The sequence below is a fragment of the Massilia oculi genome (assembly GCF_017582745.1).
GTDB classification, from domain to species: Bacteria; Pseudomonadota; Gammaproteobacteria; order Burkholderiales; family Burkholderiaceae_D; genus Telluria; species Telluria oculi_A.
The window spans coordinates 339,025-396,695 of the sequence record NZ_JAFVIM010000002.1; the positions used below are offsets into that span (position 1 = coordinate 339,025).

Consider the following 57,671-nt stretch of genomic DNA (forward strand, 5'->3'; position numbering starts at 1 on the left):
GCCAGTGGGGCGCCTTCTATGGGACCGAACTCGAGCAGCAACTGCGGCGGCGCGGCATCGACACGCTGGTCATGGGCGGCATCGCCACCAATTTCGGCGTCGAGTCGACCGCGCGCGCGGCCTACGATTTCGGCTTCAAGCTGGTGTTTGCCGAGGATGCGATGAGCGGCTTCGATGCCGATGCCCACCGTTTCGCATGCGACAACATCTTCCCGAAAATGGGGAGGGTGCGCTCGACGCGCACGCTGATCGACGTGTTGCAGGCAGGGACCGGCGCCGCGTGACGCCGGCCGATGGGATCAACCCGCGCGCTGGATATCCGCCGTGATCTCGTAGGCCCGCAGGCGCGCCGCGTGATCATAGATCTGCGAGGTGATCATCAGCTCGTCCGGCTTGGTCTTCTCGATGAAGGCGCGCAGCTGGTGGGCCACCGTCACGCGCGAGCCGATCGCCGAGCACGACAGCACGCTGTCGAGCATCATGCGTTCGGGCAGGTCGAGCGCTTCCAGGTAACCGCTCACCGGCGGCTTGAGCTTGGTCGGGCGGCCGGTGCGCAGGTTCACGAAGGCTTGCTGCATCGAGGTCGCCAGGAAGTGCGCCTCTTCGTCGGTGTCCGCGGCGAACACGTTAAATCCCAGCATGATGTAGGGTTTGTCGAGCTGTTCCGACGGGCGGAAGTTGCTGCGGTACATATCGATCGCCTGCATCATCATCTGCGGCGCGAAGTGCGAGGCGAACGCATACGGCAGGCCGAGGTGGGCGGCCAGCTGGGCGCCGAACAGGCTGGAGCCGAGGATCCACACCGGCACGTCCAGGCCGGCGCCGGGCACGGCCTGCACCGGGCGGCGGGTGGAGCCGGCGAAATAATCCATCAGTTCCACGACGTCTTGCGGGAATTCGTCGGCGTCCGACGCCAGGTTGCGGCGCAGGGCGCGCGCCGTGGTGTGGTCCGAGCCGGGTGCACGGCCCAGGCCAAGGTCGATCCGGCCCGGATGCAGCGCCTCCAGCGTGCCGAATTGTTCGGCGATCACCAGCGGCGAATGGTTCGGCAGCATGATGCCGCCGGCGCCCACGCGGATGCGCGAGGTGCCGGCCGCCACGTGGCCGATCAGCACCGCGGTGGCGGCGCTGGCAATGCCCGGCATGCCGTGGTGTTCGGCCAGCCAGAAGCGGTTGTAACCCCAGCGCTCGCCATGTTGTGCGAGATCGAGCGAGCGCTGGAACGAGGTGGCCGCATCGCTGCCTTCAGCGATCGGCGAGAGGTCGAGTATCGAGAAAGGAATCATGGATTCATGATACGCCGATGCGAAAAATCGCGTGCGCGGCCACCCAAAAACGCTGGGGCCGCCGCTTGGGTTAGTATTTCTTCATGATGCCCAGACACTTATTTCGCCTGCTTCCTGCCGCCTTTCCTGCCGTCATGCTGCTCGTCGGCTGTGTCCACCAGCCGACCGCCATGAATGCCGAACCCCAATTCAATCCTGAACGCGTGACCGCGATCGACCATGCCATCGAGGCCGCGATTGCCGCCCGCAAGCTGCCGGGCGCGGTCTACCACCTCGAACGCGGCGCCGCCAGTCATGAGCGCGGCTACGGCCGGCTCAGCTATGAAGAAGGCGCCGCCGCCGTCACACAGGACACCGTGTTCGACGTCGCGTCGCTGAGCAAGGTGCTGGTGACGGCGCCTGCGGTGCTGATGCTGGCTGAGGAGGGCAAGATCGACCTCGAGGCGCCCCTCGTCCAGTATTTCGCGGAATGCGGCGGTGGCGGCAAGGAAGCGATCACGATCCGGCACCTGCTGACGCATGTGTCGGGACTGAAGTCGGGCCTGCCGGCGAAACCGGCATGGCAGGGCCAGACGGCGGCGTTGTCACTGGCCTGCGGGCAATCGGTGACCCATCCGCCGGGCAGTTTCTTCCGCTACTCGGACATCAATTACATCCTGCTGGGCCTGCTGGTCGAGCGCACGGCGGGCATGCCGCTCGACCGCTTCGCCCAGGAGCGCATCTTTGCCCCGCTGGGCATGCGCCATACCGGTTACCGCCCGCTGGAACGCATGCCGGCGGCGGTGATCGCGCCGACCCAGCGCGGCGCCGGCGAGGCGGCGCAGTTGCCGACGGCCCACGGCGACCTGGCGCCCGGCGCGCCGCTGCAGGGCGTGGTGCACGACCCGACCGTGCGGCGCATGGGCGGCGTGGCTGGGTCGGCCGGCGTGTTCTCTACCGTGGGCGACGTCGCCCGCTTCGGTCGCATGCTGCTGGGCAATGGTGCGCTGGATGGTGTGCGGATATTGAGGCCGGAAAGCGTGCGCCTGCTGACGACGGTGCAATCGCCGTCCGGCATCGCCGCGCTGCGGGGCATGGGCATGGACATCGACTCGCCGTATGCCAAGCGTCCACGCGGCGATGTTTATCCGATCGGCAGCTATGGCCATACCGGGTTCACCGGCTGCATCCTGTGGGTCGATCCGCAGTCACAAAGCTTCTATGTCTTCCTGTCGAACCGGGTCTATCCGGACGACCGCAGCGTGGTGCTGCCACTCTATACGCAGCTAGGCACACTCTCCGCGCAGGCTGTCCTGGGAGCTCTGCAGTAAACGAAAGATAAGCTCAAGATAAAAGAAATTAAAAGACGATGATGTATTTCCGCGCGGCTACCGTGCGCTCCCATCCGTAGCTTGTCCGTAAACTGGACTCCTCACTCGACGCAACACGCCACCAACTCTGGCATCTGCGCCGGGTACCGCCCCTGACATATTAGTTACATTGAGGAGAACACCATGAAAATGAATACGCTACTCAAAGGAATGCTCAGCGCTTCGGTTGCCGCCGCCATGTTCGGCGCCACTGCGGTCCACGCCCAGACCAGCACCACCGGCACGTCGACCACCGGCCAGTCGGGCCAGATCGGCAGCACCACCGGCACCGCCAGCCAGACCGGCACCATGAGCGACCAGACCAGCGGCAGCTCGTCGACCGGCGCGACCGGCAGCATGCAGAGCACCGATCCGCAACACCAGCGTGACCGCGACCGCCGCAGCAAAACCGGCACCAGCAGCGGCACCTCGGGTACCTCGGGCATGACGGGTACCACCGGCACGACCGGGACCACGGGCACGACCGGGACCACCGGCACCACCAGCGGTTCGAGCGGTTCGCTGGGTACCGGCACCAGCGGTTCCACCGGCACCATGGATGACACCGGCCGCACCGGCACCTCGACGGGCACGACCGGAACGACCGGCACCACCGGAACGACCGGCACCACGGGTACGACCGGCACCACCGGCACCACCGGCCGCGGCTACTGATCCGGCCGATAGCGCTTCATGCAGTAACGGCGGCGTCCCCGGCCGCCATCCCGAACACCGGCTCGCGCCGGTGTTCGCGTTTACGCATCCAGGTTGCTAAGGCATGCCGCGTCGCGCGCCTCCACGCCTGTCCTGCGGCGGTGGGGTATCGCCAGGCGCCAGCGCGACCTTCGCCAGCGGGGTCGGCGCCGGGCCGTGCAGCACATGGCCCTCGATATCGAAACGCGAGGCGTGACAGGGGCAGTCCCACGAGCGCTCGGCGCCGTTCCAGTGCACCGCGCAGCCGAGATGGGTACACCTGGCCGACAGCGCATGCAGTCCCCCATCGGGATCGCGATAGACCGCCACGCGGCGCAAGCCGTCGCGCAGCACAGCACCTTCGCCGGGCGGGATCGCCTGCACCGAATCGACTTCGCCGCCCCGCAGCCAGTCACCGTAGCGCGCCGCCACGTTCGCCTGTGCGCTGGCGAATTCTCCCAGTCCGTGCACGGGCTTGCGCATCGGGTCGTACAGCGCGCTCCAGGGATTCGGCCGCTCCATGATCAGGTCGGTCACCAGCATGGCGCCGATGGTGCAGTGGGTCATGCCGTTGCCGGAGTCGCCGGTGATCAGGTAGACGTTGTCGTCGTCCATCGGATTACGGCCCAGGAAGGCCAGGCCGTCGCTCGGTTCCATCACCTCGCCCGACCAGCGCCAGGCCAGTTCGCGCGCCATCGGAAAGCGCTCGCGGGCCCAGCGTTCCAGCTCGTCGTAGCGGTGGCCGGGATGCGCGTCCTGCCCCGTCTTGTGATCGGCCCCGCCCACCACCAGCACCTCGTCGCCGTCGATACCGGACGCCAGCCGCACATAGTGATAGGGAGCGCCAAGATCCCATAGCAGCAGGTGCGGCAGCGTACCGTGCGGCACCCGCAGGCCGATCACATAGCTGCGGTAGCCAGCCTGTTTGGTGTGCATCACCACGCGGTCGTTGAATGGCGTGTGCGTGGCCACCACCACGTCCCGGGCCCGTATCTCGCCCCGATCGAGGGACACGACCTGGCGCCGGTGGTCGCCGCGAATGCGGTGGGCGTGGCTGGCGCCATGGATGCGGCCGCCGCGCCGGATGAAGGCGCGCGCCAGGCCGTCGAGGTATTTGAGCGGATGGAACTGGGCCTGGCCCGGATAGTGCACCGCGGGGCCGGTCTCGAAACCGAGGCCCGGCACGCCGGCGACCATCTCGGCCTGCACGCCAGCGCGCACCGCGGCGAGGCATTCGCGTTCGAGCCGCGCTCCGTCGCCCGCATCCCCGGCCACCAGGTAGCCGTCCAGGTGCTCCAGCTCGCAGGCGATGCCTTCGGTGCGCACGATCGACTCCACCATCTGCAGGGCGTGGGCATAGCTGCCGGCCACCAGGCGCGCCTGGGCGCGGCCGAAGCGCTGTTCGATGCCGTGGTACCACTCGTCGGGCGGGAAGAAGTGGGCGGTGGTGCGCCCGGACTCGCCCGCGCCGATGCCGAGCGCGTCGACGACGATCACGTCCTTGTCTTCGCGCGCCAGCAGGTAGGCGGCGGTGAGCCCGGCGATGCCGGCGCCGATCACGCACACCTGGGCTTCCTGCGCCCCCACGAGGGCAGGAAAGACGGGCACCGTGGCGGTGTCCATCCAGAGCGAAGTCGAGCTGCCGTTCGTCGCGACGCGCATGAGCGGCCTCCTGGTAAATGCACCGAGTTGCGCCAATTGTGAAAGCCAGTCTAGCGCGCCGACACGAAGCAGGGTGCACGATGTGGCGTCGTTGCCGCATCGCAGGGGAATTCTGGTGGGTGGCATGCGCATGGCGACTTTTATGGCTTAGTATCCACTCTTATTGCATACCGGAATTAAAATGAAGCCGCTCGCCGTGCCGTCGGAAACCCTGCTGCCAAGTGCCATGAAACTCTCCGAGCTGATCGGGGCGCTGAGCTACGCGCTCGACATCACCGAGGGCCAGCCGGCGGGACATTGCGTGCGCTGTTGCTGGATTGGCATGCACGTCGGCCGCGCCGCCGGCCTCTCCGACCAGCAGTTGTGGGAGCTGTATTACGCGCTGCTGCTGAAGGATCTCGGCTGCAGCAGCAACGCGGCCCGCATCTGCGAGCTCTATCTCACCGACGACCTGGACTTCAAGCGCGATTTCAAGACCGTGGGCGACAGCCTGCCACAGGTGCTCGGCTTCGTGCTCAAGCACACTGGCCTGAAGGCCGGACTGGCGGAACGCTTTCGCAGCGTGATGACGATCCTGCGCGACGGTCCCGAGATCGCACAGGGCCTGATCGCCACGCGCTGCCAGCGCGGCGCGGACATCGCCCGCCTGCTGCGTTTTCCCGAAGGCGTGGCGCAAGGCATCTATTCGCTCGACGAACATTTCAACGGCAAGGGAAAGCCGGCCCAGCTCGTTGGCGAAGCCATCCCGGTCATTGCGCGCATCGCCCTGCTGGCCCAGGTGATCGACGTGTTCCATACCGCCGGCGGGCGCACGGCGGCGCTGCGTGAAGCCGGCGCGCGGGCCGGCACCTGGTTCGATCCGCGCCTGGTGGCGGCGTTCGAAGCCTGTGCGCAAGACGATGCGTTCTGGCAGATCCTGACCAGCCCCGAGATCGACCGCGCCATCCAGGCGCTGGAGCCTGCCGGCCACGAGGTCGCGCTCGACGAGGACTACCTGGACGATATCGCCGCCGCCTTCGGCCAGGTGGTCGATGCCAAGAGTCCTTATACCAGCGGCCACAGCACCAGGGTAGCGCTGTACACCGACATGATCGGGGAAGCGCTCGGGCTGTCGCCGCAGCGCCGCCGCTGGCTCAAGCGTGGTGCGCTGCTGCACGACGTCGGCAAGCTCGGCGTCAGCAACAGCGTGCTCGACAAGGCGGGCTCGCTCGACCGCACCGAGTGGGACGCGGTGCGCCAGCATGCCGAGTTCACTGAGACCATCCTCGGCCGCATTACGGCGTTCTCCGAGCTGGCCGCGATCGCCGGCGCCCATCACGAGCGGCTAGACGGCGGCGGCTATCCGCGCGGCTTGGCGGCCGAAGAAATTCGCCTGGAAACCCGCATCATCACCACCGCGGATATTTTCGACGCCATCACCGCCGAGCGTCCATACCGCGGCGCCATCCCGATTCCCCAGGCGCTCGAGATGATGGAAAAGACGGTCGGGACCGCGCTCGACCCAGCCTGCTTCGACGCGCTCAAGCGCGCCATGGCCAAGGCGCCGTTTTCCGCAGCCTGATCTTCTTTCAAACCACGTTTCCTGCTTGCCCGCCTGTCCGGGCAGGCAGGGGTGCGCGCGCCCCGAGCCTGCCACATGCAGATGTCATCCCGATGAAAAATTGCAGATTGGATAGCAAGATTTGACAAAACCGGGATGGCGGATGCCGCCAGAATGCGTTTCATAAACAAATACCAAGAGACGCCCGAACGTCCTGGAAGTCGCGACCGCAAGGGTGTGTAGAACAACCAACCTGGTTTTGGAGAGGCACATGAACGAGTTGAAGGCACGGCAGTACCAGCGCACCGCGATCGCGGCGGCGGTGGCGGGGGTGGCAATGTCGATGGGACAGGCGCAGGCGCAAGAGGCGCCCATCGCGGGGCCGCAGACGGTGGTGGTGACCGGCGTGCGCGCCGCCCTCGAACAGTCGCTGCGCCAGAAGCGCAACGCCGACGCCGTGGTCGAGGTCGTGACCGCCGAAGACATCGGCAAGATGCCCGATAAAAACGTGGCCGACGCCATCCAGCGCCTGCCGGGCGTGAACACGCAATCGTCCGCCGGCGGCGAGGGCGGCTTCGGCGAGAACGACCGCGTCAGCCTGCGCGGCACCAGCCCCAGCCTGCAGCAGACGCTGTTCAACGGCCACGCGATCAGCACCGGCGACTGGTTCGTGTTGAACCAGATCGGCGGCAACGTCGGCCGCTCCAGCAGTTTCTCGCTGCTGCCGTCCGAGCTGGTCGGCTCGATCGTGGTCCAGAAAAGCCCCACCGCCGACCTGGTTGAAGGCGGCGTCTCGGGCGCCATCAACGTCATCACGCGCCGTCCGCTCGACTTCAAGCAGCAGCTGACGGTCGAGGGTTCGGTGCAGGCCAACTACAACGACCTGTCGGGCAAGACCGAGCCCCATCTGTCGGGCCTGGTGAGCTGGAAGAACGCCAGCAATACCGCCGGCATCCTGATCCAGGGCTTTTCCGAAAAAGCCAGCGTGCGCCGCGACGGCCAGGAAATCCTGGGCTACACCCCGATCAGCGCGACCAGCGCGGCGGCCATCGCCAACCCGGCGCTGGCCGGCGTGGTGGTGCCGACCTTTATCGGCGCCGCCCTGTTCGAGCAGACCAAGAAACGCGAAGGCGGCGCCTTCGACATCGAGGTGCGTCCGAACCGCGACCTGACCCTGGACCTGAACGGCTTCTATTCGAAACTGGAAGCGCCGCACCAGAACACCAACTCGCTGGCGGCGCCGGCCAACTCGATCAACAGCCTGGGCCTGATCCCGATCAATCCGGTGGTGCGCAACGGCACCCTGGTGGGGGCCGAATTCACCCGCAATGCGGGCGAGGTCGACAATATCTACCGTCCGGATGCGGGCGGCGAATCGTGGTATCTCGACTTCAACGGCAAGTGGCGCGTCAGCGAGCGCTTCAGCCTGTCGGGCAAGGTCGGCAAGACCCACGGCGTGGGCTGGGACCGCGACGACGTCTATTACCAGAACAACGTCGATGGCGGCATGGTCTACGCCCTGAACGGCCTCTCCCCAGCCTCGGTCAGCTACCCCGGCGGCAACACCGCCGTGCCCGGCTCGACCGCCTGGGCCGGCGGCGGCGAATCGCAGTCGGTGGACAAGGAAGAATACGCCCAGCTCGACGGCGAGCTGCGCCTGGACAATCCGACCTTCCAGTCATTCCGCTTCGGCGCGCGCTGGACCGACCACAAGCGCACCGCCGAGCATCCGCTCGAAACCCGTCCGGGCCCGGTCGGCTTCACCAATCCGCAGCCGGCCTGGAGCGGCCAGATGTATCCGAGCGATTTCGGCAGCGACATCGGCGGCTACAGCGGCATCCCTTACTTCAAGTACGATGGCGCGGCGCTCGGCGCCTGGGGCGCGATCCCCGGCAACCGCCTGCTCGACTACGTGCTGCGCCATAACTGGATGAACGAATTCGAGGTGGCCGAGAAGACGACGGCGCTGTACGGCATGGTCGATTTTGGCGGCGATGGCTGGAGCGGCAATATCGGGCTGCGCGCGATCGAGACGCGCCAGCGCACGGTGGTCAACCTGCCGGGCGGCCCGACACCGATCCTTGGGTCGGCCTTCGGTCCCTACACCCCGACCACCTTCGAGCGCACCTACCGCGACTACCTGCCGAGCGCCAACCTGAAGTACAACGTGACGCCCGACCTGACCCTGCGCACCGCGCTGGCCAAGACCATCGCGCGGCCCGACTACAGCGCGCTGGGCGGCTCGGTCTCGCTCAACGACGACGCCCTGAGCGGCAGCGGCGGCAACGTCAATCTCGACCCGGTGCGCTCGACCAACTTCGACATCGGCGCCGAGTGGTACTACGCGCCGAAGGCGCTGCTGTCGGCCGGCCTGTTCTACATGGACCTGCGCTCGATCGTGGCCCAGGGCACGGCGACCGGCAGCTATTACAACAACAAGCGCGAAACCTTCACCGACTACCTGATCACGTCGCCCTACAACACCAGCGGCCGTAACCGCGGCGTGGAGCTGAGCTGGCAGCAGCCCTTCCTGGACAACTTCGGCATGCTGGTCAACTACACCTATGCCGACGGTGAACTGGACGATGGCGGCGAGCTGCTCAACTCGTCGAAGAACACCTATAACGTGACCGGCTACTTCGAGAACGAACGCTTCTCGGCGCGCCTGGCCTACAACTGGCGTTCCAAGTACAAGGCAGGGGTGGACCGCGGCGCCAGCCAGCACGTGGACGACATGCCGTCGCTGGCGGCCTCGGTCAACGTCAAGCTGACGGACAAGCTCACGCTGACCTTCGATGCGCTGAACCTCACCAACGAGACCATCAAGATGTACGCCGAAAACGAGGACCGGCCGCGCGCCTTCTACTCGAACGGCCGCACCTTCTACCTCGGCCTGCGCGGCAAGCTGTAAGTCACCCAGGGGAGGCGCCGCGCGCGCCTCCCCAATCTGGAATCAATCCCATGACGTACCGACCAGACGGCGGCCCGGCGATCGCGATCGCCTGGGAATGCCTCTCCAACTTCACGCGCGACGACGCGTTCACGGCGCGGCTCACGCTGCGCAATATTGGCCGGGACGCCATCGCGTCCGGCTGGACCCTGTGCTTCAATACCTGCCGCAAGATCCTGCCCGAGACCGTCAGCGCCGGTTTCCAGTCCGCCCACCTGAATGGCGATCTGTTCAGCCTGCGCATGCCGCGCGGCGACGCCTGGCTTCCGGGGCAGGAGTATGTCGTCGAGTACGAATCCCTGCACTGGGCGATCAGCATCACCGATGCGCCGCTGGGCTTCTACCTGCTGGACGGGGCCGGCAATGCCTTCGACCTGGGCGACCCCGAGATCGCGCCCTTCGCACGGCCGGAACAGCGCCACCGCATGCAGGGAGACCTGCTGCCGACGGCCGACGCGGCCTGGCGATTCGAGCAGAATGCGGCGCTGTCGCTGCTGGAAGATGACATGGTCGGCCGCATCACCCCGCGTCCGCGCATGGCGCGTTTCGATGCCCGCAGCTGCGCGCTCCGACGCTCGACCCCCATCGACAGCGGCGCGGAACTCGACAACGAATCGGCATTCCTGCGCTCGCTCCTGGCCACACTGCCCGAGGGAGAGGGCGATGCCCGCATCTTGCTCGAGACCGATCCCGCGATGGAAGCCGAAGCCTACCGGCTGGAGATCGCGCCCGAACGCGTGCTGGTACGTGGCGCCGACGCGCACGGCGTGTCCAACGGCCTGCAAAGCCTGGCCCAGCTCCTGGCGCAGGATGGCACGCTGCCATGCGGGAAGGTCCTGGATACGCCGCGCTTCGCCTACCGCGGCATGATGCTCGACGTGGCGCGCCACTTCTCCAGCGTCGACACGGTGCTGCGCCTGCTCGACTGCATGGCGAGCTATAAGCTCAATCGCTTCCACTTCCACCTGACCGACGACGAAGGCTGGCGCCTGGCCATCGCCGCGCTGCCCGAGCTGACCGAGGTCGGCGCCCGGCGCGGCGTCCCCGCGCCGGGTGAGCCGCCCTGCCTGCCGCCGTCGTTCGGGTCCGGCGCCGACACGCGTTCTCCCGCCGGCAGCGGTTTCTATACGGCCGAGCAATTCGTGACCATCCTGCGCCACGCGCAGCGCCTGCACATCGAGGTGATCCCCGAATTCAATATGCCGGGCCATGCGCGCGCGGCGGTCGAGGCGATGCGGGTGCGCCATGCGCGCCTGAGCGCGGCGGGCGATATCGCGGGCGCCGAGGAATACCTGCTCAGCGATCCGCTCGATGCATCAAGCTACGAATCGGTGCAGCTATGGCACGACAATGTGATGTGCATCGCACTGCCTTCGGTCGACCGCTTCATCGACACCGTGGTCGCCGAAGTCGCGGCGCTGTACCGGCAAGCCGGCGTGCCCTTGCGCGTGCTGCACACCGGCGGCGACGAGGTGCCGGTCGGCGCCTGGCTAGGCTCGCCCGCCTGCCAGGCGCGCATGCGCGAGCACGGCTGGCTGGAGGCGCGCCAGTTGCGCGACGACTTCCAGGCGCGCTGCCGCGCGATCCTGGCGCGTCACGGCATTGCCTTCAGCGGCTGGGAAGAGACCGCGTTGGCGTCGAACGGCGCGGGGCAGGGCGAAGACGTCTACGTCTGGAACAACGGCTGGGGCTCCGGCCAGGAGGACTGCGCCAATCGCCTGGCCAATGCCGGCCATGAGGTGGTGCTGTCCAGCGCCGCCAGCCTGTACTTCGACTTCGCCTACGCCAAGCATCCGCAGGAACCGGGCTATTACTGGGCCGGCTTCGTCGATACGCGCGAGCCGTTCGGCATGGTACCGCTCGACGCGCCGCTGCTGCCCGCGCACGATGCGATGGGCCGCGCGCCCGCGCCGGAACGAATGGCGGCGCTGGCGCCGCTCGACCCGGCGGGCCGCGGGCGCATCAAGGGCTTGCAGGGGCAGTTGTGGGGAGAAAATGCACGTTCGCGCGAGCGGGTCGAGTACCTGGCGCTGCCGCGCCTGATCGGCCTGGCCGAACGGGCCTGGAGCGCGGATCCGGGCTGGAAGAACCCCGATGAACTGGCCGCCGACTGGAACGAATTCGCCAACCGCCTCGGCCAGCGCGAGCTGCCGCGCCTGGACCGCCAGCCGCAGCCCTGGGCCTACCGCCTGCCGCCGCCCGGCGCGGTGGTCGAGGAGGGCCGGCTGCATGCGAATATCGCCCTGCCGGGCCTGGCCGTGCATTACACTCTGGATGGCAGCGATCCCGGCGCCCACAGCCCGCGCTACACGGCGCCAGTGCTGCTGGCCGGCAGCCGCATCGTGAAGCTGGCCAGCGTCGACACCCGTGGACGCGCCAGCCGCATCGTCACCCTGAACCTGGAATTGCCATGACCGCGATGAACGACGCTCCCGTCGCCAAGATCGAACGCCGCCATCCGCTGTCCTGGGTCCCGACCCTGTACCTGGCCCAGGGCCTGCCGTTCTACGCGGTGGCCCTGGTGGCGGGCCAGATGCTCAAGAGCATGGGCGTGCCGAACGACCAGATCGCGCGCTGGACCGGTTTATTGGGCCTGGCCTGGGCCTTCAAGGCGCTGTGGAGCCCGTTCATGGAACTCGCCCCCAGCCGGCGCCTGGCGGTGGTCGCCTGCCAGCTGATCGGCGGCGCCTGCCTGGCGCTGGTGGCGCTGGCGCTGCAGCTGCCGATGTGGTTTGCCCTGTGCATCGCGCTGCTGGCGATCGTCTCGCTGGCCTCCAGCACCCACGACATCGTCGCCGACGGCATCTATATCGCCAGCCTCGATGCGCGCGAGCAGGCCGCGTATGCCGGCTGGCAGGGGGCCTTCTTCAACGCGGCCAAGTTCATCTCCCTCGGTGGATTACTGATCCTGGCCGGGGCGCTGGAACAGCGCTTCGGCGTCGAGGCCGCCTGGACCACGGTATTCCTGCTGCTGGGCGGGCTGATGGCGCTGCTCGGGCTGTACCACGTGCGTGCGCTGCCGGCCACGCCGAAGGTGGGCGGCGCGGCGCGCAGTCTCGGCGCCATCAGGGACACGCTGCTGGACGTGATCAAGACCTTCTTCGCCAAACCGGGCATCTGGCTGGCGATCCTGTTCATCATCCTGTTCCGCGCCGGCGAAGGGCAGATCCAGTCGATCGGCCCGCTGTTCCTGCGCGACGCGCGCGAGGTCGGCGGCTTGGGGCTCACCACCGCCGAAGTGGGCTGGGCCTACGGCACCGTCGGTACCGCCGCCTTTTTGGTGGGCAGCATCGCCGGTGGTTATTTCACCGCCTGGTTGAGCCTCAAGCGCGCGCTGCCGATCCTGATCCTGGCGATGAACCTGCCCAACGCCGCCTTCTGGTACCTGAGCCATGCCCAGCCCGAATCGATGCCGCTGATCGTGGGCCTGCTGGGGATCGAGATGTTCGGCTACGGCTTCGGCTTCGTCGGCGTGATCCTGTTCATCATGCAGGTCGTGGCCAGCGGCCGCTACCAGGCGGCCCACTACGCGCTGGGCACCGGCTTCATGCAGCTGGGCTTCGTGCTGTTCCGCACGATCAGCGGCGACATCCAGCAGGCGCTGGGCTACCGCGACTTCTTCCTGTGGGTGCTGCTGGCCAGCGTGCCGGTGCTGGTGCTGAGCCGCTTCATGCGGATCGCGCCGGAATAGGTTCTAACGCTTCTTGACCGGCAGGGCCAGCCAGCCGCGCCAGCGCCCGGCGCCGTCGCGTTCGACCTTCTGGATGTGCGGGCGGGTGGCGTCCAGCCGCCATACGGCCTGGCGCTCGAGCCAGTCCTCGTACATCGCCCGAAAGCGCGGCCATTCGCCATCGAAGTCGAGGCAGGCGTAGCTACCGGCCGGCAGCACCCGCATTCCAAGCGCCGGGTCGTCGTCCGGCGCATGGGCGGCGAAGCCGAAGTCGTAACAGTATTCGCGCTCGCCCGTGAATCCGGGATCCTCGTCGAATACCCCATACCAGGACGCGCCGCTCGCCAGGCTGGAGCGTTCGCGTTCGCAGATGAAGGCGTTGCACGCCAGCGACAGCGCGGCGCCCGACTGGCCGAAGAAGCGCTGGTAGCGCAGCTTGATGCCGGGCAGGCTGCGCACCGTGACGCGGGCGGCGACGCTGCCGGGTTCGGGCGGGCAGTAGGGCGCCTGCAGCGCCGCCAGGTTGTCCGGTTCAGCCACGAAGAAACTGACGTCGCTCTCGCGCCCCACCTGGGCGTCCATGTAGGCGCGCCAGCCGCCTTCGCGCCATTCCTTGGCCGACATCGCGAACTGCTGGCGGAAGGCCTTGGCAAAGGCCGCGTTGGACGGAAAGCCGCAATCCTGGGCGATGCGCCCGACCGGCACGTCCGGCTCGTGGCGCAACAGGTGGGCGGCGCGGCGCAGGCGGCGCTTGCGCTGGTACTCCACCGCCGAAAAGCCGGTGAGTTCGCGGAAGATGCGGTCGAAGTGGTAGCTCGAATAGCTGGCCGAGGCGGCCAGGCTGCCCAAGGCCAGCGGGTCGCCGACCGAATCGAGCATCAGGTCCATTACCTCGTACAGGCGCGAGTCACGCGCGGCCGCCCGACCGGCGAGCGGCGAATCCACGCGCGCGCGGCGTGGGAGATGCGGTGGAAAGAGCGGGAGCGGGCATCGCATGACGTCATTACAAGACCGGATCAATTATGCGGCCAAACCGTCTTTCATGGCGAACTGTGTGTACTCATGACAACAGTCTGAGCTCGCGCAAGGGTACATGCGTTTTCATATAAAAAGTATAAGATTCGTGGTGACGCGAGAAGTCCTGCAGCGACGTACATGTGATTAAATCACTTACAATGATAAATTATTTAAAACATAAGACTCCGACGCAGGTTGGTGTCCATGGGAGAAAACATGCAGACAGCACTTTCGGCGGGTTTTATCCTTGCCATCGTTTTATGGGGCGTGATCGCTCCTGACAGCATGGGGGCGGTGTTCGACACCGTCCTCGCATCCGTGACCCGCAACTTCGGCTGGTTCTACCTCTGGGTGGTGCTGGGCCTGGTGGCATTCGCCCTGTTCATGGCCTTCAGCCGTTACGGCAACCTCAAGCTGGGCGACGAGGACGACGAGCCCGAGTTCTCGATCGGCAGCTGGTTCTCGATGCTGTTCGCCGCCGGCATGGGCATCGGCCTGGTGTTCTTCGGCGTGGCCGAGCCGATCTCGCACTACATCGACGCGCCGCCGGGCACCGTGTCCGCCACGCCGGAAGCGGCGGGGGTGGCGATGCGCTACACCTTCTTCCACTGGGGCATCCACCCGTGGGCAGTCTACAGCGCGGTGGCGCTGGCGATCGCCTTCTTCCAGTACCGGCGCGGCGGCGACGCCCTGGTCAGCACCGCGACCGGAGCCCTGCCGTGGCCGATCGTCAAGCGCCTGGGCGGCCTGTTCAACGGGCTGGCGGTGGTGGCCACCGCCTTCGGCGTGGCCGCATCGCTCGGTCTTGGCGCCATGCAGATCAACAGCGGCATGAACACCGTGTTCGGCCTCGCGATCAGCGAGGTCTCGCAGATCGGCATCATCCTGGTCGCGACCGCCCTGTTCCTGGGATCGGCGATCAGCGGCGTGACGCGCGGCGTCAAGATTCTGTCGAACATCAACATGACCATGGCGGCCGTCCTGGCGCTGGTGGTGTTCCTGGTCGGCCCGACGGTGGCGATCATCGACACCTTCACCAGCACCCTGGGCAGCTACGTGACCGAATTCGTGCGCATGAGCCTGCGCGCTACGCCGTTCCGCGACAGCAACTGGGTCGGCAGCTGGACCATCTTCTACTGGGCCTGGTGGATCTCGTGGTCGCCGTTCGTTGGCCTGTTCATCGCGCGCGTCTCGCGTGGCCGCACGATCCGCGAGTTCATCATCGGCACCATGCTGGCGCCGACCCTGGCCGCCTTCCTGTGGTTCTCGATCTTCGGCGGCACCGCGCTGCACATGGAGATCTGGCAGCAGATCCCGATCTCGGACGCGGTGCGCGCCGACACCTCGACCGCGCTGTTCGCCATGTTCGACGCGCTGCCGCTGGGCTTGATCATGTCGGCCGTGGCCACGGTGCTGGTGCTGGTGTTCTTCGTCACCTCGGGCGACTCGGCGGTGCTGGTGCTGGGCATGATGAGCAGCGGCGGCAATCCGAACCCGTCCACGAAGACCAAGCTGCTGTGGGGCGGCCTGATCGCCGGCATGGCGATCAGCCTGCTGCTGGCGGGCGGCCTGAAGGCGCTGCAGACGGCCACCATCGTGTTCGCGGTGCCGTTCTCGCTGGTGATCATCCTGATGCTGGTTTCGCTCTATCGCGCCGTGTGCGAGGACTGGACGGCGCACGAGAAGCGCGAGCGCGAACTGCGCCGGCGCATGCGCCAGATGATCGATCAATAAGGGAAGAAAAGCGCGCCCCTGGACGGGGCGCGCGACAGTCTTACGTGGCCAGCGCGCGCAGCAGCAAGCCAGTGATGTAGGCGCAGTAGGTGCCCAGCGCGTAGCCCAGCACCGCCAGCAGCACCCCGACCGGGGCCAGCGCCGGGTGGAAGGCGCTGGCGATCACCGGCGCCGAGGCGGCGCCGCCGATATTGGCCTGCGAGCCGACCGCCATGAAGAACAGCGGCGCCCGGATCAGCTTGGCCACCAGCAGCATCAGGCCGCCGTGCACCGCGATCCAGATCAGGCCCAGCAGGAACAGCCATGGGCGGTCGAGCAGGGCGTTCAGGTCCATGTGCATGCCGATGGTCGCCACCAGGATGTACAGCATGGCCGAGCCGATGGTCGAGGCGCCGGCGCCTTCCAGCTTGCGCGCCCGCGTAAAGCTCAGCAGCAGGCCGAAGGTGGTGGCATACACCACGAGCCAGAAGAAGCTCGAGGTCAGGCTGTAGTCCTGCAGGCGCCATTCGGCCGGCAGGCTCGCGATCCAGGCGACGGTGGGGCCGGTCAGCGCATGCGACAGGCCGGTCGCGCCCAGGCCCACGGCCAGCACCACCATCACGTCGGTCAGGGTCGGGATGCGCGCGTGCTCGGCCTGGTAATGCTCGATCTTTTCCTTGAGCGCGTTGATGGCCGAGAGGTCGGCGCCGGTCCAGCGGTCGAAGGCCTGGGCGCGGCTGGCCAGGAACAGCAGCACGGCCATCCAGACGTTGGCGACCAGCACGTCGACCGCCACGAACTGGCCGAACTGGGTGGCTTCGACCTCGAACACTTCCTTCATCGCGGCCTGGTTGGCGCCGCCGCCGATCCAGGAACCGGCCACCGTGGTCATGCCGCGCCAGGTGTCGCCGCTCACCGTCTCGGGATGGATGAAGCCCATTGCCGTGAAGGACACGATCGCGCCCAGCATCACGCCAACGGTGCCGGTCAGGAACATGATGACGGCCTTGGGGCCGAGCCGCAGCACGGCGCCGAAGTCGATCGCCACGCACAGCAGGATCAGCGCGGTCGGCAGCAGGTAGTCGCGCGCCATCGGATACAGGCCCGAGGCATTGCCGTCGATGATGCCGGCGGTGTTGAGCAGCGCCGGGATCAGGTAGCACAGCAGCAGGGCCGGCACGTAGGTATAGAACTTGTGCCAGAAACCGGATTTGTGCGACGCGCTCCAGAAGACGGCGCCAAGGATGACGGCCAGCATGCCGAGGACGACGGCATCGTTGGTGACCAGCGGGGTAGCATTCTGCATTCGTGGGTCCAGGTGAAGGAGGAAGATGGCCGTCCCGTCTCGACGGGGGCCGGACGGCGCATTCTACATTTTTTGCCTTAAGAATCATGTCTTTACGGAATCAAAATATCTTGCCCGTACGGCGGCCTGTCGCCGGTTTGTCCCGCTGGCGTCGCGTGCGGGCTTTGGATGTATGGTGAAATGCCGCTTCATCCAGTCACTTCGGAGGTGGGGCATGACGCAGGCATTCAAGGCGGGCGACAAGGTGCAATGGAAGTCGTCGCAAGGCACGGTCACGGGCAAGGTCAAGAAAAAGCTGACCGCGCCGACCGACATCAAGAGCCATCACGTGGCGGCATCGAAGGACAACCCCGAATACCTTGTGGAAAGCGACAAGACCGGGGCCGAGGCGGCGCACAAGCCGGGATCGCTGAAGAAGGCTTAAGATCCGCTTCATCTTCGCGCGGCATGCTCGGCGGCGAGCTGTTTACGCCATACTGGCGTTTCCTCGTTGCCGAAAATCTCGCATGCGCATCCTGTTGGTCGAAGACGATATCTCCCTTGGCGAAACCATCCAGGCCTGGCTGCGCCTGGACCAGCATGCGGTGGACTGGGTCCAGCGCGGCGATTTTGCCGACACCGCCCTCAAGACCCACCATTACGACTGCGTGCTGCTCGACCGCGGCTTGCCGGGCCTGTCCGGCGACGACCTGCTGGCCCGGTTGCGCAAGGCCGGCAACGGCGTGCCGGTCATCCTGATCACCGCCTTCAATGCGCTGGCCGACCGGGTCGAGGGGTTGGACCTGGGCGCCGACGACTACCTGGTCAAGCCCTTCGAGCTCGAAGAGATGTCGGCCCGCATCCGCGCCGCGGTGCGGCGCGGCGCCAACCAGGTGAGCAACGAGCTGCGCCACGCCGATATCGCCCTGAATCTCGACACCAAGGTGGCGACCCTGGCCGGCCAGCCGGTCGCGCTGACCGCGCGCGAGTACAACGTGCTGTACGCGCTGCTGCTGCGGAAGAATTCCATCGTCACCCGCGCCCAGATCGAGGAAGCTCTGTACGGCTGGGGCGACGAGGTGGAAAGCAATGCGATCGAGGTCTACATCCACAACCTGCGCAAGAAGCTCGGCGGCGACAGCATCGTCACCGTGCGCGGCCTGGGCTACCGGTTGAAGAACGATGGCGAGTAAGGCAATCGGCAAGGATGCGCCGTGGTCGCTGCGACGGCGCCTGCTGGCCGTCATCGTCGCCGCCAGCACCGTGCTGTGGCTCGCGAGCCTGGGCATCGTCACCGTGATCGCCTGGCAGGAAACCAATGAGGTGTTCGACGACGCGCTGGAAGAGTCGGGCTACATGATCATGGCGGCGACGACCGACTGGAACGAGCGCGGCCTGCTGCCGCAGGGCGGCGCCGACGGCGAGCATGGCCGCAAGGTCGACATGCAGTACCAGATCGTGGTCGACGGCCGCGTGATCCAGCGCACCGGCGATGCGCCGCTGCGGCCTTTTGTCTCCAACTTCGACGACGATCACGGCTTTGCGGAGGCCCAGGCGAACGGCGAGCGCTGGCGCGTGTTCGTGGTGCGCGACGAGGCCCGCAACTTCGAGGTGCAGGTCGGCCAGCAGGTGGAGAAACGGTATGACATCCTGGAAGAACTGGCCGATTCGCTGTGGCTGCCCGTGCTGGGCTTCTTGCTGCTGCTGGCGCTGGTGTGCTGGATCCTGACCGGGCGCGTCCTCAAACCCTTGCGCCGCACCGCCGCCAGCATCGCGGCCAAGACGCCCGACGACCTGGCCCAGGTGCCGACCGCCGGCCAGGCGCGCGAGGTGCTGCCGATCGTGCAGGCGCTCAACGGCGTGCTCGGACGGCTGGACGCGGCCCTGCAGGCCGAGCGCCGCTTCACCGCCGACGCCGCCCATGAGCTGCGCACGCCGCTGGCGGGCCTGCACATGCACGTGCAGCTGCTGCAGCGCCAGCATCCCGAGCTTGTCTCGCCCTTCCAGAAGCTGCGCCAGGACATCGCGCGCCTGACGGCGCTGGTCGACAGCCTGCTCACCCTGGCGCGCCTGGATCCGCTGGCGCGCGAGCAGCTGGTGCGCCAGCCGGTCCTGCTGGCGCCGCTGTTCGAGCGCGTGGCCGCCATGCATGCGCAAGAGGCAGCCGCGCGTGGCATCCTGCTTTCGCTTCGCTGCGAGGGGCACGAGGTGCAGGCCGATCCGCAGATGCTCGAGATCGTGCTGCGCAACCTGGTCGACAATGCGCTGCGCTACTGCCCGGACGGCAGCAGGATCGAGATCGCGGCCGTGCAGCACGCCGGCCACGCGCGCATCGTGGTGCGCGACGACGGCCCCGGCGTCGATGCCGAGAGCCGCCAGCGCCTGACCGAGCGTTTCTTCCGCGTGCTGGGACAGGGGCAGCAGGGCAGCGGGCTCGGACTGTCGATCGTCAAGCGCATAGCCGACCTGCACGGCATCGCGCTGGCGTTCGGGCCCGGGATCGAAGGCCGTGGCCTGGGCGTGACGCTGGATCTGCCTGCCTGATGACATCTTAAGATCGGTTTAATGTCCGGCCGTTGTAATGCGCCTGTGCCTGCCAAGGACGTGCAGGCGACTACAACTGACCAGACAAAGGACCGACCATGAAACGCACTATCCAGATTTCCTGCATCGCCGCACTGCTCGCCGCGTCAGGCATTGCCTCCGCACAGAATATCGCCGATGCGCCTCCGGGAGCGGCTGTCGACGTCAAGCCGGTCTCCGGCTACTCCGGCCCGTCCGGCGCCCCGCTGATGACGGCGAAAGACTTGCTGGCCAAGGGCAAGGATGACCAATACGTGCGCCTGAAAGGCAAGCTGACCAGCCACAAGGGCGACGAGGACTACGAGTTCACCGACGCCAGCGGCAAGATCACCGTCGAGATCGACGCCGACCGCTTCCCGCAGGGCGTGAAGGTCGACCACAACACCACGGTCGAGCTGACCGGCGAGTTCGACAAGGAGATGTTCGGTGAATCGAAGCTGGACGTCGAGCAGATCAAGGTCGTGAGCAACTAAGCTCTGCGGTGGGCGGCGTGGGCGATAATGGCGGTTTGACCGTCACGCCTCGCCGCCCATGTACTACGACCATGCCGACCTGACACGCAACTTCGACGCCGGGACCTTGCAGCGCGGAGAAGACTACGCGCGCAAGGGCAAGGTGCGTAGCGCGCGCCGCGATGACGACAAGCTGATCGGCGAAGTCGGCGGCAGCGGCGGCGAACTGTACCGCCAGACCATCCGCTTCAAGTCGGGCCGCGGCGGCATCGATTTCCAGGGCAGTTGCAGCTGTCCCATGAGCTACAACTGCAAGCACGTGGTGGCGGTGCTGCTGGCCGAGCTCGAACGCTACCGGCGCGAGATGGCGCAGTCGCCGGCGGCCGTTGCGGCGCGCGCCGAAGAGTGGCTGCAGCAGATGGCACGGCTGTCGCAGGCAGCCCCGGCGAAAGCCGCGGCAAGCGAAGGCGCTTCCTTCAAGCTGGCCTGGGTGCTCACCCCGGATCCGGCCGGCGGCGCGCCGCGCTTGCACCTGCGCCGCGCGCGCCTGCGCAGGAACGGCGACATCAGCGGCACCACACCGATCCACGACGTCCATGCCTTGCTGCGCGCGCTGCCGGCGTCGCGCGATCCTGGCGACGAAGAACTGCTGCGCCAGTTTGCAGCGCTGCAGGCGGGCGGCCTGGTTGCGAGCGACGCCGCCGCGTCGGGGGCGGTTGGCGCACGCCTGGTAACGCGCCTGTGCACCGAGGAACGGCTGCTGCTGGCATGGTCCGACGATGACCTGCGGCGCAACAAGTTCTATTACCTGCGACCCGGTCCGCGCCGCGAGGCCACGCTCGGCTGGCGTTCGCTTTTCGGCGACGACTCCGTCCTGCTCGACTGGTTCTGCCGGGATATCGATACCCCGATCGGCGTGCTGCCGACCGATCCGCCCCTGTACGTGCATGACTACATGCTCGGCGAGCTTGCGCTGCCCAACGCCCTGGCGGCGCTGCCGCCGACATCCCTGCTGAACCTGGTCGCCCAGGCGCCGCGCCTGCAGCCCGAGCAGCGCGCCGGCATGGCCGCGCGCCTGGCCGAGCTGGGGCTGGAACGCCTCGTGCCGCCGCCGCAGGCAATCGAGACCCGGGTGCGCAAGGATATCGTCCCGATGCCCTGCCTGCTGCTCGACAGCATGGACGTCGGCTGGGGCCGCAACGAGGACTGGCATGACCATGCGCTGCCGTATTTCGAGTACGACGGCTATTCCACCGAAGGCTTCGACGAGCCGGTGTTGCGCTCGGTCGAGGACGGCGTGGTCCAGCTCATCGAGCGCGACCTTGCCGCCGAGGCTGCGGCCATGGCCTTGCTTACTGGAATCGGCTTCCATGCACCGCCGGCCGGCTCGCCCCTCGAAGACTTGCCGGGCGTGCTCACTCTGGCCGACGACGCCGCCTGGCTTGCGTTCGCGCAGCGCGATGTACCGCGCCTGCGCGCCGCAGGCTGGCAGATCGACATGGAAGACGATTACCGCTTCGACCTGGCCGAGGTCGACGACTGGTACGCCGAACTCGACGAAGAAGGCGAGGGCGGCAACGCCTGGTTCTCGCTGGAGCTGGGCATCGTCGTCGGCGGTGAGCGCCATGCCGTGCTGCCGCTGCTGGTGCAGATGGTGCGCGCCGCGCCGCACGACTTCTCTGCGTCGGCGCTGGCCGCGCGCGGCGACGAGGAAGACCTGCTGGTCGAGCTGGACACCTTCGAGCGCGTGGCCCTGCCGTGGGGCCGCGTCAAGCCGATTCTGACCACCCTGGGCGAGCTGTATTTCGGCGAGCGTCTGGGCAAAGGGGTGCGCCTGCCGGCCATGGATGCGGCGCGCCTGGCCGAACTGGAACGCGCCGCGCGGCTGCGCTGGATCGGCGGCGAGCGGCTGCGCGAACTGGGCCGCAAGCTCGACAGTTTCGGCGGCATCCAGGCCGTCGCGCCGCCGGCGGGCTTGCAGGCCGCCTTGCGGCCCTACCAACTGGGCGGCCTGGCCTGGCTGCAGTTCCTGCGTGAATACGGCTTCGGCGGCATCCTGGCCGACGATATGGGGCTGGGTAAAACCATCCAGACGCTGGCCCACATCCTGCTCGAGAAAGAGGCTGGCCGCCTCGATGCGCCGGCCCTGGTCGTGGCGCCGACCAGCCTGATGCCGAACTGGCAGGCCGAAGCCGCGCGCTTCGCGCCCGGCCTGCGGGTGCTGCTCCTGCACGGCAAGGAACGCGCCGCGCAGTTCGACGCCATCGGCGAGCACGACCTGGTGCTGACCACCTATGCCTTGCTGGGCCGCGACGAGGATGCGCTGCGCCGGCACCGCTACCACCTGCTGATCCTGGACGAAGCGCAGTACATCAAGAACAGCCGCACCAAGGCCGCGCAGACCGCGCGCCTGCTCGATGCGCGCCATCGCCTGTGCCTGACCGGCACGCCGGTGCAGAATCACCTGGGCGAGCTGTGGTCGCAGTTCAACTTCCTGATGCCGGGCTTGCTGGGCAACGAAAAATCCTTCAAGGCCGATTACCGCAAGCCGATCGAGAAGGGCGGCGACGTGCAGCGCAAGGATTTCCTGGCGCGCCGCGTCAAACCCTTCATGCTGCGCCGGACCAAGGACAAGGTGGCCAAAGAACTGCCGCCCAAGACCGAGATCGTGCTGCCGGTCGAGCTGGGCAGCGCGCAGCGCGACCTGTACGAGACGGTGCGGGTGGCGATGGACCGCAAGGTGCGGGCCGAGATCGACCGCAAGGGCCTGGCGCGCAGCCACATCGTGATCCTCGAGGCACTGCTCAAGCTGCGCCAGGTGTGCTGCGATCCACGCCTGATCGAACCAATGAGCGCGACCGCCTCGGCCAAGCTCGATACGCTGATGGAGCTGCTCGATACCTTGAGCAGCGAAGGCCGCAAGGTGCTGGTGTTCTCGCAGTTCACCAGCATGCTGGCCCTGGTCGGCGCGGCATTGCGCGAGCGCGGCACCGATTTCGTCGAGCTCACCGGCAGTACGCTCGACCGCGCCGCCCCGGTCGCCGCCTTCCAGCAGGGGCAGGTCGGGGTGTTCCTGATCAGCCTGAAGGCCGGCGGAGTGGGGCTGAACCTGACGGCGGCCGACACCGTCATTCATTACGACCCGTGGTGGAACCCGGCCACCGAAAAACAGGCCACCGACCGCGCCTGGCGCATCGGCCAGCAGCAGCCGGTCTTCGTCTACAAGCTGATCGCGCGCGGAACGCTGGAAGAGAAAATCCAGGAACTGCAGCGCCGCAAGGGCGAGCTGGCGGATGCGGTGCTGGTCAACGAGGAGGAAACCGAGCTGGCGCCGGGACTGCAGGCGGACGACCTGCGCGCCATCTTCTCCCTGGAATCTAGTCCTGCACCACGCTGACGCGCGCGAAGCGCAGGTTCTCGAACACCTTGATGCGGCCCGTCAGCGGCCACCAGTCGTACAGGAAGATCTGGGCCGGCCGCCACATCGCCACCCAGCCGATGATGGTCAGGCTTTCGCGCGCGATCCTGGCGAAGTGACCGCTGGAAAACGTCTCGATGGCGGCCGCCAGCAACAGGCAGCTGACGACGAAGGCCACGCCGATCGCCAGGCTGATGCGGCCCTGGCGCAGCAGTTGCTTCAGCTCGCCGCGCACCAGCTCCACCTTGTAGCCATAATAGTTGTGGATCGCATCCGCGACCATGTCGCCGGCCTGTCCCACCGGCGGCAGCTGCGCGACGTGGATGTTCAGGTGCAGCAGGCTGGCGGGCGGCAGCGACAGCGCCCAGTTCTCGATATACGCCTCGCAGGCGTGGTCGAGGTCCTTGTTCAGGAAGGGCGCCGGATCGAGCGAGTTGAACAGCTGCTGCAGCTCGCGCACGCGCAGCTCGAGGGTGTGGGTGGGTTGTTCACTGATGTGCATGCGGCAAGCGTACCGCAGGGCATGATGGCAGGCAACCAGGCCGGGCCCGTCGTCGGACAGGCCTGGCGGTGAAGGATTTACGCTGACTTGTCCTGATGCGCATCCAGCTGGGCGCGCAATTCCTGGCCGTTCGAGTGCGTATAGTCCTTGTTGACTTCGCGCTTGATCAGCGATTTGAGTTGCGGGTCGATGGTCGAACGGAGCACGCCCAGGAACTCGGGCGACGCCGACACCACCAGCTGCTGGAAGCGGCCGGCCTGGTGTGCCTGCTGCAGGTAGTTCGACACATCCTTGGCAAATTTCTGCGTCTCGTGTTCGGTCGGCGTGACGGCCGGCTGGTAATCGTTGCCCTGTGCGCCGGCAGGCGCGGCGTGCTGGAATCCGCCACCTTGTCCGCCGCCGATATTATGGCCGCTGTTCTGCGCGGAACGCGGGCTCATCTTGTCAGTGACGATGTCCAGCTCGCGCTGTTGCGCGGCAGGATTGACCAGGTCTTCGACCTCCTGCAAGGATGCCGCGTTATCGGCGTCGGAAAAGATGCGTGCACGGCCAGCATTGGCTGCGATCGTCCAGGTTGTTGGCATATTACCCCCTGTAAAAATGGTGTGATGGCAATCGCCCGCGACATCGTCCCGATAATGTTGAGCCAGGACTTCTGCATGGCGACAAGTGATGATTCAGTATAGCCCTGCGTGAAAATGCCCGGCGCACCGCCCTTTTCTGGCGTGCGCGTCTTGCACTGTCGAAACAAGGGCGAAATCAATTTCTTCGGGATGTGCAGTACCTAACTGACCACGCTGCTCGTGCCCGGCATCATGAACCCATCGACAACAAGCATCTGAGAGGAGTTCATCATGGGTAAGTATTTCATTGGTTGGCTGCTGGGTATTCCTGCTGTCGTGCTCGTCATCCTGTATTTCATCTTCGGTTGACACGTGTTGGTCGCACAAAAGAAAACGCCACCGTCCAGGTGGCGTTTTCTTTTGTGCGTCCGGATTTTCAAGCGTCAGGGCAGGGCCGGTTCCCGGACTTTTTCAGAAGCCAGCTGTTCCGCAGCAATGCCTTGCAGGGCGGCAGCGGTACGCGCGTCGATGCCGATCTCGCGTGCGATCGCATCGCCGGCGCCGAGCGAGCGCGGATCGCGTCCGGTCACGCTGCCGAAGATGGTCAGCGCCTCCAGATAATAGCCATGGGCGCTGCCGTGATAGGCGTCGTCTCCCCATAGATTGACCTGGCCGGCCGGTATGGCGCGGTAGGGATTGGCGGCGGCCACGCCGCCGGCGATCGCGCGGTTCCACGCTTCGCCAACCGGGATCACGCCGCTGATGAAGCGCGATGCAGCATGGGCCGCATCATGGCCGCGACGAACGTCCAGCGCCATCTGCGCGATCGGCTTGCCGTACCAGGTGCCGTTCGCCAGCCAGGCCTGGTCGGCGCGCGACCATGTCGCATTCAAGCGTACGTCGACCTGCGGGTTCTGCTGGTGGAATGCCTGGGCCAGCAGGCCGCTGTAATGGATCAGTTTTGCGGGATCGCCGGGCGCGTCCTGGTCCAGCGTGCTATAACCTTGCAGCAGCACGATATCCCACGGTTTCACGATGACGCCGTGGCGGTGTTTGTAATGAAAATCGAGGCCGGCGCCGCCTTCCGTCTCCAGGCTCACTTCGTAGTCCAGTCCCGCCTGTTCCGTCATCGCCTTGAACAGCGCCGGCACGCCGCCGATCGTCGTGCCGTTGAGGTCGGTTACCGTGTGCGGGCGGAAGCCATTCACCGCCGGCGCGCCGGCGCCGTAGGTGAAGCTGTTGCCAACGAAGAGGATGGTGGTGGCGCAGGCCAGCGGCGAAAGACTCATTGCGGAGATGGCGAAGAGCAGGGCGCCGGTGCGGCGCACGGTAAGGGAAACGGACATCGTGATCCTATCTTGCATGTGGGGAATGCCAGTGTGCAAGGAATATAAGCGAGGAAGCAAGCAGGATTTTTGCAAGTACTGCCGTGTTACTCTTGCTATTCGTTCAATAACAACCGGAATCCAATGAAAGCCATCCTCCCCGTCATTGCTGCCGCCACCCTGATCGCCGGCTGCGCCGCTACCCCGTCGCCAGCCGACTCGCGCGATCAGTTCATGGCCACCTTGCAGGGCATGTGCGGCCAGCGCTTCGAAGGTGCGCAATCGTATGCGGTCGACCCGAACAACGAGTTCGCCGGCAAGAAGATCTCGACCCGGGTCGATTGCAGCCCGACCGAGATCCGCATGCCGGTGCAGGTCGGCGAAGACCGTTCGCGCACCTGGATCTTCACCCGCCCGCAGGCCGGGCTGGAACTGCGCCACGATCACCGCTATCCCGACGGCAAGCCGCACAAGGTCACGATGTATGGCGGCATGGCGAAGGAGGGCGGCACCGCGCGCTCGCAGGCTTTCCTGGCCGACAAATACACCGCCGACCTCGTGCCGGGCGCGGAAACGAATATCTGGACGGTCACCCTCAGCGAGGATGGCAAGACCCTGACCTATCGCCTGGAGCGCCACGCCAAGCCGCGTGCCGAATTCGTGCTGCAACGGGTGCCGAGTTAAACCGCAGGGGCGCCCATGGGCGCCCCTTCCGCCGGTCTGGGCCACTTATGTTGCGGTGCGCAACGTTGCGACGTGAAAATTTGCAAATAGCTATACTCAAATGGTCGGCGACGTCGTCCCATCTTGAAGGAGCTTCATGCGGTTCAGATCGGTACAACTATCCATGCGCTTCATCGTCCCGCTGGCCCTGGTGCTGGCGCTGTTCGGTTATTTCGCGATTCCATGGATGGAAAATCTCACCGTACGCTGGTTCGTACGGGACCTCGATACGCGTTCCCAACTGGTATCGAGCACGCTGCAACAGCCGCTGCTCAACTACCTTGAGGACAATGATTCCGCGCGCATCAACGACGCGTTCAGCCGTGCGATCCAGGACGAGCGCCTGTATGCGCTCGCCTTCTGCGATCCCGGCGGAACCCTGCGCTACAAGACCGATACCTATCCGGAATCCCTCGGCTGCCGCCAGGGCGCGGACGGCGAGGATGCCAATCCCGTCGTGCGCCTGCCGCGCGGGCCTGTCCATGTCTCGAGCCGCGAGCTGACCCAGGACGGCATCTCCGCCGGCCGCCTGATCCTGGTGCAGGACATGAGTTTCATCGAGCGGCGCAGCGAAGACACCAAGAAATACATCGTCGGGCTGTTCGTCGTGCTGGCGGGCGCCATCTCCCTGATCACCGTGCTGATCGCGCACCTGAGCTGGCACGGCTGGCTCAATGGCGTGCGCGAGATGCTGCGCGGCGAGCTGTCGCCGCGCGCGTCGAAGGACATGCCGCCGGAAATCGCGCCGCTGGCCAGCGAATTGCGCGCACTGCTCAACGAATACAACCGCGAGCTGCAGGGCAGCGGCGTCGAATCCCAGACCTGGGGCGCCGACACGCTCAAGACCTTGCTGAACCAGGACCTGGCGGGCGACGAGATCCTGGTGGTCTCGAACCGCGAGCCGTATATCCACGTAAACACGCCGAATGGCGTCAAGGTGCAGCGCCCGGCCAGCGGCCTGGTGACCGCGGTCGAGGCGGTGATGCGCGCCTGCTCCGGCACCTGGATCGCGCACGGCGCCGGCTCGGCCGACCGCGACACGGTCGACGCCAACGACCATGTGCGCGTGCCGCCCGAGAACCCGAGCTATACCTTGCGCCGCGTCTGGCTGTCGAAGGAAGAAGAGCAGGGCTATTACTACGGTTTCGCCAACGAGGGCCTGTGGCCGTTGTGCCATATCGCTCACGTGCGGCCGGTGTTCCGTTCGTCCGACTGGGCCGAATACGTCCGGGTCAACCAGCGCTTCGCCGACGCCGTGATCGCCGAGGCGCGCTCCGACAACCCGGTGGTGCTGGTACAGGATTACCACTTCGCCTTGTTGCCGCGCATGGTGCGCGCGGTGCTGCCGAAGGCCACCATCATCACTTTCTGGCACATCCCCTGGCCGAATCCGGAATCGTTCGGCATCTGCCCGTGGCGTGAAGAAATCCTCGACGGCATGCTGGGCAGCACGATCCTCGGCTTCCACACGCCGTTCCACCGCAAGAACTTCCTCGACACGGTGGACCGCTACCTCGAGACCCGCATCGAGAACGAGGCCTCGACCGTCAGCTACGGCAACGAGCTGACCCAGGTGAAGCCGTATCCGATCTCGATCGCCTGGCCGCAGCCGGCCCCGGACGAATGCGACGTCGCCGCCTGCCGCGCCGAGATCCGCCAGGCGCTGTCGGTGCCGCCAGACCAGCTGCTGGGCATCGGCGTCGACCGCCTGGATTACACCAAGGGTATCGTCGAGCGCTTCCAGGCAGTCGAGCGCATGCTCGAACTGCATCCGGACATGGTCGGCAAGTTCACCTTTGTGCAGATCGCAGCGCCCACCCGGTCCTCGCTCGACGAATACCAGAACTTCGAAGCGCGGGTGCGCGCGCTGGCCCAGCGCATCAACCAGCGCTTTTCCAGCGGCAGCTACCTGCCCATCATCCTCAAGACCGAACACCATGAACAAGCACAATTGCGCACTTATTTCCGCGCTTCCGAGGTGTGCAGCGTGACCAGCCTGCACGATGGCATGAACCTGGTGGCCAAGGAATTCATCGCCTCACGCGACGACGAGCAGGGCGTGCTGATCCTGAGCCAGTTCACCGGCGCCGCCCGCGAGCTGCACGAGGCGCTGATCGTCAACCCGTATCACATCGAAGAGGGCGCCGAAGCGCTGTACCGCGCACTACGCATGCCGCAGGACGAGCAGCGCGAACGCATGCGCACCATGCGCGTGCGGGTGCGCGACTTCAACGTCTACCGCTGGGCCGGCCGCATGCTGCAGGACGCGGCGCGCCTGCGCCAGCGCGAGCGCGTGCGCTCCAGGATCAATTCGCTCAGCCAGAACCGGGTACGAAAGGGGGACGCATGAATGCAACCGTGCATCCGAACGAACAGATGAGTGCGCAGGAAGCGCTGGACCTGCTGGCCGCGCCCGATTGCGCACTATTCCTCGATTTCGACGGCACGCTGGTGGACATCGCGCCGCGCCCTGACCTGGTGGTCGTGACCCCCGAATTATTGTCCTCGCTCGCGGCGCTGCAAGCGCGGCTGGACGGCCGGCTGGCCATCGTCTCGGGCCGCCCCGTCGCCGAACTCGACCGGCTGCTGGCTCCCCTGGTCCTGCCGGCCGCGGGCGTGCACGGCATGGAGCGGCGCGGCTTCGACGGCGTGCTGCGCCAGCTGCCGGCGCCGGATTTTTCCACGGTGCGCACCCAGGCCCACACGCTGGCGGCGCGCCATCCCGGCCTGTGGGTCGAGGAAAAGCATGGCGCGCTGGCGCTGCACTATCGCCAGGCGCCGGAACTGCAGGCGCTGTGCGTCGAGACCATGGCGGACGCGGTGCGCAGCAGCCTGGGCCTGCTGCTCATGGAGGGCAAGATGATCGTCGAGATCAAGGCCGCCGGCGTCAGCAAGGGCACGGCGGTCCGCGACTTCCTGGCCGAGCCGCCGTTTCTTGGCCATCGCGCGCTGTTCATCGGCGACGACACCACCGACGAAGCCGGTTTCGATCACGTGGAACGCGTCGGCGGCATCGGCCTTAAGGTCGGGCCGGGGCCGACGGTGGCCAGCTGCCGCATCGCATCGAGCCAGGCGGTGCGCGATGCGCTGGCGCAGGCCGCCGCCACGTCAATCACAGGAAAGGATTCAGCATGAGTGATATTTCCCCACAGTGCACATCGACCGCAGTGCACGACGCGCCCGGCTCCCTCGATTGCGGCGTGGTCGGCAATTGCGCCTTCAGCGCCATGATCGACCGCATGGGTCGCGTGGTGTGGTCCTGCCTGCCGCGTTTCGACGGCGATCCGGTGTTCAACGCCCTGGTCGACCCGAGCGAGAACGGCAGCCTGTGGAGCATCGAGCTCGAGGACGTCGTGCGCAGCGAGCAAGCCTATGAGCCGAACACGGCGGTGTTGCGCACGCGCCTGTACGACGAGGCCGGCAACGGCATCGAAATCACCGATTTCGCGCCGCGCTTCCTGAGCCGCGACCGCATGTTCCGGCCCCTGATGCTGATCCGCCGCGTCAAGCCGCTCGGCGCCGGCGTGCGCGTGCGCATGAAGCTGCGGCCGCGCTTCGAGTATGGCGCGAAACAGCCCGAGATCACCCAGGGCAGCCACCACATCCGCTACGTCGGGCCGGACCAGACGCTGCGCCTGAACACCGACGCCTCGCTCAGCTACGTGCTGTCCGAATCGTTCTTCCTGCTCGACCGGCCGATGAATTTCATGCTGGGACCGGACGAGACCCTGGCCGACGGCATCAAGGATACCGCCCACCGCTTCGAGAAAGAGACGATCGGCTACTGGCGCACCTGGACGCGCCGCCTGGCGGTGCCGCTCGAATGGCAGGACGTCGTGATCCGCGCCGCGATCACCTTGAAACTGTCGCTGTTCGAAGACACCGGCGCCATCATCGCCGCCATGACCACCAGCATCCCGGAAGCTCCGGGCAGCGAGCGCAACTGGGATTACCGCTTCTGCTGGCTGCGCGACGCCTTCTTCGTGATCCGGGCCCTGAACAGCCTGTCCGAGGTCGGCACCATGGAAGACTACCTGCGCTGGCTGGGCAATGTGGTGGCGCGCGCCAAGGGCGGGCACATCCAGCCCTTGTACGGCATCGGCCTCGAGGAGCAGTTGCCCGAGTCGATCGTCGACCACCTGCCCGGCTACCGCAACCACCGTCCGGTGCGCGTCGGTAACCAGGCGCAAGAACACTTCCAGCACGATGTGTACGGCAATATCGTGCTCGGCGCGGCCCAGGCCTTCTTCGACCACCGTCTGTTCCGCCGCGCCGGGCTTCCCGAGTTCCGGCTGCTGGAGGCGGTGGGCGAGCAAGCCTTCCGCGTGTGGGCCGAGCCGGACGCCGGCATGTGGGAGCTGCGCACCCGGGCCCGCGTGCACACCTCCTCGGTGCTGATGAACTGGGCCGCCTGCGATCGCCTGGCCAAGATCGCCGACGTGCTGGAGTTGCCGGACCGCGCCGCCTTCTGGGCCGAGCGCGCCGAACTGATCCGCAACCGCCTGCTGGCGGAAGCCTGGAGCGAAGAGCGCCAGGCTTTCGCCGAAAGCCTGGGCGGGCGCGACCTGGACGCCAGCGTGCTCCTGATGGCCGAGATCAATTTCATCGACCCGAAAGATCCGCGCTTCGTCGCCACCGTCGACGCGCTGGAAAAATCGCTGTGCGATGGCCCTTATATGCGCCGCTACGAAGCGCCGGACGATTTCGGCGTGCCGGAGACCGCCTTCAATATCTGCACCTTCTGGCGCATCGACGCGCTGGCGCGCATCGGGCGCACGAAGGAAGCGCGCGAGGTGTTCGAGGCCATGCTGGCGGCGCGCAACCACCTCGGGCTGCTGTCGGAAGACACGCACCCGGTCACCGGTGAGATGTGGGGCAACTTCCCGCAGACCTATTCGATGGTCGGCCTGATCAATTGCGCCATGCGCCTGTCGAAATCGTGGAATAGTGTCGTCTAGCGGGGTATGGTCAAGTTGTCAATGACACAGCCGCTGTAAGGTTGTGTTATTGGCCACGAAAATCGCTTATTTTATTTCTAATGGATGCGGTAGTATCGCAGGTGTCTTTACGCCTGGAGGCCGCTTGCGGTGGGGCGGGAAGGGGGTGTTGGGCTTTCCGATAGGAACGCACGATTGAAATTCGCATCAGATTGCTTGATGTATAATTTCCTGGTCAAAAAATTATCCATCAGGAAACATAACGCCGTTGACATCCACTCAGAATGCGCACTGGTGTTTGCCGCCTCCGATCGTCTCACGACAGCAATCAATTAGATGACTATTAAAGTTCTCACCGTTTTCGGGACGCGACCGGAAGCAATCAAAATGGCTTCCGTGGTGCGCGTACTGTCCGAATCGCCCGACGTCGACGTCAAGGTCTGCGTGACCGCCCAGCACCGGCAAATGCTGGACCAGGTATTGAGCCTGTTTTCGCTGACGCCCGATTTCGACCTGAATCTGATGACCCCGGGCCAGGACCTCTCCGATATCACCTCGAAGGTGCTCACGGGCATGCGCGGCGTGCTGCGCGAGTGGCGTCCGGATGTCGTTTTTGTTCACGGCGATACTACCACGACTTTTGCGACCAGCCTCGCCGCGTATTACGAGCGGATACCGGTGGGCCATGTGGAAGCTGGTCTGCGTACCGGAAACATCTACTCGCCGTGGCCGGAAGAGGTCAATCGCTGCCTGACCGGCGTGATCGCCAGCCTGCATTTCGCCCCGACCGAGCACGCCCGGCAGAACCTGCTGAATGAAGGCGTGCCGGCGGCGAATATCTGCGTCACCGGTAATACCGTGGTGGATGCCTTGCTGGACGTCGTCCGGCGCCTGGAAACCGATACCCAGCTCAAGCGCGAGATGGAAGCCCAGTTCGATTTCCTGGACAGCAAGAAGAAGCTGATCCTGGTGACCGGTCACCGGCGCGAGAATTTCGGCGACGGCTTCGAGAACATCTGCCGCGCGCTGGATGAAGTCAGCCGCATGCCGGACGTCGAGGTGCTGTATCCGGTGCACCTGAATCCCAACGTGCAGGAACCGGTGCAACGTATCCTGAAGGGCAACCCGAACGTGCACCTGATCGATCCGGTGAGCTACCTGCCTTTCGTCTACCTGATGAACCGCGCGGCGATCCTGCTGACCGATTCCGGCGGCATCCAGGAAGAAGCGCCATCGCTCGGTAAACCAGTGCTCGTCATGCGCGACACCACCGAGCGTCCCGAAGCCGTGGCCGCCGGCACCGTGCGCCTGGTCGGCACCGGCATCGATTCCATCGTCGGCGGCATCCGCACGCTGCTGCAAGACCCGGCCGAATACGAGCGCATGAGTTCGGCCACCAATCCCTACGGCGACGGCACCGCCGCGACCCGCATCCTTAACTTTTTAAGAGAAAAACATGAGCAGCACCTTTGATACTATCTCGATGATCGGTCTGGGCTACATTGGTCTCCCAACCGCTGCAATGTTTGCATCCCGCAAGAAGAACGTCATCGGCGTCGATATCAACCAGGATGCGGTCGACACCATCAACAGCGGCCAGACCCATATCGTCGAACCCGACCTGGACATGATCGTCGCCGCGGCCGTCAACCAGGGCTACCTGAAGGCGTCCACCACGGTGCAGCCGGCCGACGCCTTCCTGATCGCCGTGCCGACGCCGTTCCGCGGCAACCACGAACCCGACGTCAGCTACGTCGAGGCGGCGGCGCGCTCGATCGCGCCGGTGCTCAAAAAAGGCGACCTGGTCATCCTCGAATCGACTTCGCCCGTGGGCACCACCGAAAGCCTGGCCAAATGGCTGGCCGAGGAGCGCCCCGACCTCAAGATCCCGCTGGGACCAAGCGACGAAGCCGACATCAATCTCGCCTACTGCCCCGAGCGCGTGTTGCCGGGCAAGGTGATCCACGAGCTGGTGTCGAACGACCGCATCATCGGCGGCATCACCAAGGCCTGCTCCGAGCGCGCCATCGCGCTGTACCAGACCTTCGTGCAGGGCGAGTGCATCGAGACCAACTCGCGCACGGCCGAGATGTGCAAGCTCACCGAGAATTCCTTCCGCGACGTGAACATCGCCTTCGCCAACGAACTGTCCGTTATCTGCGGCAAGCTCGGCATCGACGTGTGGGAACTGATCGCGCTGGCCAACCGCCATCCGCGCGTGAACGTGCTGCGTCCTGGTCCGGGCGTGGGCGGCCACTGCATCGCGGTCGACCCGTGGTTCATCGTGCACAGCGCGCCGGAACAGTCGAAGCTGATCAAGGCGGCGCGCGAAGTCAACGACTACAAGCCGCACTGGGTGCTGGACAAGGTCAAGGAAGAAGTCGAGAAATACCTGGCCGCGAACCCGGAGCGCAAGGAATCCGACGTCACGATCGCCTGCTTCGGCCTGGCCTTCAAACCCGACATCGACGACCTGCGCGAAAGCCCGGCGCTCGACATCGCCGCCGAGATCGCGAAATCGCACAGCAGCCGCGTGATCGTGGTCGAGCCGAACATCTCGGCACTGCCGGCCAGCCTCGACAAAGGCGAGCTGCGCACGCCGCAGGATGCGCTGGCGCGTTCGCAGATCGTCGTCATGCTGGTCAATCACAAGCCGTTCCTGTCGCTCAAGGAGTCGCTGTTCGCCGACAAGACGATCATCGACACCTGCGGCTACCTCAGCGCCACCGGCCGCTAACGCTCGTAAAAGGATTCCGTCATGCGTGTTCTCCACGTCCTGGATCATTCGATTCCGCTGCACAGCGGCTACACCTTCCGCACCCGATCGATCCTGCGCGAACAGCGCGCGCTGGGCTGGGAGACCTTTCATGTGACGGGCTCCAAGCAGAACTCGGGCGATATGCGCGAAGAAACGGTGGACGGCCTGCATTTCTACCGTACGGCGGTCGCGGACAGCCCGCTGGCCAAGCTGCCGGTGCTGAACCAGAAGCAGGTCATCGACGGCCTGGTGCGCCGCCTGTCCGAGATCATCCCGCAGATCAAGCCGGACGTGCTGCATGCGCACTCGCCGTCGCTCAATGCGATCGCGGCGCTCAAGGCCGGCAAGAAGTTCGGCATTCCCGTCGTGTATGAAGTACGCGCCTTCTGGGAAGACGCCGCGGTCGACCATGGCACCTCGACCGAGGGCGGCCTGCGCTACCGCCTGACGCGCGCGCTGGAAACCCATGCGCTCAGGCAGGCCGATGCCGTCACCACCATCTGCGAAGGCCTGCGCCGCGACATCGTGGCGCGCGGCATCCCGGCCGACAAGATCACGGTGATCCCGAACGCCGTCGACATCGACAAGTTCGCCGTCGGCGGCGTGGCCGACCAGGACCTCAAGACCAAGCTCGGCCTGCATGGCGCGCGCCTGATCGGCTTCATCGGCTCGTTCTATGCCTACGAGGGCCTGGACATCCTGCTGCGCGCGGTGCCGGCCTTGACCGCCGAGCGTCCCGACCTGCGCGTGCTGCTGGTCGGCGGCGGCCCGGAGGACGCGCGCCTGCGCCAGCTGGCCAAGGACTTGAACATCGTCGACAAGGTGGTGTTCACGGGCCGGGTGCCGCACGAGCAGGTGCAGATGTATTACGACCTGCTGGACGTGCTGGTGTATCCGCGCCTGTCGATGCGCCTGACCGACCTGGTCACGCCGCTCAAGCCGCTCGAGGCGATGGCCCAGGGCCGGGTGCTGGCGGCGTCCGACGTGGGCGGCCACCAGGAACTGATCGTCGACGGCAAGACCGGCGTGCTGTTCAAGGCCGACGATCCGCAGGCGCTGGCCGTCAAGGTCGGCGGCCTGATCGACGCCCAGGCCGAATGGCCGGCGCTGCGCGCGGCAGGCCGCCAGTTCGTGGAAAGCGAGCGCAACTGGAAAGCCAGCGTGGGCCGCTACAAGAGCATCTACGGCCGCCTGACCGGAGCCGCGGCCTGATGAAGATCCTGACGTTCAGCACGCTGTTCCCGAACAGCGAAAAGCCGGGCCACGGCATCTTTGTGGAAACCCGGCTGCGCCACCTGGTCGCCAGCGGCCAGGTCGAGGCGCGCGTGGTGGCGCCGGCGCCGTGGTTCCCTTCCAAAAATCCACGGTTCGGGCAGTATGCGCGCCAGGCCAAGGTCCCACGCCGCGAAGTCCGTCACGGCATCCAGGTCGAGCATCCACCCTACCTGGTGGTGCCGAAGATCGGCATGAACGTGGCGCCGGCGCTGCTGTTCCAGTCGGCCAAGGGCACGATCGGGCGCATGATCGACGAAGGCTACGATTTCGACCTGATCGACGCCCATTATTTTTATCCGGACGGCGTCGCGGCGGCCATGCTGGCGCGCTACTTCAACAAGCCTTTCGTGATCACGGCGCGCGGTTCGGACATTACGCTGTTCCCCAAATTCGCGCTGCCGCGCAAGATGATCCACTGGGCCGCCAGCCGCGCCGACGGCATCATCACGGTGGCCAATGCGCTGCGCGACGAGGTGATTGGCCTGGGCATCGATCCGGCGCGCGTCGTCTCCCTGCGCAATGGCGTCGACCTGCAGCTGTTCCGCCCGCCGGAGCAGCGAGAAGAAACACCGTTCACCCTGATCACGGTCGGCCACCTGGTGCCGGTCAAGGCCCAGGAATTGAGCATCGGCGCCTTGCCCATGTTGCCGGGCGTGCGCCTGGTGATCGCCGGCGAAGGCCCGAACCGGGGCATGCTCGAAAATCTCGTGCGTGAGCTGAAGCTGGAAGACCGCGTCACCTTCCTGGGCGCCGTCTCGCAGCAGGAGTTGCGCGTCCAGTACGGCAAGGCCGATGCGATGGTGCTGTCGTCCAGCCGCGAAGGCTGGGCCAATGTGCTGCTCGAATCGATGGCCTGCGGCACCCCCGTGGTGGCCAGCCGCGTGTATGGCACGCCCGAAGTGGTGGCGGCGCCGGAGGCGGGTGTGCTGATTAACGAGCGTACCTCCGAGGGCGTGGCCGAAGGCGTCAAGCGCCTGCGCGCCAACTACCCCGACCGCGCCGCCGTGCGCCGCTATGCCGAAGGCTTCAGCTGGGACGACACCACCGCCGGCCAACTGCGGCTGTTCCGCTCCATCCTCAAGCAGGGCGAATCGCTGGCCCTCGCGTAAAGGTGCACCCCGCCGTCATGGGCGGGTCATATTTCGCGATTACATTCGCCTGCATACCGTGACCCGAGGGGCGTGTGCATGAGGCAGGGCGACTTTCAACAAGGCATTGCTGGGAAAAAGATCCTCTTGCTCAGCGTGCCCGCCGGCGCCGGCCATACCCGGGTCGCCGAGGCCATCCGTTCTCGCGCAGCCGCCGACTACGGCGACGTCAAGGTGATCCACCTGGACGCGATGGCCTTCGCCGCGCCGCGCCTGCGCAAGGTCTACACCGATTTTTATCTGCTCCTGATCGGCCGCATGCCGGGGCTGTGGCGCCACGTATACCGGCTGACCGACGAGGCCAATCCGGACGGCTGGTGCAACCGCCTGCGGCGCTGGGTCGAGCGGCGCGATTGCCGCCTGCTGGCCGACGAGATCGCCGCGCTGGCGCCGGACGCCATCGTTTGCACACATTTCCAGCCGGCCGAGATCCTGTCGGAGAGAATCGCGGCCGGCAAGCTGGCCTGCCCGGTCTGGGTGCAGGTAACCGACTTCGACCTGCACCGCATGTGGCTCCATCCGCACGTCGCCGGCTATTTCGCCGCCAACGACGAGGTGGCGTTCCGGATGCGCGAGCGGGGCATCCCGGCGCATGCGGTCCACGTGGCCGGCATTCCGACCATGCCGGCGTTCTCCCAGGCGCAGAACCGTGAAGAATGCGCCCGCGAGCTCGGCCTCGATCCCGCGCTGACGACCTTGTTGCTGATGGGGGGCGGCGCCGGGCTGGGCGGCTTGAGCCGGGTGGCGGAAAAACTCCTGGGCATCCCCGGCGACTTCCAGCTGATCGCCCTGGCCGGCAAGAACGCTGCCGAGCTGGCAGCCTTGCAGCGTCTTGCGGTGCGCTATCCAGGCCGGCTGGCGCCGCAAGGATTTACCGACCGCGTCGAGCGCCTGATGGCCTGCGCCGACCTGGTGGTGACCAAGCCGGGCGGCGCCACCAGCGCCGAATGCCTGGCGATGGGGCTGCCGATGATCGTGAATGCGCCGATCCCGGGGCAGGAAGAACACAACGCGAACTACCTGCTCGAGCAGGGGGCGGCGCTCAAGGCATCCGACCTGTCCACCCTCGAATACCGGGTGCGCCACCTGCTGGCGCATCCCGAACGGCTGCAGGCCATGGCCGCCCGTGCAAGGGCGCTGGGCCGGCCGCACGCCGCCATGCAGGTGCTGGAAACCGTGCTGGGGCAGTCGGCGCCACAGTGCAAACCGCGGTGTGAACCGCAGTGTAATCGTCTACGTGAAGAGGCTTATGGTTGAATTGTCGGATGGAGGCAGGGTCGTATCGATGGTGGGTGCGGTACTGGTGGCGGCCTACCTGTTCGCGCGGGTGGAAGTGGAAATCGAAGGCGATGCCGGGTGGGCGGCGAACCTGCCGACCTGGCGCATCGAGCAGCATCCGCTGCTCGACATCTTCATGGGCGGGCGCGCGCTGACCGGCTACCACCTGTGGATGTTCGCCTTCATCGGCCTGATCTTCCACTTCCCGCTGTTCTTCATGGGCCAGTGGTCGTGGAAGCTCGAAGCCAGCGTGGCGGCCTCGATCATGCTGTTCTGGATCGTCGAGGACTACCTGTGGTTCGTCATCAATCCGGCCTTCGGCTGGCGCCGCTTCAAGCAGGAACTCGTGCCCTGGCATAAGCACTGGGCATTCGGCGCGCCGGTCGACTACTGGATATTCGGCGCCATCAGCCTGCTGCTGTTCTGGTACGGCGCCTGAGCCAGCACGCCCAGGTCGAGCGCGTGCCGGATCCGGCAGCACAGCTCGGCCGAGCTGCGTGAGATCAGCTCGTGCGGGATCTCGAACTTGGTCGTCAGCCGGTCGTGGCATTCGAAGCCGTAGGAGACCATGAACGGGTGCATGCCGGTGCTGACCGCCGCCATGAAGTCCTTGTGCTCGTCGCCGCAGATGAAGGCGCGCGCCGGGTTGACGCCGAACTGTTCGCGCGTGGCGCGGAACTGGGCGGTCTTGGTCTCCTTGAGGGGAATGTGGACCAGGAAGTCGAGTTCGGCGATGTCGATGTCGTGGCGCAGGAACAGCTGGCGCAGGGTTTCCAGCGGTTCGATCGTGACGTTGCGCGTGACGATGCCGACCGTGATGTCGGGCGCGGCGATCAGCTCGCGGATCAGGTCGGCGATGCCGTCATAGAGCCGGGCTTCCTGCCGGTAGATGCCGGTGAGGGTGTCGATCAGCTGGGCGCGGCTGTTCTTGCGCAGGTTCTTGCGGATGATCGACGGGAATTCCTTCAGGCCGCCCATGTACTTGAGCAGCTTGTGCCGTTTCTGGAACCGGGTCTCGTCGCCGATCACCAGGCCGTGGTGGGAGAAGGCTGCTTCGATGGCGGAGAAGGCATCGATGGTGGTGCCGTCCGCATCGAGGATCAAGAGCTTCTTGTCGCTTTTGTACATGATGTCTTCGCACCCGGGTAGCGTTGGCCGGTCCGGCGTGAACACATGCCGGAGCTCACTTTTGACCATCATCCGCCTGCGTAATGACAGGCGTGTGACAAAAGGGGGCCGACTGCCTGCGGCGAGAAAAATCGCGCAGAAAAGCAACGCGTCCGGTCAGGCCGGCGCAGTGTCCAGTACCGAGTCCACCCAAGCCTGGGCGCGCTCTTCGCCGTGAAGATCCGCTAGGTAAGCGAAACCGGTGTGCAGGGCCTCGTCGGCCAGGCGGCGGTCATGGCGGGCGGCGGTGGCCAGGTAATCGAGACCGTCGCGATTGCGTTCATCGAGCAGGAGCTTGCCGTAGACGCAGGACGCCAGCGGAAACGGTCCGCCCGGCCGCCGCAACAGGTGTTCGAGTACCGGCTTGGCGGCCTGCGCCGATTCGAATTCGGACTTCAGGCGCGCCAGTTCCTGCAGTTCCTGTGGCTGCAAGGCCGCCAGGGGCTGGCTGGCCAGCTCGTACAGGCGCGCCTGCGAGCGCGTGACGTGGCGGTGACGCTCGCTCCAGCCTTTCGACTGCGCCAGCCACCATGCCTGGTCGAACTCGGCCGCCAGGCGCTCTCCGAGCGGCCCCAGCAGGGCTGCCGCCGCATGCCGCTGCAGGGGCGCGGGCAACGATGGCTGCTGGCCCAATGCATCGAGGCGGTCGCGCAGGCAGGGATGGGTGTCGGCGACGCCGGATTCTTCGCGCAGGGCACTGCGCAAACCGGCCGGGCTGGCCCATTCGTCGTGGCTCATGCGGAATGCCGTCGCCATCGCCCGGTAGGGGAGGATGGTGGGACGGATGCGGGTATCGGCCTGCCGGTACAGCGTCGGCCAGAAATCCTGGCCCAGCCATTGGGCCAGCAGCCGGATGCGGACCAGGCCGGATGCCGCAGCCTGTGCGCTGGTGACGCCGGCGCCGGCGCGGTCGGCCTCGTATTCCATCTGGCGTCCCAGCACGAAGGTATAGCCGTAGAAATAGGGTGCGAAGGCGCGCATGGCCTTCGCCATCGCCCAGTGCCAGACGGTGGCGTCGGCGTCGGCCTCGATGCGGGACGCGACTTCCTCGAAAATCCGGCGCTGGCGATAGATCCATCCGGTGTGACGGCCGTGTTCTCCGCACAGGTGGCCGATTTCGTGGCCGATGACCGCGAGCATTTCCGACGTGCTCAATCCATGCATGAGGGGAAGGCCGAGGACGAGATAGTTGACGCTCGGTCCGACCAGGCCCCAGCGCGGCCGCTGCACGATGCAGGCGTTGAAGTCGTCGTCGACCAGGACGTGGTGGATCGGCGGCCCGCCGAGCTTGGCGCGCATCTTGTCGAGCAGGTCGAACAGCATGGGCGCCTCCGCGCGCGTGACATGCCGGCCCTCCGGTGGCGCCCAGCGTGTGAACAGGGCGCGCAGCGTCACCCAGAATATTGGCAGCGTCATCAGGGCGAGCAGGCCGGCGAACACTACCGCCCGCGTCATGCCGGGTTCGTGCGCATGGGCGACCGCCCAGGCCGTGACCAGCACGACGAAGAGCAGCATCGCCACCAGGAACACGTAGCCGGCGATGCTGATCAGGAAGACCTTGAGACGGAATGCGCGCGGGACATTGGCGGCTTCCGTCTCCAGGCGGGTCACCAGCCAGCCGAACTCCTCGTCATTCACGCGCGTGCTCCATCGATGGGCAAAGAATGATTCTATGGAGAAATTTAACTTCTGGTCAATCCATGGTGGGTAATGGTTTGATGGTGTTGCCCGTTCGTGACGCTAGGCCCTGGCGGCCGGTTTCAGGCGGAAGCTGATGCCCATCCGATTGAAGGCGTTCATGGCGGCGATGGCGATCGTCAGGTCGACCAGGTCCCTGGAATCGAACGCTTTCGAGGCGGCGGCATAGGCTTCGTCGGAAGCATGGGTTTCGCTGACGCGGGTGACTTCCTCGGCCCAGGCCAGCGCCGCCCGTTCCTGGTCCGAGAACAGGTAGGCCGCTTCGTGCCAGACCGGGACCAGCACCAGCTTGTCGACCGACATGCCTTCCTTGATCAGGTCGCGCGAGTGCAGGTCGATGCAGTGCGCGCAGCCGTTGATTTGCGACACGCGCAGGAAGACGAGGTGGATCAGTTGGGAAGGAAGATTGGTGTTCTTCGTGACGTAGTGATGGACGCCGCCCAGGGCTTGGGCGCCTTCGGGCGAGGCCTGGAACCAGTTTTCGCGATTCATTTGTCTTGTTTCCTCAGGTTGAACGAGTCGATGCCGGCAAACAGGCCGGCTGTCTGGTAGACGAGCGAGGCGGCCGGTGTGTGACATCGCGCGCAAAAAAAATCAATCGGCCGAGGCATATCTTCTTGAATCGGTACACTGTCTTGTATCGATGACAATTGCTAGGGCCAGGATGCGCTATATGGATTTCAGTTCATGGCAAGGCGCGATGACCACGATCATCGGGCTTGCCGTCTTTACCTTGCTGGGCGTGGGCATCCGCATTCTCATGATGCAGACCATCCAGCAGCGCCGCGAGCGCATGAACCGCCAGATCAACGAGCGCCTGAAAACCCTGATCGCCGCCTATCGCACCCTGGGTGGCTCGTTCACCGGGCAGCTGACGGTCGCTCCGACGCATTTGCGCGACCTGCGCGAACGGGCCCAGTCGGGAGAGGAGGGTGATGGCATGGCGAGCTCGGACCGCTCGCGCCGCATCCGCGATGCCGTCGAAGCCGCGCTGGCGGACATCCTGCTGCTCGGCACCGAAGCGCATTGCCGGCTGGCGGCGCAGGCGGCGGCCGACCTGGCGGCGGGGCGGCCCATTCATACGGCGGAGCTGGTCGTCAGCCTGCGCACTTTCATCCGCGCGGCGCTCGATCTCGATCCGATGCCGGGCGAGGTGATGATCCCGCTGCAGGGGCCGACGCGCACGCAGGGCGGCGGCGGTCGTGCGAAAGGCGAGGGCGGCGGCGGTGGAAACCGGGGCGGCGGCGGCATGGACGGCGGCGGCGGGGGCATGCCCTTCCCCGCTGGGCTTGGGCACAAGGACGCCTCTTAGAGCAAGGGCAAGGGCGTCACCGTCACCTGGACGTCGAGCTCCTGCTTGCCGCCCCCGAGCACGATGCCGCGCAGCGGGGTCACGTCGCTGAAGTCGCGTCCCCAACCCAGCGTGATGTGTTCATGCTGCACCAGGCAGCGGTTGGTCGGATCGAAGTCAACCCAGCCCAGCGCCGGGCAGAACACCGATACCCAGGCGTGCGAAGCGTCGGCGCCGACCAGGCGCGGCTTGCCTGCCGGCGGGTGGGTCAGGATGTAGCCGCTCACGTAGCGCGCCGGCAGGCCGATGCTGCGCAGGCAGCCGATCATCAGCTGGGCGAAATCCTGGCACACGCCGCGCCGGCCGCGCAGCACCTGGTCGAGCGGGGTCGAGATATCGGTCGCCTTGGCATCGAACTCGAAGTCGTCGAAGATCCTGTACGTCAGGTCCAGCGCGGCATCGAGTTGCGGCCGGCCCGGGGTGTAGCTGGCGCGGGCATAGGCTTCGAGCTCGGGGAAGCTGGCGACATGCGGCGAGGCGTACAGGTAGCGGCAGGCTTCCAGGGTGGCGGGGCTTTTTTCCTTGCCCATCATGTCGCGCACGCACTCCCACGGCAGCGTCCCGGCGATCTGCGCCAGCGTGTAGCGCGCGCGCAGCGAGACCGTCGATTCGGCGTGCACCAGCAGGCTGTCATGCGGTACGGTCAGCGCCACGTGGCGGGTCAGGTTGCCGAAGTAGTCGACACCGTCCCTGCTGTCGTTGACGACCGGATCGAGCCAGATCAGGTGCGACTCGGTCTGCTGGCAGGAAAAGGAGCGTGGGGTCAGGTGCAGGTATTGCTGCGACAGGGTGACCGGGCTGCTGTAGGTGTAGCGCGTTTCGTGCACCACGCGATAGCGCGCGCAGGCTCCGGCGCGCGCCGGTGAATCGGTGATGGGCTGCGCGATCATGTGCTGCGGTTCCTTTGGCGGCCGTTGTCGGTATAGCTGAAAAATTGCACGCTGATCTGCTCGGACAGGGCCGCACTGGCGCGCCCGATCCGGTCCAGCAGGCCGCCGAGCAAGGGATTGCCCTGCTTCAGGTCAGTGTCAGGGTCGAGCGCGAGCAGTTCCGTTTTCAAGGGCGCCAGCATATGCGTGCCGCAGGGGCCATGGGTTTGCTCGATCTTGCCCAGCGTGCCCAGGATGCCGTTGAGCTGGAAGACGATCGAGCGCGGATTGGTTTCGTCGAGCAGCAGCAGGTCGAGCACCGGCAGCCATTCGGGCTGGGCGCGGTAGCGGGCGCGGTAGGTGATGATGCTGTCGGAGAGCTCCAGCAGCCATTCGAGGTTGCCGCTCCCGTTCATGGCGAGCGCGCGCTGCAGCACCACGCTCTGGAATTGCAGGCGCTCCAGGCGGCGTCCGATCGACATGAAACGCCAGCCGAGATCGCGCGTCATGCCATCGAAGGCGAAGCCGGCCAGCGTCATCAGCGCGGCGGCGGCATCGTCGAGGATCGTCATGACCCCCGACTGCGATGGCCGCGCGCCGGTGGCGGCGGCGGGCTGCACCATGCGGTTCAGTGCCCGCCAGTTGTCGACCGAGAAGCGTTCGTGCAGCTGCCCGGCAAGCCGGTGCAATTGCTGCTGCTGCCGCGCCAGGCCGGGGACCGCGGGCGAGACGACCGCCGTCAGCAGGGCCGACTCGATCTCGGCATCGGTAAAGATGGGGCCGATCTGGCCCGCGCCTGGCGTGGCCGGTCTTTTCCCTTCGTCGAGCAAGCCGAACCAGATGCACAGCGCCTCGACGGTCGGCCATTCGGCGCCGCGCTGGTCGAAACGGACGTTGAACAGGAAATCGAGCGCGACCCGCAGCAGGCGGCAGATATTGTCGGTGCGTTCCGCATGGCGTCCGAACCACAGCAGGTTTTCCGCCACGCGGCTCGACAGGTTGGTGTCTTCCCGCACCAGGTCGCGGCCCGAGATGCTGCGCTGCTGCAGGCGGTGCACTTCGGTCCTGGCGCGCGCCTGGACCCAGGTATCCTTGCTGGCCCCGCCCATCTGCATCGTCAGCACCCGCGCATCCGGCCCGGTGGCCACCCGGGTCAGGCCGCCCGGCATCACCACATAGCCGTTCGGCGTGGCGCAGGCAAACACCCGCAGGCCGATGGCGCGGGCCTGCAGGCCGGGCGCCGCGCCGTCCTTCCACACCGGCGCCTGCGACAGCCGCACCAGCTCCTGGGCGATGTAATTATTGGGATTGGCGCGCAGTCGGGCGATGAAGGCCGCGCGCGCGGCGCCGTCCAGGTCTTGTCCGAACACGGCCGCCTGGGGCAGTTGCGAGAAACTGGGCTTGATCACCAGCCGGTCGAGCCTGGCGATCACGGTTTCCAGCGCCGCATCTTCGCCGCACCACCAGGTGGCCACCGACGGCATCTTGAGGGGCTCGCCCAGCAGGCGCTTGGACAGCGCCGGCAAGTAGCCGAGCAGCGCGCCCGATTCGAGCAGGCTCGAGCCGAGGCTGTTGGCGACCAGCACGTTGCCGCGCATGGCGGCCTGGGTCAGGCCGGCCACGCCCAGCAATGAGCTTTGCAGTTCGAGCGGGTCGCACGATTCGTCGTCGACCCGGCGCATGATCACGTGCACCCGGTGCAGGCCGGCCAGGGTTTTCAGGTAGACCACACCGTCGCGCACCGTCAGGTCGCCGCCTTCGACCAGCGGCAGGCCGAGATAGCGCGCCAGGTAGGCCTGCTCGTAGTAGCTGGCGGTGCGCGGGCCCGGCGTCAGCAGCACGATCAGCGGCGCTTCGCCCTCGCGCAGCGGCGCCGGCGCGTCGCCGCCGGCCGCGCACAGGCGGCCCCAGTGCGCCAGGCTCTCGTGCATGGTACGGAAGAACCGGGACAGGGGCTGCACCTTGAGTTCGCGCAGCAGGTCGGGGAAGGTGGGGGCGATGATGGCGCGGTTTTCGAGCGCATAGCCGGCGCCGAAGGGCGCCTGGGTGCGGTCGGCCACGACCCACCAGCGGCCGTCGGGGGCGCGCGCCAGGTCGACCGCGTAGAAGTGCAGGGCGACGTCGTCGTGATGGCGCATCCCGTGGCAGGGGCGCAGGAAGCCGGCGTGGCCGTGGATCAGCGCAGGCGGCAGCAGGCCTTCGCTCAGCATCTCCTCCTTGCCGTAGACGTCGCCCAGGATCTTGTTGAGCAGGGTGGCGCGCTGGATCACGGCCGCCTCGATGCCGCTCCATTCCTCGTGCGGCAGGATCAGCGGCAGCACGTTCAGGTCCCACTGCCGTTGTTGACCATGGGCGTCGGCGGCCACGTTGTAGCTCACGCCGTTCTCGCGCACCTGGCGCTGCACCATCTCCTGGCGCTGGCGCATCATGGCGGGCGCCTCGTGCGCCAGGTTGTCCAGCAGCGCACGCCAATGCGCGCGCGGCGCCTTGGCCGCGTCGAGCATTTCGTCGAAACTGTCCGGCGCGGCCAGGTAATGGGCAAGTAGTTGATTCGGCATCGAAGCTGCTGATTACTGGTGGTACAAAGACGCTAGGTTAACTTGCCTGCCAGCGTAAATCTAGTGTCATAGGGAAGCCAGGATTGCGTGGCTCCTGGCGCACCGTCATCGGGCCCGGGGTATGGCCATGCGGCCAGAAGCGTGCGAAACGGCGCGCCTCGGCGGCATTGGCATTGACCGGCGCCCCCGTTTCATTGCGTCCGCCCGGATGCACCACGTGATAGGTGCAGCCGCCGATCGCGCGCCCGCTCCAGGTGTCGACCAGGTCGAACACGAGCGGCGCCTGGACCCGGATGCTCGGATGCAGGGCCGACCATGGACTCCAGGCGCGAAAGCGCACGCCGGCCACGTATTCTCCCGGCACGCCGGTCGGGTGCAGCGGCAGCATGCGGCCGTTGCAGGCCACCACGTGGCGGCCATCGGTCAGCCCGCGCACCAGCAGCTGCATGCGTTCGACCGACGAATCGACGTAGCGCGCGGTACCGCCGGCCGCGACTTCTTCGCCCAGCACGTTCCACGGCTCGATCGCCTGGCGCAGCTCCATCTCGACGCCCTCGTAGACGACGGTGCCGAAGCGCGGGAAGCGGAATTCGATGAACGGCTCGAACCAGTGGTCTTCGAAGGCATAGCCGGCCGCGCGCAGGTCGCGCGCGACGTCGCGGATATCCTGGGCGACGAAATGCGGCAGCATCCAGCGGTCATGCAGGGCGGTGCCCCAGTGCACCAGTCGGGCCTGGCAGGGCTCGCGCCAGAAGCGCGCGACCAGGGCCCGCAGCAACAGCATTTGCAGCAGGCTCATGCGCTCGTGCGGAGGCATCTCGAAGGCGCGCAATTCCACCAGGCCCAGGCGGCCGGTGGGGCCGTCCGGCGAATACAGCTTGTCGATCGAAAACTCGGCGCGGTGCGTATTGCCGGTCAGGTCGACCAACAGGTTGCGCAGAAGGCGGTCGACCATCCACGGCTTGTCGCCCGGCTGCAGCGTCGGCAGCACCTTGTCCATCTGCTGGAAGGCGATCGCCAGTTCATACAGGTTGTCGTCGCGCGCCTCGTCCACGCGCGGCGCCTGGCTGGTCGGTCCGATGAAGGTACCTGAAAACAAGTAAGACAGGGCCGGGTGGATCTGCCAGTAGGTGATCAGGCTCTTGAGCAGGTCGGGACGGCGCAGCATCGGGCTGTCCTCGGCGCTGGCGCCGCCCAGCGTGGCGTGGTTGCCGCCGCCGGTGCCGGTGTGGCGGCCGTCGTGCATGAACTTCTCGGTGCCCAGGCGCGTCAGGCGCGCTTCCTGGTACAGGGTCGTCACGTTGTGCACCAGTTCGTCCCAGGTGGCGGCCGGGTGGATATTGACTTCGATGACGCCCGGGTCGGGCGTGACGCTGAGCAGCTTGATGCGCGGGTCGCGCGGCGGCACATAGCCTTCGATCCGCAGCTTCATCCCGAGCCTGGCGGCGGTGGCCTCGACCGCGCCGGCCAGCGCCAGGTAATCCTCGAGGCGCTGCTGCGGCGGCATGAAGACGTGCAGGCGCCCGGCGCGCACTTCGACGCACAGCGCGGTGTGGATCACCTCGCGTGCGTCCGGCACGAAGGGAGAGGCGGGCCGGCCGGCAGCGCGTTCCGGCGCCGGCTGTGCGGCGTGGTGCGTGGCCACCAGGGCGCCGCGCGGGGCGAACGGATCGACCTCGAAGCCGGGATCGCGTTCCTTCGGCGGCACCCATGGCAGCGTGGCCAGCGGCAGCCGCAGCCCGATCGGCGAGTCGCCCTCGAGCAGGTACAGGTGTTCGCGCCGCAGCGGCCAGGCCGATGTGCGCCATCCGGCGCCGGCCGCGGCCTGCAGCGGCAGCACGTAACCGGCCACCTGGCCCAGGCCGCGTTCGAGCAGGCGCGCCAGCCGGCGCCGTTCCTCCGGCGCGTCCAGGTCGGCCCGCAGGGGATCGAGGTTGGGCGGCAGCGCCTGTTCACGCCGGGCCTGCAGCAGCACGTCTTCATAGGCGGGGATGGCGCTGCCGGCGGGCAGGCCGAGCGCATCGACCAGCGCGGCGGCGAAGCGGGCGGCGTCTTCGGGGCCATAGCCGTCGTCGACGTGTTCTTCCGAGAACAGCCCGGGGTCGCGCCACAACGGCTCGCCGTCGACGCGCCAGAAGATGTTCAGCGCCCAGCGCGGCAGCGGTTCGCCCGGATACCATTTGCCCTGGCCATAGTGCAGCAGGCCGCCCGGCGCAAAGTGCTCCTTCAGCCGCTGCGCCAGCGTGCCCGCCAGTGCGCGTTTGCGCTCGCCGTGCGCCTGGGTATTCCACTCCGGCGCGTCCATGTCGTCGATCGAGACGAAGGTGGGCTCGCCGCCCTGGGTCAGGCGCACGTCCTGGGCCAGCAGGTCGGCATCGACCTGCCGGCCCAGGCTGTCGATGGCCTGCCAGTCGGCGTCCGAATACGGCTTGGTCACGCGCGGGTCTTCATGGATGCGGGTGACCGTCATCTCGTGGACGAAGGTGACCTCGGCCTTGTCGCTGAAGCCCGTCACTGGGGCCGCCGACGAAGGCAGGGCCGTGCAGGCGAGCGGGATATGGCCTTCGCCCGCCAGCATGCCCGAGGTCGGGTCGAGCCCGATCCAGCCGGCGCCGGGGATGTACACCTCGGTCCACGCGTGCAGGTCGGTGAAGTCTTCGACAGGGCCGCTCGGACCGTCCAGCGCTTCCTGGTCGGCGCGCAGCTGGATCAAATAGCCGGAAACGAAACGCGCCGCCAGCCCCATCGTGCGCAGGATCTGCACCAGCAGCCAGCCGCTGTCGCGGCAGGAGCCGGAGCGCTTTTCCAGCGTGTCTTCCGGCGTCTGCACGCCCGGTTCCATGCGCAGCAGATAGGCGATGTCGCGTTGAAGGCGCTGGTTGATTGCCACCAGGAAGTCGGTGGTATTCATCGGCTGGGCCAGCAGCTCGCGTCGCGCCGCCGCCACCCATGCCAGCAGCAGCGGGCCGGCCGGCTCGGGCTGTGCATAGGCGCTCAGCTCTGCCTGCAACTGCTCCGGATAGGCAAAAGGAAAATGCTCCGCATATTTCTCGATGAAGAAATCGAAGGGATTGATGACGGTCATGTCGGCGATCAGGTCGACCGTGAACTCGAGCGTATCCGTTTTTTCGGGGAACACGAAACGGCCGATGTAATTCCCGTAGGGGTCTTGCTGCCAGTTGATGAAATGCTCTTGCGGCAACACCGACAGCGAATACGACAGGATCGGCGTGCGCGCATGCGGCGCCGGTCGCAGGCGCACTTCATGCGGCGAGAGGGCGACTTGCCGGTCATAGCGGTAGCTGGTCTTGTGGTGCAGCGCGATCCGGATAGCCATGCGGGAATGCCTTTATAGGGGTGGTCACGAACGATACCAGCACATCGATATATATCTGTTTCAACTGTGCACAAGCATGATTCATACCCGCAATATAATTCGCTCGTGCGGCGCCGCCGAGCTGGCACGTTTCTTGATTGCACCTATGCCACTGGAGGATCCGATGCCGAACTTTTACGATGAAATGTATTCCGCTGCGGCAACAGCGAGGCCTCATTACGACGCGTTCGCGCGCTGGCTTGCGCTGCAGTCGCCGCAACTGATCGCGCAAAAGCGAGCCGAAGCCGAGCTGACCTTCCAGCGGGTGGGAATCACCTTCGCCGTCTACGGCGACAACGCCGGCAAGGAGCGGCTGATCCCATTCGACATCATCCCGCGCGTGATCGACGCCGCCGAATGGGCCATGCTTCAGGCCGGCCTGGTGCAGCGGGTGACCGCGCTGAACCGATTCCTGCACGATGTTTATCACGGCCAGGATATCCTGAAAGCGGGCATCATCCCGCCCGAACAGATCCTGAACAATGCCCAGTACCGGCCCGCCATGCAGGGCGTCAAGGTGCCCTCGAATATCTACGCCCATATCGCCGGGGTCGACATCGTGCGCGCGGGCGAGGGCGAGTTCTACGTCCTGGAAGACAATCTGCGGGTGCCTTCCGGCGTGTCCTACATGCTTGAAAACCGCAAGATGATGATGCGGCTGTTTCCCGCCCTGTTCGCGAGCAACCGCGTGGCGCCGGTCGAGCACTATCCCGACCTGCTACTCGACAACCTGCGCACCGTGGCGCCGGACGGGCCGCTCGACCCGACCGTGGTCGTGCTCACGCCCGGCATGCACAACTCGGCCTATTTCGAACACGCCTTCCTGGCCCAGCAGATGGGGGTGGCGCTGGTGCAGGGACAAGACCTGTACGTCAGCGACGACACCGTCTATATGCGCACCACGCGCGGGCCGAAGCAGGTCGACGTCATCTATCGCCGCATCGACGACGACTACCTCGATCCACGCGCCTTCCGCCCCGAGTCTACCCTGGGCGTGCCGGGCCTGCTCGACGCGGTGCGCGCCGGGCGGGTCGGCCTGGCCAACGCCATCGGCACCGGGGTGGCCGACGACAAGTCGATCTATCCCTACGTGCCGGACATGATCGAATTCTACCTGGGCGAAAAACCGATCCTGAACAACGTCCCGACCTACCAGTGCCGGAAGAAAGAAGATCTCGCGTACACCCTGTCCCGGCTGCCCGAGCTGGTGGTCAAGGAAGTGCACGGCGCCGGCGGCTACGGCATGCTGGTCGGGCCGGCCTCGACCCATGCCGAGATCGAGGCCTTCCGCGAGCGCCTGGTGGCCAACCCGGACGGCTATATCGCCCAGCCCACGCTGGCCTTGTCGGCTTGCCCGACCTATGTCGAATCGGGCATCGCGCCGCGCCACATCGACCTGCGGCCCTTCGTCTTGTCGGGCAAGACCGTCTCGATGGTGCCGGGCGGCCTGACCCGGGTGGCGCTGCAGGAAGGTTCGCTGGTGGTCAATTCGTCGCAGGGCGGCGGCACCAAGGACACCTGGATTTTGGAGAACTAGCATGTTGAGCCGCACCGCAGATCATTTGTTCTGGATGGCCCGCTACACCGAGCGGGCCGAAAACACGGCCCGCATGCTCGATGTCCGGGTCCAGTATTCGCTGATGCCGCAGTCGACGCAGGCCGAGCAGAAGGGCTGGCGCAGCATGCTGGGCGTGTCCGAGCTGGAGGCGCAGTTCGAGGCCAAGTACCCGGCGCTCACGCAAACGAACGTGATCGACTTCATGGTCCGCGATCCGGACAACCCGTCCTCGATCACGAGCTGCCTGCGCGCGTCCCGCGAGAACGCGCGCGCCGTGCGCGGCTCCCTGACCACCGAGGTATGGGAAACCGAAAATACGACCTGGCTGATGCTGCAGCAGCATCTCAGCAAGCGCACTTTCGAGCACGATCCCGCCCAGTTCCTGGAATGGGTCAAGTACCGCTCGCACCTGTCGCGCGGCGTCACGCTGGGCACCATGCTCCAGGACGAGGCGTTCAACTTCATCCGCCTCGGCACCTTCCTGGAACGGGCCGACAACACGGCGCGCATCCTCGACGTCAAGTTCAGGTTCGGGGCGCACGATGCGGTCCAGGCCGGGACGCAGGCGGAGTTCTACCAGCTAGCGGCGCTGCTGCGCTCGGTGTCCGCCTTCGAGACCTACCGCAAGGTCTATCGGGACGCCATCACGTCGAAGCGGGTGGCCGAACTACTGATCCTGCAAGAGAAAATGCCGCGCTCGCTGGTGGCGTGCATCGCCGCGGTGGTGGCCAACCTGAAGGACGTGCGTAACGCGCAGTCGCACGATACCGAGCGCCTGGCCATGGAACTGTACGCCATGCTGCAATCGGCCCCGATCGGCGACATCCTCGAAGAAGGCCTGCACGCCTTCCTGACCCGCTTCCTGGCGTCGGTCGATGCACTGGGCAATGGCATCAGCCGTGATTTCCTGATCCCGATCGAGCCGGTTTCTTCCGAAGAGGGACAGACTCAATCCCAGACGCAGACCCTGGGCGGGATGACGCAAACGCAAACCCAGACGGCGGCGTGACGGGATGCACCGGCGTGGCGCGCGCCGCACCGTTTTGAGGAAAACGGCGGCGCGGGCTTCATGACGGTGCGTCGTCTCAAGCGCCTGGCGTGGCAGGCGCCGGCGTCGCGGCCGGCTTGACTGGCGCCGTCGCTTGCTTGATCTGGGCGCGCACGACGCGGTGCACGAAGTGCAGCTTTTCCAGTACCGGTGGGCTGAGCGTGAACGGATAGGAGTCCGGCATCCCGATGCTGCGATTCAGGCTGTTGAGCACATAAGTCAGCGCGAACCAGTCGCTCAGGGTATCGTCGAACGCGTCCGTCCTGGTCGGCAAGGTGATGCCGTCGAGCGCAGGCTCGTCGGCCTTGCGCGGCTTGAGCTGCAGGCCGCAGGAGTGCGCCGTCTCCAGCGTATCGATCATGTGGAGGTAGTGGGCCCAGGTCTCGGCCCAGTCTTCCCACGGGTGCGAGCTGGCATAGCTGCTCACGAAACGCTCCGCCCAGTCTTCCGCAGGCCCATTCTCGTAGTGACGCTTCAGGCTCTCGCCGTAGTCCTGGCGCTCGTCGCCGAACAGGGCGCGGTACTCGTCGATCCACGGGCTATTGGCCACCAGGCGGTCGAAATAGTAATGGCCGCTTTCGTGACGGAAGTGGCCCAGCAGCGTGCGATAGCGCTCGTGCATCTGCTCGCGCGTGCGTTCGCGCTCGGCCGGATCGGCTTCGGCAATGTTCAGGGTGATCACGCCGTTGGCATGGCCGGTCATCACGCACTGGTCCGTCACGCCGTCTTCCAGGAACTGGAATGCGAGGCCGGTCTCCGGCTCGGCTTCCTTCGACGCCGGGGTGAGGTTCAGCGTCGCCAGCGAAAACAGCAGGCGGCGCTTGGCCGCTTCGAGACGCGCCCACAGGATGTGGTTCTTTTCGGACGTCAGCGCCGGGATGACCACGGTCAGCTGGCACGAGGCGCACAAATCGTGCGGGTCATCCGCAGGCAGCATCCAGTTGCATACATCGTGCTGAACATAATTGCTGCACTGTTTGTAGACCTTGCCGGCGTCGGTGCGGTTCAGGCTGCGCCACAGGCCGTCCTCGGTTTGCTCGAAGCTGTTGACGCTGCGCGTGGCCGGCTGGTAGCCGAGCGTGCTGTTGCAGTTGAAGCAGAGGGTGTTTTCAAAAAATATCTGTTGTGAGCACTTGTCGCAGTGAAAGGTTTTCATGGCAGAAAGAAGAGTGGGCTGAAGGTCGTATTTGATATTAATAATCTAACAGCAAAATCGATCCCGGCAGGCACGTGTCAGACAACGCCGCATAAGGTGGAGGGGATGAGGGAAGGACGAACCTGGCGGTGCTGGGAATGAAGGCGGCGATGCGGGAGATGCAGGGCGGCGGTATCGGAGTCGGGATCGTCCCCGACGTTGGACGCAAGGCCGCAAGGACGCAGGGACGACGCGTCCGCGGGCCTGCGGGTCAAGGGCACTCCTGCTTACACCAGCGGGATGCTGCACGTGGTCCCACTGGGTCGGGACCAAGCGCACAAGCTATGCTCTGGAAAAGTCCAGTGCTATCTGGCGGTAGCAGCACCTTGAGCCTGCGGTCGCGAAGGATTCTCCTGCCCATAAATGCGTTTTGGGTGGATGACCAATCGCTTCGCCAGTGCGTCCAGCGCTTTGCTGTGGTACAGGTCCATGCACTTCAAGAAATCGAACCGCACGCCCTTGATTTCCGATTCGACCAGCGGATTGGAATAATCCCTTGCCAGGTAGCTATTTACTAGGGAATTGACTGCATCTGGACTCTGATCCATATCGAAGTACGTCCAGTCGCGCAAGGCGCTGATGCTGCTTCCGGCATCCGTAGCCACGCCAGTGTCATTCCGATAGGCCTGGGTCAGACAGGTTGCCAGCACCATGTCCTTGTAATTCTGCGCATACGTGCGGGTTACAGCTTGCGGGGATGTGATATCGCGAGCACTGGCATAGGCTGGCAATGACAACAAGGTGGACACCATCAATGCCAGTAGCAAAGGGGACACCCTCATGGCAAGCTCCAGAAATTTGCACGATCCGTGCGATATCGCGCCTCGGGTTCGTTGAAATAACAGTGGTCATAGCAGGAGCGGCCGTCGAAAAGTGTGGCATGTCCCTGCGCGTTTGACCAGCCAGAGACCTCAAACAAGATGACGCCCGTCTTGCCTGCAAGTGTGCCACCACCGGAGGCAGGATATTTCACGACTTCGGCTTTACCCCAGCGCTGCGTCAGGAACACGATGAGATCGCGTACTCGGAAGAAGTATCTTCGTCCATCCGCGCCGGACACAGTCTGTCCTTCGATACCAGGTATTACCATGCCAGCTTGGCTGAGTATATAACTCATGCGTACAGCACACGTGTTTTCCCATCGCTGCGCTGGCGTGGGGTTATCGATATTCTTCTTGACGTTGCCACCTATGATTTCTGCCACCCGGGCCCCGGAATTGAGCGGGTCGTAGATTCGCTGCGAAGCTGCCCACGCAGCACTAAAAGACGGTCGAGTCATATCGGTAGCCCTTGGTGAATTGTGTCGAACCGGGGCATCACAGCGCCTGCGGGACGGCTGAGGCAGTGCATCGCGAGGGCCGCAGCGCACAGCATTGAAAGCAGCGAGCGGTGAAGTGTGTTTCCAACGTCTTGCATCATCGCGCGAGAAATTGAGGCCGGCCTTTCGCTAGCGCAATAGTCGGGCGGATTTCCTCATGACGTGCGAAGACTTGATCGGCATTGCTATCGGGCTTGCTGCTGCGATGAGCAATGCGGACAAGGAGGGCGAGTTCCTGCCGCTGACGCCGCTTCCGCGACGCCATCGAAACCGCGGCCGGTCCGTCGGCCAGCAGGTCAATCGGCCGCAGCTGCAGCGGACGCCGGCCGAATATTCTGATTGGTACGGAACAGATTGTCCGGATCGTAGGTCGCCTTGATCTGCGCCAGGCGCGCATAGCTGGCGCCATAGGCATCGGACGTACGCTCGCCTTCGTCCTGCGGCATGAAGTTGACGTAGACGCCGCCGCTCGCATACGGCGTGGCATCCGCAAAGAAATCGCGTGCCCAGGCAACGCAGCGCTCGTCATCGGCCGGATCTTTCCAGCGCGTGTGCACGTTCATCACGTACAGCGCATCCCGGTGCGGATAGGCGGTCGCCTGCGGCGGCGGCGCCCCAGCCTGGCCGCCCAGCAGGCCGAGGAAGATCTCGCACTGCGAGGTGGGCAGGTTGCCGGCATAGCGCATGACGACATCGATGGCCCCGTCGCTCAGTTGCGCGAAATTATGCGATTTCCAGTAGTTGCGCGCGCCTGGCGTGAGCATCGGATCGAAGATCTGCTGCCAGGCCGCGTAAGGCATGGGACCGACGTGCATGCCCAGCGGCTCGCCCAGCTTGGCCATGCGCTCGATGGCGGCGTCCACGGCGTCGCTCGGCGATGGCGAAAAGACCGGCAGCACCAGCACGTCCTGGCCATGCACTTGCGGCGCCAGGAATGGCAATGGCGGCGCCTTGCGCAGGACGGCCCAGACCGTGAGGTCGGGCGTCATGGAAGCGACGGCATCGCGGTATTGCTGCAACACCGACCGGGCCTGATCGAACGGGTAGACGATCAGCCCGGCCGTGATCTGCGGGCCCACCGGGTGCAAGGCGAACTCAAAACGCGTGACCACGCCGAAATTGCCGCCGCCGCCACGGATGGCCCAGAACAGGTCGGGATGCTCGGTCGCGCTCACCTGGAGGCGCCCGGCGTCGGCGGTGACCATCTCTGCCGACAGCAGGTTGTCGGCTGCCAGGCCCAGCGTGCGGCTGAGCCAGCCGAAGCCGCCGCCCAAGGTCAGGCCCGCCACGCCGGTGGTCGAGTTGATGCCCAGCGGCGTCGCCAGTCCGTAGGCCTGGGCTTCATGGTCGAAGTCGCGCAGGGTGGCGCCGCCTTCCACCCAGGCGCGGCGGCGCTCCGGATCGACCTGCACCGACTTCATGCGCGACAGGTCGATCACCAGCCCGTCATCGCACAGCGCGCTGCCGGCAATGTTGTGGCCACCGCCACGCACGGCCAGCCGCAGCTGGTGGTTGCGCGCATAGGCCAGCGACGCGCGTACGTCGGCCGTGCCTGCACAGCGCACGATGATGGCCGGACGCCGGTCGATCATCGCATTCCAGACGGCGCGGGCCTCGTCGTAGCCCGCATCATTGGCCTGGAGGATTTCTCCTCGCAGCAAACCTCGCAACTCATTGAACTGCCCATTCGTCAGCGTGTTCATGACGCACCTCGCAGATGGTTGGTTCGACGTCTCGCTTCATCATAGGAAGGCGATGTGCGTTGACGCAAGCTCATGAGATGGAAATAGCGTGGAGGAATAGGGACTGGAGAATTGACAAGGCCGAGGCCATTGCTCCAGCACAAACGGCGGCGCAACTGCGAACTGCGACATATCGTGCGCCTTGCGTGCAGCGCATGATTGAGCCCGCTCCCCAACGCCATCCATGGCGACGGGCCCGACGTTCCACTTTTAACGGAGACATGCATGCGTATCGCTCGAAGAAACGATGTGTCGACCGGCAGCCCGATATCGGGGCTGTCCCGCCTGGTATTGCTGGCGGCCGCGATGTGGACATCCGCAGCGACGCTTGCGCAGCCGACGGCAGGCGAGACTGATGGAAGACATAGTGCGCAGCGCACGAGCTATCGTGTGATCAACCTCGGCCCCGGCACGATCGCGACCTACCCCGACATCAACGCCGCCGGCCAGGTGGCATTCTCGATGGTGAACGGCGGGCGCACGACGGGATTCTTCTTTGACGGCGCAACAGTAAAAAACATCGGCTCGCTGGGTGGCGGCATCACGTATGCGAACGACCTGAACGAGGCCGGCCAGATCGCCGGCACGTCGGTCAACGAACAGGGCGTCGAGAATGCCTTCGTCTGGAGCGCGGGTGGCGGCATGCTCGACATCCGCGCCGAGCCGGGGCGGGGCCGCTCGTATGGCTGGGCCATCAACAACCGCGGTGTCGTCACCGGTTCGTTCGGCGACTCTGCGCGTCCGTTCCGCTGGAGCCATGCCGGCGGGGTGGAAGACCTGGGCGTCACGCCGGCCTTCCAGCAACCTTCCGGCCGCGTCCTCAACGACGCCGGCCTGATCGCCGGCGTGACCACGATCGACGATGAATTCACGCGCGTGTTCGCCTGGACGCGCGCGAGCGGCCTGGTCGACATCGACACGCTGGGCAGCGTCGAGTCGTCGCCGGTGGCCGTCGGCGCCGGGGGCGAGGTGGCGGGCAATCGGCTGGCTTCCTGGGACGATGGCGGCGATCGCCCCTTCCTGTGGACACGCGCCAGCGGCATGGTCGACCTCGGGATCGGCCGCGGCACCACGGCCTGGGTCAACGCGATGACACCTAGCCTGCACATAGCAGGCGGCATCGGTTACTCCGACGGGCGCCAGCGCGCGATGTCGTGGACGCAGCGCGGCGGCATGCGCGAACTCGGCACCCTGGGAGGCAGGACCTCGGTCGCGCGCGGCGTGAATGCGAAGGGGCAGATCGTGGGCTTTGCCGAGGACAAGGCCGGCGCCATGCGCGCCTTCGTCTGGAGCGCCGGCGGCGGCATGCTGGACCTGAACCGGCTGCTGCGCCGCGTGCCGCCGACGCTGGTGCTGGAACATGCGATGGCGATCAACGAGCGGGGCGAGATCGTGGCCAGTTCGAATGCCGGACTGGTATTACTGAGACCTGATCAGGGACGCAAAACCGGACACACGGTCGGGCCGCTCGTCGCGCCACGCACGATCGAAGTAGGTGTGCCGCTGCAGGCGTCGGTGTCGTTCGTGGATGGCGACCGGGTCGGCACGCGCGGCGTGGATTGGTCGTGGGGAGATGGCAGTGGTGGGGCGGCGCGCCGGATCGACGAGCGCGGCGGCGTCGGTACTGCTCGCGCCAGCCACGGTTTCTCGGCGCCGGGGAACTA

General features: G+C 66.1%; 44 protein-coding genes (2 of these 44 only partly in view). 27 read left to right on the forward strand and 17 right to left on the reverse strand.

All coding sequences use genetic code 11. The features are described from left to right. On the forward strand, window positions 1-284 hold the 3' end of the coding sequence (locus tag J3U95_RS03695; RefSeq protein ID WP_208277309.1) for an isochorismatase family protein. 310 nt of this gene lie to the left of the window's left edge; only the last 284 of its 594 coding nucleotides appear in the window; the start codon falls outside the window, past its left edge; its stop codon occupies window positions 282-284. 15 nt (window positions 285-299) lie between these two features. On the opposite strand, the gene J3U95_RS03700 is transcribed toward J3U95_RS03695, so the two are convergent. Beyond that, the gene (locus tag J3U95_RS03700) at window positions 300-1,286 is read right to left on the reverse strand and encodes an LLM class flavin-dependent oxidoreductase (protein ID WP_005663033.1); all 987 of its coding nucleotides are present in this window, start codon (window positions 1,284-1,286) and stop codon (window positions 300-302) included. A gap of 170 nt (window positions 1,287-1,456) precedes the next feature. Between J3U95_RS03700 and J3U95_RS03705 the strand changes: the two genes are divergently transcribed. Both J3U95_RS03705 and J3U95_RS03710 read left to right on the forward strand, forming a co-directional pair. Next, window positions 1,457-2,596 carry a serine hydrolase domain-containing protein gene (locus tag J3U95_RS03705; RefSeq protein ID WP_229519618.1) on the forward strand — a complete coding sequence of 380 codons (1,140 nt, stop codon included), beginning with the start codon at window positions 1,457-1,459 and terminating at the stop codon, window positions 2,594-2,596. A gap of 183 nt (window positions 2,597-2,779) precedes the next feature. Continuing rightward, window positions 2,780-3,310 carry a hypothetical protein gene (locus J3U95_RS03710; protein ID WP_208277310.1) on the forward strand — a complete coding sequence of 177 codons (531 nt, stop codon included), beginning with the start codon at window positions 2,780-2,782 and terminating at the stop codon, window positions 3,308-3,310. Between the two features lie 96 nt (window positions 3,311-3,406). Here the strand turns inward: J3U95_RS03710 and J3U95_RS03715 are convergent, their stop codons facing one another. Then, the gene (locus tag J3U95_RS03715) at window positions 3,407-4,990 is read right to left on the reverse strand and encodes an FAD-dependent oxidoreductase (RefSeq protein WP_208277311.1); all 1,584 of its coding nucleotides are present in this window, start codon (window positions 4,988-4,990) and stop codon (window positions 3,407-3,409) included. 181 nt (window positions 4,991-5,171) lie between these two features. Here J3U95_RS03715 and J3U95_RS03720 point away from each other — a divergent pair, with 181 nt between their 5' ends. The 4 genes from J3U95_RS03720 to J3U95_RS03735 all read left to right on the forward strand — a co-directional run bounded on the left by J3U95_RS03720 (window position 5,172) and on the right by J3U95_RS03735 (window position 13,171). Continuing rightward, window positions 5,172-6,551, forward strand: a complete 1,380-nt coding sequence (locus J3U95_RS03720) for an HD-GYP domain-containing protein (protein ID WP_208277312.1) — start codon at window positions 5,172-5,174, stop codon at window positions 6,549-6,551. Between the two features lie 250 nt (window positions 6,552-6,801). After that, window positions 6,802-9,441 carry a TonB-dependent receptor gene (locus J3U95_RS03725; protein ID WP_208277313.1) on the forward strand — a complete coding sequence of 880 codons (2,640 nt, stop codon included), beginning with the start codon at window positions 6,802-6,804 and terminating at the stop codon, window positions 9,439-9,441. 50 nt (window positions 9,442-9,491) lie between these two features. Next, a complete protein-coding gene (locus J3U95_RS03730; RefSeq protein WP_208277314.1) occupies window positions 9,492-11,894 on the forward strand; it encodes a family 20 glycosylhydrolase in 2,403 nt (800 codons plus the stop codon). Beyond that, entirely contained in the window at window positions 11,891-13,171 is a 1,281-nt protein-coding gene (locus J3U95_RS03735; protein ID WP_208277315.1) for an MFS transporter, read from the forward strand. The genes J3U95_RS03730 and J3U95_RS03735 overlap by 4 nt, the downstream gene beginning before the upstream one ends. A gap of 3 nt (window positions 13,172-13,174) precedes the next feature. Here J3U95_RS03735 and J3U95_RS03740 read toward each other — a convergent pair whose 3' ends face one another. Then, window positions 13,175-14,095, reverse strand: coding sequence for an AraC family transcriptional regulator (locus J3U95_RS03740; RefSeq protein WP_229446567.1), 921 nt, complete (start codon window positions 14,093-14,095; stop codon window positions 13,175-13,177). 288 nt (window positions 14,096-14,383) lie between these two features. Here J3U95_RS03740 and J3U95_RS03745 point away from each other — a divergent pair, with 288 nt between their 5' ends. Continuing rightward, on the forward strand, window positions 14,384-15,901 hold the full coding sequence (locus J3U95_RS03745; RefSeq protein WP_208277317.1) for a BCCT family transporter: 1,518 nt from the start codon (window positions 14,384-14,386) through the stop codon (window positions 15,899-15,901). A gap of 40 nt (window positions 15,902-15,941) precedes the next feature. Here the strand turns inward: J3U95_RS03745 and J3U95_RS03750 are convergent, their stop codons facing one another. Further along, window positions 15,942-17,186 (reverse strand): DUF819 family protein, encoded by a 1,245-nt coding sequence (locus tag J3U95_RS03750; RefSeq protein WP_208277318.1) that lies wholly within the window; start codon window positions 17,184-17,186, stop codon window positions 15,942-15,944. Between the two features lie 214 nt (window positions 17,187-17,400). On the opposite strand from J3U95_RS03750, the gene J3U95_RS03755 reads away from it, so the two are divergent. The 5 genes from J3U95_RS03755 (at window position 17,401) to J3U95_RS03775 (ending at window position 23,597) form a co-directional block, all read left to right on the forward strand. Further along, a complete protein-coding gene (locus J3U95_RS03755; protein WP_109345229.1) occupies window positions 17,401-17,610 on the forward strand; it encodes a hypervirulence associated TUDOR domain-containing protein in 210 nt (69 codons plus the stop codon). A gap of 82 nt (window positions 17,611-17,692) precedes the next feature. After that, a complete protein-coding gene (locus tag J3U95_RS03760; protein WP_208277319.1) occupies window positions 17,693-18,358 on the forward strand; it encodes a response regulator in 666 nt (221 codons plus the stop codon). After that, window positions 18,348-19,709 (forward strand): ATP-binding protein, encoded by a 1,362-nt coding sequence (locus tag J3U95_RS03765; RefSeq protein ID WP_208277320.1) that lies wholly within the window; start codon window positions 18,348-18,350, stop codon window positions 19,707-19,709. The genes J3U95_RS03760 and J3U95_RS03765 overlap by 11 nt, the downstream gene beginning before the upstream one ends. A 98-nt stretch (window positions 19,710-19,807) precedes the next feature. After that, window positions 19,808-20,221, forward strand: a complete 414-nt coding sequence (locus J3U95_RS03770) for a YgiW/YdeI family stress tolerance OB fold protein (RefSeq protein ID WP_208277321.1) — start codon at window positions 19,808-19,810, stop codon at window positions 20,219-20,221. A gap of 58 nt (window positions 20,222-20,279) precedes the next feature. Then, window positions 20,280-23,597, forward strand: a complete 3,318-nt coding sequence (locus tag J3U95_RS03775; RefSeq protein WP_208277322.1) for a DEAD/DEAH box helicase — start codon at window positions 20,280-20,282, stop codon at window positions 23,595-23,597. Here J3U95_RS03775 and J3U95_RS03780 read toward each other — a convergent pair. From J3U95_RS03780 to J3U95_RS03790, 3 genes are all read right to left on the reverse strand, one after another. After that, window positions 23,578-24,120, reverse strand: a complete 543-nt coding sequence (locus tag J3U95_RS03780) for a hypothetical protein (RefSeq protein ID WP_208277323.1) — start codon at window positions 24,118-24,120, stop codon at window positions 23,578-23,580. The two genes, J3U95_RS03775 and J3U95_RS03780, sit on opposite strands and share 20 nt — an antisense overlap. A 77-nt stretch (window positions 24,121-24,197) precedes the next feature. Beyond that, complete coding sequence (locus tag J3U95_RS03785) at window positions 24,198-24,704, reverse strand: host attachment protein (RefSeq protein WP_208277324.1); 507 nt, start codon at window positions 24,702-24,704, stop codon at window positions 24,198-24,200. A gap of 422 nt (window positions 24,705-25,126) precedes the next feature. Further along, a complete protein-coding gene (locus tag J3U95_RS03790; RefSeq protein ID WP_208277325.1) occupies window positions 25,127-26,029 on the reverse strand; it encodes a PEP-CTERM sorting domain-containing protein in 903 nt (300 codons plus the stop codon). Between the two features lie 123 nt (window positions 26,030-26,152). Between J3U95_RS03790 and J3U95_RS03795 the strand changes: the two genes are divergently transcribed. The 10 genes from J3U95_RS03795 to J3U95_RS03840 all read left to right on the forward strand — a co-directional run bounded on the left by J3U95_RS03795 (window position 26,153) and on the right by J3U95_RS03840 (window position 38,566). After that, on the forward strand, window positions 26,153-26,692 hold the full coding sequence (locus tag J3U95_RS03795; protein ID WP_208277326.1) for a hypothetical protein: 540 nt from the start codon (window positions 26,153-26,155) through the stop codon (window positions 26,690-26,692). Between the two features lie 136 nt (window positions 26,693-26,828). Further along, entirely contained in the window at window positions 26,829-29,081 is a 2,253-nt protein-coding gene (locus tag J3U95_RS03800; RefSeq protein WP_208277327.1) for an alpha,alpha-trehalose-phosphate synthase (UDP-forming), read from the forward strand. Next, window positions 29,078-29,866 carry a trehalose-phosphatase gene (gene otsB, locus J3U95_RS03805; protein ID WP_208277328.1) on the forward strand — a complete coding sequence of 263 codons (789 nt, stop codon included), beginning with the start codon at window positions 29,078-29,080 and terminating at the stop codon, window positions 29,864-29,866. Before J3U95_RS03800 ends, otsB begins: the two co-directional genes overlap by 4 nt. Next, the gene (locus tag J3U95_RS03810) at window positions 29,863-31,689 is read left to right on the forward strand and encodes a glycoside hydrolase family 15 protein (RefSeq protein ID WP_208277329.1); all 1,827 of its coding nucleotides are present in this window, start codon (window positions 29,863-29,865) and stop codon (window positions 31,687-31,689) included. The genes otsB and J3U95_RS03810 overlap by 4 nt, the downstream gene beginning before the upstream one ends. A gap of 315 nt (window positions 31,690-32,004) precedes the next feature. After that, window positions 32,005-33,141, forward strand: coding sequence for a non-hydrolyzing UDP-N-acetylglucosamine 2-epimerase (wecB, locus tag J3U95_RS03815; RefSeq protein ID WP_177185498.1), 1,137 nt, complete (start codon window positions 32,005-32,007; stop codon window positions 33,139-33,141). Then, entirely contained in the window at window positions 33,125-34,405 is a 1,281-nt protein-coding gene (gene wecC / locus J3U95_RS03820) for a UDP-N-acetyl-D-mannosamine dehydrogenase (RefSeq protein ID WP_208277330.1), read from the forward strand. Before wecB ends, wecC begins: the two co-directional genes overlap by 17 nt. Before the next feature lie 21 nt (window positions 34,406-34,426). Further along, on the forward strand, window positions 34,427-35,638 hold the full coding sequence (locus J3U95_RS03825; RefSeq protein WP_208277331.1) for a TIGR04063 family PEP-CTERM/XrtA system glycosyltransferase: 1,212 nt from the start codon (window positions 34,427-34,429) through the stop codon (window positions 35,636-35,638). After that, window positions 35,638-36,810 carry a glycosyltransferase family 4 protein gene (locus J3U95_RS03830; protein WP_208277332.1) on the forward strand — a complete coding sequence of 391 codons (1,173 nt, stop codon included), beginning with the start codon at window positions 35,638-35,640 and terminating at the stop codon, window positions 36,808-36,810. The genes J3U95_RS03825 and J3U95_RS03830 overlap by 1 nt, the downstream gene beginning before the upstream one ends. 78 nt (window positions 36,811-36,888) lie before the next feature. Then, on the forward strand, window positions 36,889-38,106 hold the full coding sequence (locus J3U95_RS03835; protein ID WP_229519619.1) for an MGDG synthase family glycosyltransferase: 1,218 nt from the start codon (window positions 36,889-36,891) through the stop codon (window positions 38,104-38,106). Further along, complete coding sequence (locus J3U95_RS03840) at window positions 38,099-38,566, forward strand: hypothetical protein (protein WP_147936825.1); 468 nt, start codon at window positions 38,099-38,101, stop codon at window positions 38,564-38,566. Before J3U95_RS03835 ends, J3U95_RS03840 begins: the two co-directional genes overlap by 8 nt. On the opposite strand, the gene J3U95_RS03845 is transcribed toward J3U95_RS03840, so the two are convergent. From J3U95_RS03845 to J3U95_RS03855, 3 genes are all read right to left on the reverse strand, one after another. Beyond that, window positions 38,515-39,255 carry an HAD family hydrolase gene (locus J3U95_RS03845; protein WP_123068536.1) on the reverse strand — a complete coding sequence of 247 codons (741 nt, stop codon included), beginning with the start codon at window positions 39,253-39,255 and terminating at the stop codon, window positions 38,515-38,517. The genes J3U95_RS03840 and J3U95_RS03845 overlap by 52 nt on opposite strands. Window positions 39,256-39,411: 156 nt before the next feature. Further along, the gene (locus J3U95_RS03850) at window positions 39,412-40,932 is read right to left on the reverse strand and encodes a M48 family metallopeptidase (protein WP_208277333.1); all 1,521 of its coding nucleotides are present in this window, start codon (window positions 40,930-40,932) and stop codon (window positions 39,412-39,414) included. A gap of 102 nt (window positions 40,933-41,034) precedes the next feature. Then, window positions 41,035-41,484, reverse strand: coding sequence for a carboxymuconolactone decarboxylase family protein (locus J3U95_RS03855; RefSeq protein WP_208277334.1), 450 nt, complete (start codon window positions 41,482-41,484; stop codon window positions 41,035-41,037). 172 nt (window positions 41,485-41,656) lie between these two features. On the opposite strand from J3U95_RS03855, the gene J3U95_RS03860 reads away from it, so the two are divergent. Beyond that, a complete protein-coding gene (locus tag J3U95_RS03860) occupies window positions 41,657-42,304 on the forward strand; it encodes a hypothetical protein (RefSeq protein ID WP_208277335.1) in 648 nt (215 codons plus the stop codon). Here J3U95_RS03860 and J3U95_RS03865 read toward each other — a convergent pair. From J3U95_RS03865 to J3U95_RS03875, 3 genes are read right to left on the reverse strand one after another with little or no spacing between them, the layout of a single operon-like run. Beyond that, the gene (locus J3U95_RS03865) at window positions 42,301-43,233 is read right to left on the reverse strand and encodes a transglutaminase family protein (protein WP_208277336.1); all 933 of its coding nucleotides are present in this window, start codon (window positions 43,231-43,233) and stop codon (window positions 42,301-42,303) included. The two genes, J3U95_RS03860 and J3U95_RS03865, sit on opposite strands and share 4 nt — an antisense overlap. Beyond that, entirely contained in the window at window positions 43,230-45,770 is a 2,541-nt protein-coding gene (locus J3U95_RS03870; protein WP_208277337.1) for a circularly permuted type 2 ATP-grasp protein, read from the reverse strand. Before J3U95_RS03870 ends, J3U95_RS03865 begins: the two co-directional genes overlap by 4 nt. A gap of 37 nt (window positions 45,771-45,807) precedes the next feature. After that, a complete protein-coding gene (locus J3U95_RS03875; RefSeq protein WP_208277338.1) occupies window positions 45,808-49,107 on the reverse strand; it encodes a transglutaminase family protein in 3,300 nt (1,099 codons plus the stop codon). A 163-nt stretch (window positions 49,108-49,270) separates the two neighbouring features. Here J3U95_RS03875 and J3U95_RS03880 point away from each other — a divergent pair, with 163 nt between their 5' ends. Next, entirely contained in the window at window positions 49,271-50,683 is a 1,413-nt protein-coding gene (locus J3U95_RS03880) for a circularly permuted type 2 ATP-grasp protein (protein WP_208277339.1), read from the forward strand. 1 nt (window position 50,684) lies between these two features. Next, window positions 50,685-51,713 (forward strand): alpha-E domain-containing protein, encoded by a 1,029-nt coding sequence (locus J3U95_RS03885; RefSeq protein ID WP_208277340.1) that lies wholly within the window; start codon window positions 50,685-50,687, stop codon window positions 51,711-51,713. A gap of 76 nt (window positions 51,714-51,789) precedes the next feature. On the opposite strand, the gene J3U95_RS03890 is transcribed toward J3U95_RS03885, so the two are convergent. From J3U95_RS03890 to J3U95_RS03905, 4 genes are all read right to left on the reverse strand, one after another. After that, window positions 51,790-52,908: a zinc-binding metallopeptidase family protein gene (locus tag J3U95_RS03890; protein WP_208277341.1), complete on the reverse strand. Its 1,119-nt coding sequence runs from the start codon at window positions 52,906-52,908 to the stop codon at window positions 51,790-51,792. A gap of 344 nt (window positions 52,909-53,252) precedes the next feature. After that, window positions 53,253-53,729, reverse strand: a complete 477-nt coding sequence (locus J3U95_RS03895; RefSeq protein WP_208277342.1) for a type VI secretion system amidase immunity protein Tai4 — start codon at window positions 53,727-53,729, stop codon at window positions 53,253-53,255. After that, window positions 53,726-54,226, reverse strand: coding sequence for a type VI secretion system amidase effector protein Tae4 (locus J3U95_RS03900; protein ID WP_208277343.1), 501 nt, complete (start codon window positions 54,224-54,226; stop codon window positions 53,726-53,728). The genes J3U95_RS03895 and J3U95_RS03900 overlap by 4 nt, the downstream gene beginning before the upstream one ends. A 335-nt stretch (window positions 54,227-54,561) precedes the next feature. Then, the gene (locus J3U95_RS03905) at window positions 54,562-55,968 is read right to left on the reverse strand and encodes an FAD-binding oxidoreductase (protein WP_208277344.1); all 1,407 of its coding nucleotides are present in this window, start codon (window positions 55,966-55,968) and stop codon (window positions 54,562-54,564) included. A 429-nt stretch (window positions 55,969-56,397) separates the two neighbouring features. Here J3U95_RS03905 and J3U95_RS28720 point away from each other — a divergent pair, with 429 nt between their 5' ends. Further along, a protein-coding gene (locus tag J3U95_RS28720) for a PKD domain-containing protein (protein ID WP_208277345.1) crosses the window boundary here: on the forward strand, window positions 56,398-57,671 show its 5' portion. 79 nt of this gene lie beyond the right edge of the window; the window shows 1,274 of its 1,353 coding nt (coding positions 1-1,274); it begins with the start codon at window positions 56,398-56,400; the stop codon falls past the right edge of the window.

What these genes read in the sequence shown, in the direction of transcription:
- J3U95_RS03700 (WP_005663033.1), bottom strand. Translation starts at nt 1,286, where the DNA reads ATGATTCCTTTCTCGATACTCGACCTCTCGCCGATCGCTGAAGGCAGC.
- J3U95_RS03705 (WP_229519618.1), top strand. Translation starts at nt 1,457, where the DNA reads ATGAATGCCGAACCCCAATTCAATCCTGAACGCGTGACCGCGATCGAC.
- J3U95_RS03710 (WP_208277310.1), top strand. Translation starts at nt 2,780, where the DNA reads ATGAAAATGAATACGCTACTCAAAGGAATGCTCAGCGCTTCGGTTGCC.
- J3U95_RS03715 (WP_208277311.1), bottom strand. Translation starts at nt 4,990, where the DNA reads ATGCGCGTCGCGACGAACGGCAGCTCGACTTCGCTCTGGATGGACACC.
- J3U95_RS03720 (WP_208277312.1), top strand. Translation starts at nt 5,172, where the DNA reads ATGAAGCCGCTCGCCGTGCCGTCGGAAACCCTGCTGCCAAGTGCCATG.
- J3U95_RS03725 (WP_208277313.1), top strand. Translation starts at nt 6,802, where the DNA reads ATGAACGAGTTGAAGGCACGGCAGTACCAGCGCACCGCGATCGCGGCG.
- J3U95_RS03730 (WP_208277314.1), top strand. Translation starts at nt 9,492, where the DNA reads ATGACGTACCGACCAGACGGCGGCCCGGCGATCGCGATCGCCTGGGAA.
- J3U95_RS03735 (WP_208277315.1), top strand. Translation starts at nt 11,891, where the DNA reads ATGACCGCGATGAACGACGCTCCCGTCGCCAAGATCGAACGCCGCCAT.
- J3U95_RS03745 (WP_208277317.1), top strand. Translation starts at nt 14,384, where the DNA reads ATGCAGACAGCACTTTCGGCGGGTTTTATCCTTGCCATCGTTTTATGG.
- J3U95_RS03750 (WP_208277318.1), bottom strand. Translation starts at nt 17,186, where the DNA reads ATGCAGAATGCTACCCCGCTGGTCACCAACGATGCCGTCGTCCTCGGC.
- J3U95_RS03755 (WP_109345229.1), top strand. Translation starts at nt 17,401, where the DNA reads ATGACGCAGGCATTCAAGGCGGGCGACAAGGTGCAATGGAAGTCGTCG.
- J3U95_RS03760 (WP_208277319.1), top strand. Translation starts at nt 17,693, where the DNA reads ATGCGCATCCTGTTGGTCGAAGACGATATCTCCCTTGGCGAAACCATC.
- J3U95_RS03765 (WP_208277320.1), top strand. Translation starts at nt 18,348, where the DNA reads ATGGCGAGTAAGGCAATCGGCAAGGATGCGCCGTGGTCGCTGCGACGG.
- J3U95_RS03770 (WP_208277321.1), top strand. Translation starts at nt 19,808, where the DNA reads ATGAAACGCACTATCCAGATTTCCTGCATCGCCGCACTGCTCGCCGCG.
- J3U95_RS03775 (WP_208277322.1), top strand. Translation starts at nt 20,280, where the DNA reads ATGTACTACGACCATGCCGACCTGACACGCAACTTCGACGCCGGGACC.
- J3U95_RS03780 (WP_208277323.1), bottom strand. Translation starts at nt 24,120, where the DNA reads ATGCACATCAGTGAACAACCCACCCACACCCTCGAGCTGCGCGTGCGC.
- J3U95_RS03785 (WP_208277324.1), bottom strand. Translation starts at nt 24,704, where the DNA reads ATGCCAACAACCTGGACGATCGCAGCCAATGCTGGCCGTGCACGCATC.
- J3U95_RS03790 (WP_208277325.1), bottom strand. Translation starts at nt 26,029, where the DNA reads ATGTCCGTTTCCCTTACCGTGCGCCGCACCGGCGCCCTGCTCTTCGCC.
- J3U95_RS03795 (WP_208277326.1), top strand. Translation starts at nt 26,153, where the DNA reads ATGAAAGCCATCCTCCCCGTCATTGCTGCCGCCACCCTGATCGCCGGC.
- J3U95_RS03800 (WP_208277327.1), top strand. Translation starts at nt 26,829, where the DNA reads ATGCGGTTCAGATCGGTACAACTATCCATGCGCTTCATCGTCCCGCTG.
- otsB (WP_208277328.1), top strand. Translation starts at nt 29,078, where the DNA reads ATGAATGCAACCGTGCATCCGAACGAACAGATGAGTGCGCAGGAAGCG.
- J3U95_RS03810 (WP_208277329.1), top strand. Translation starts at nt 29,863, where the DNA reads ATGAGTGATATTTCCCCACAGTGCACATCGACCGCAGTGCACGACGCG.
- wecB (WP_177185498.1), top strand. Translation starts at nt 32,005, where the DNA reads ATGACTATTAAAGTTCTCACCGTTTTCGGGACGCGACCGGAAGCAATC.
- wecC (WP_208277330.1), top strand. Translation starts at nt 33,125, where the DNA reads ATGAGCAGCACCTTTGATACTATCTCGATGATCGGTCTGGGCTACATT.
- J3U95_RS03825 (WP_208277331.1), top strand. Translation starts at nt 34,427, where the DNA reads ATGCGTGTTCTCCACGTCCTGGATCATTCGATTCCGCTGCACAGCGGC.
- J3U95_RS03830 (WP_208277332.1), top strand. Translation starts at nt 35,638, where the DNA reads ATGAAGATCCTGACGTTCAGCACGCTGTTCCCGAACAGCGAAAAGCCG.
- J3U95_RS03835 (WP_229519619.1), top strand. Translation starts at nt 36,889, where the DNA reads ATGAGGCAGGGCGACTTTCAACAAGGCATTGCTGGGAAAAAGATCCTC.
- J3U95_RS03840 (WP_147936825.1), top strand. Translation starts at nt 38,099, where the DNA reads ATGGTTGAATTGTCGGATGGAGGCAGGGTCGTATCGATGGTGGGTGCG.
- J3U95_RS03845 (WP_123068536.1), bottom strand. Translation starts at nt 39,255, where the DNA reads ATGTACAAAAGCGACAAGAAGCTCTTGATCCTCGATGCGGACGGCACC.
- J3U95_RS03855 (WP_208277334.1), bottom strand. Translation starts at nt 41,484, where the DNA reads ATGAATCGCGAAAACTGGTTCCAGGCCTCGCCCGAAGGCGCCCAAGCC.
- J3U95_RS03860 (WP_208277335.1), top strand. Translation starts at nt 41,657, where the DNA reads ATGCGCTATATGGATTTCAGTTCATGGCAAGGCGCGATGACCACGATC.
- J3U95_RS03865 (WP_208277336.1), bottom strand. Translation starts at nt 43,233, where the DNA reads ATGATCGCGCAGCCCATCACCGATTCACCGGCGCGCGCCGGAGCCTGC.
- J3U95_RS03870 (WP_208277337.1), bottom strand. Translation starts at nt 45,770, where the DNA reads ATGCCGAATCAACTACTTGCCCATTACCTGGCCGCGCCGGACAGTTTC.
- J3U95_RS03875 (WP_208277338.1), bottom strand. Translation starts at nt 49,107, where the DNA reads ATGGCTATCCGGATCGCGCTGCACCACAAGACCAGCTACCGCTATGAC.
- J3U95_RS03880 (WP_208277339.1), top strand. Translation starts at nt 49,271, where the DNA reads ATGCCGAACTTTTACGATGAAATGTATTCCGCTGCGGCAACAGCGAGG.
- J3U95_RS03885 (WP_208277340.1), top strand. Translation starts at nt 50,685, where the DNA reads ATGTTGAGCCGCACCGCAGATCATTTGTTCTGGATGGCCCGCTACACC.
- J3U95_RS03890 (WP_208277341.1), bottom strand. Translation starts at nt 52,908, where the DNA reads ATGAAAACCTTTCACTGCGACAAGTGCTCACAACAGATATTTTTTGAA.
- J3U95_RS03895 (WP_208277342.1), bottom strand. Translation starts at nt 53,729, where the DNA reads ATGAGGGTGTCCCCTTTGCTACTGGCATTGATGGTGTCCACCTTGTTG.
- J3U95_RS03900 (WP_208277343.1), bottom strand. Translation starts at nt 54,226, where the DNA reads ATGACTCGACCGTCTTTTAGTGCTGCGTGGGCAGCTTCGCAGCGAATC.
- J3U95_RS03905 (WP_208277344.1), bottom strand. Translation starts at nt 55,968, where the DNA reads ATGAACACGCTGACGAATGGGCAGTTCAATGAGTTGCGAGGTTTGCTG.